General features: G+C 72.0%; 54 protein-coding genes and 1 pseudogene (1 of these 55 cut by a window edge). 30 read left to right on the forward strand and 25 right to left on the reverse strand.

What is annotated here, in order from left to right; all coding sequences use genetic code 11:
- Positions 1-501 (reverse strand): NUDIX hydrolase, encoded by a 501-nt coding sequence (locus AB8A24_RS16460; RefSeq protein WP_369476321.1) that lies wholly within the window; start codon positions 499-501, stop codon positions 1-3.
- Positions 502-733: 232 nt separating this feature from the next.
- Here AB8A24_RS16460 and AB8A24_RS16465 point away from each other — a divergent pair, with 232 nt between their 5' ends.
- Together AB8A24_RS16465 and AB8A24_RS16470 are read left to right on the forward strand one after the other, a co-directional pair.
- A complete protein-coding gene (locus AB8A24_RS16465; RefSeq protein WP_328965276.1) occupies positions 734-1,654 on the forward strand; it encodes an NUDIX domain-containing protein in 921 nt (306 codons plus the stop codon).
- 45 nt (positions 1,655-1,699) lie between these two features.
- Positions 1,700-3,091, forward strand: coding sequence for a phosphotransferase (locus AB8A24_RS16470; protein ID WP_328965275.1), 1,392 nt, complete (start codon positions 1,700-1,702; stop codon positions 3,089-3,091).
- Positions 3,092-3,101: 10 nt separating this feature from the next.
- Here AB8A24_RS16470 and AB8A24_RS16475 read toward each other — a convergent pair whose 3' ends face one another.
- From AB8A24_RS16475 to AB8A24_RS16485, 3 genes are read right to left on the reverse strand one after another with little or no spacing between them, the layout of a single operon-like run.
- Positions 3,102-5,444 (reverse strand): FtsX-like permease family protein, encoded by a 2,343-nt coding sequence (locus AB8A24_RS16475; protein ID WP_369476323.1) that lies wholly within the window; start codon positions 5,442-5,444, stop codon positions 3,102-3,104.
- 2 nt (positions 5,445-5,446) lie between these two features.
- The gene (locus AB8A24_RS16480; RefSeq protein ID WP_328965273.1) at positions 5,447-6,256 is read right to left on the reverse strand and encodes an ABC transporter ATP-binding protein; all 810 of its coding nucleotides are present in this window, start codon (positions 6,254-6,256) and stop codon (positions 5,447-5,449) included.
- On the reverse strand, positions 6,253-6,759 hold the full coding sequence (locus tag AB8A24_RS16485) for a PadR family transcriptional regulator (RefSeq protein ID WP_266385967.1): 507 nt from the start codon (positions 6,757-6,759) through the stop codon (positions 6,253-6,255). The genes AB8A24_RS16480 and AB8A24_RS16485 overlap by 4 nt, the downstream gene beginning before the upstream one ends.
- Positions 6,760-6,927: 168 nt before the next feature.
- Between AB8A24_RS16485 and AB8A24_RS16490 the strand changes: the two genes are divergently transcribed.
- The 6 genes from AB8A24_RS16490 (at position 6,928) to AB8A24_RS16515 (ending at position 14,497) form a co-directional block, all read left to right on the forward strand.
- Positions 6,928-8,202, forward strand: a complete 1,275-nt coding sequence (locus tag AB8A24_RS16490) for an ABC transporter substrate-binding protein (protein ID WP_328965272.1) — start codon at positions 6,928-6,930, stop codon at positions 8,200-8,202.
- Between the two features lie 216 nt (positions 8,203-8,418).
- Positions 8,419-10,101, forward strand: coding sequence for a glycoside hydrolase family 13 protein (locus tag AB8A24_RS16495; protein WP_369476325.1), 1,683 nt, complete (start codon positions 8,419-8,421; stop codon positions 10,099-10,101).
- Between the two features lie 121 nt (positions 10,102-10,222).
- Positions 10,223-11,557: an ABC transporter substrate-binding protein gene (locus tag AB8A24_RS16500; RefSeq protein WP_328965270.1), complete on the forward strand. Its 1,335-nt coding sequence runs from the start codon at positions 10,223-10,225 to the stop codon at positions 11,555-11,557.
- 10 nt (positions 11,558-11,567) lie between these two features.
- Positions 11,568-12,902, forward strand: coding sequence for an ABC transporter permease subunit (locus AB8A24_RS16505; RefSeq protein ID WP_328965269.1), 1,335 nt, complete (start codon positions 11,568-11,570; stop codon positions 12,900-12,902).
- Complete coding sequence (locus AB8A24_RS16510) at positions 12,899-13,846, forward strand: carbohydrate ABC transporter permease (RefSeq protein WP_328965268.1); 948 nt, start codon at positions 12,899-12,901, stop codon at positions 13,844-13,846. Before AB8A24_RS16505 ends, AB8A24_RS16510 begins: the two co-directional genes overlap by 4 nt.
- 258 nt (positions 13,847-14,104) lie before the next feature.
- A complete protein-coding gene (locus AB8A24_RS16515; protein WP_328965267.1) occupies positions 14,105-14,497 on the forward strand; it encodes an Imm7 family immunity protein in 393 nt (130 codons plus the stop codon).
- A 70-nt stretch (positions 14,498-14,567) separates the two neighbouring features.
- On the opposite strand, the gene AB8A24_RS16520 is transcribed toward AB8A24_RS16515, so the two are convergent.
- Entirely contained in the window at positions 14,568-15,809 is a 1,242-nt protein-coding gene (locus AB8A24_RS16520) for a saccharopine dehydrogenase C-terminal domain-containing protein (protein ID WP_328965266.1), read from the reverse strand.
- A 104-nt stretch (positions 15,810-15,913) separates the two neighbouring features.
- Between AB8A24_RS16520 and AB8A24_RS16525 the strand changes: the two genes are divergently transcribed.
- Positions 15,914-16,645 carry a TetR/AcrR family transcriptional regulator gene (locus tag AB8A24_RS16525; RefSeq protein WP_369476329.1) on the forward strand — a complete coding sequence of 244 codons (732 nt, stop codon included), beginning with the start codon at positions 15,914-15,916 and terminating at the stop codon, positions 16,643-16,645.
- Positions 16,646-16,750: 105 nt separating this feature from the next.
- Entirely contained in the window at positions 16,751-18,283 is a 1,533-nt protein-coding gene (locus tag AB8A24_RS16530) for an APC family permease (RefSeq protein ID WP_369476330.1), read from the forward strand.
- A 218-nt stretch (positions 18,284-18,501) separates the two neighbouring features.
- Here AB8A24_RS16530 and AB8A24_RS16535 read toward each other — a convergent pair whose 3' ends face one another.
- On the reverse strand, positions 18,502-20,673 hold the full coding sequence (locus tag AB8A24_RS16535) for a hypothetical protein (RefSeq protein ID WP_369476332.1): 2,172 nt from the start codon (positions 20,671-20,673) through the stop codon (positions 18,502-18,504).
- Between the two features lie 121 nt (positions 20,674-20,794).
- Between AB8A24_RS16535 and cpt the strand changes: the two genes are divergently transcribed.
- Complete coding sequence (gene cpt, locus AB8A24_RS16540) at positions 20,795-21,382, forward strand: chloramphenicol phosphotransferase CPT (RefSeq protein WP_369476380.1); 588 nt, start codon at positions 20,795-20,797, stop codon at positions 21,380-21,382.
- Here cpt and AB8A24_RS16545 read toward each other — a convergent pair.
- Positions 21,333-21,905 carry a DUF1772 domain-containing protein gene (locus AB8A24_RS16545; RefSeq protein WP_369476334.1) on the reverse strand — a complete coding sequence of 191 codons (573 nt, stop codon included), beginning with the start codon at positions 21,903-21,905 and terminating at the stop codon, positions 21,333-21,335. The genes cpt and AB8A24_RS16545 overlap by 50 nt on opposite strands.
- Positions 21,906-22,127: 222 nt before the next feature.
- Here AB8A24_RS16545 and AB8A24_RS16550 point away from each other — a divergent pair, with 222 nt between their 5' ends.
- Entirely contained in the window at positions 22,128-22,631 is a 504-nt protein-coding gene (locus AB8A24_RS16550; protein ID WP_369476336.1) for a GNAT family N-acetyltransferase, read from the forward strand.
- Positions 22,632-22,668: 37 nt separating this feature from the next.
- On the opposite strand, the gene AB8A24_RS16555 is transcribed toward AB8A24_RS16550, so the two are convergent.
- Complete coding sequence (locus tag AB8A24_RS16555; RefSeq protein ID WP_369476338.1) at positions 22,669-23,679, reverse strand: AraC family transcriptional regulator; 1,011 nt, start codon at positions 23,677-23,679, stop codon at positions 22,669-22,671.
- Between the two features lie 62 nt (positions 23,680-23,741).
- The gene (locus AB8A24_RS16560) at positions 23,742-24,584 is read right to left on the reverse strand and encodes an NAD(P)H-binding protein (RefSeq protein ID WP_369476382.1); all 843 of its coding nucleotides are present in this window, start codon (positions 24,582-24,584) and stop codon (positions 23,742-23,744) included.
- 207 nt (positions 24,585-24,791) lie between these two features.
- Here AB8A24_RS16560 and AB8A24_RS16565 point away from each other — a divergent pair, with 207 nt between their 5' ends.
- Positions 24,792-25,415: a GNAT family N-acetyltransferase gene (locus AB8A24_RS16565; protein WP_369476339.1), complete on the forward strand. Its 624-nt coding sequence runs from the start codon at positions 24,792-24,794 to the stop codon at positions 25,413-25,415.
- On the opposite strand, the gene AB8A24_RS16570 is transcribed toward AB8A24_RS16565, so the two are convergent.
- On the reverse strand, positions 25,393-25,887 hold the full coding sequence (locus tag AB8A24_RS16570) for a hypothetical protein (protein ID WP_328965258.1): 495 nt from the start codon (positions 25,885-25,887) through the stop codon (positions 25,393-25,395). The genes AB8A24_RS16565 and AB8A24_RS16570 overlap by 23 nt on opposite strands.
- A 226-nt stretch (positions 25,888-26,113) precedes the next feature.
- On the opposite strand from AB8A24_RS16570, the gene AB8A24_RS16575 reads away from it, so the two are divergent.
- Both AB8A24_RS16575 and AB8A24_RS16580 read left to right on the forward strand, forming a co-directional pair.
- The gene (locus tag AB8A24_RS16575; protein ID WP_369476341.1) at positions 26,114-26,707 is read left to right on the forward strand and encodes an NAD(P)H-dependent oxidoreductase; all 594 of its coding nucleotides are present in this window, start codon (positions 26,114-26,116) and stop codon (positions 26,705-26,707) included.
- Between the two features lie 120 nt (positions 26,708-26,827).
- Positions 26,828-27,382, forward strand: coding sequence for a flavoprotein (locus AB8A24_RS16580; RefSeq protein ID WP_328965256.1), 555 nt, complete (start codon positions 26,828-26,830; stop codon positions 27,380-27,382).
- Positions 27,383-27,385: 3 nt separating this feature from the next.
- Here AB8A24_RS16580 and AB8A24_RS16585 read toward each other — a convergent pair whose 3' ends face one another.
- Positions 27,386-28,417 carry a PQQ-binding-like beta-propeller repeat protein gene (locus tag AB8A24_RS16585; protein WP_369476343.1) on the reverse strand — a complete coding sequence of 344 codons (1,032 nt, stop codon included), beginning with the start codon at positions 28,415-28,417 and terminating at the stop codon, positions 27,386-27,388.
- 296 nt (positions 28,418-28,713) lie between these two features.
- On the opposite strand from AB8A24_RS16585, the gene AB8A24_RS16590 reads away from it, so the two are divergent.
- Positions 28,714-30,597, forward strand: coding sequence for an ATP-binding cassette domain-containing protein (locus AB8A24_RS16590; protein ID WP_328965254.1), 1,884 nt, complete (start codon positions 28,714-28,716; stop codon positions 30,595-30,597).
- A gap of 96 nt (positions 30,598-30,693) precedes the next feature.
- Here the strand turns inward: AB8A24_RS16590 and AB8A24_RS16595 are convergent, their stop codons facing one another.
- Positions 30,694-31,011 carry an ASCH domain-containing protein gene (locus AB8A24_RS16595; protein ID WP_328965253.1) on the reverse strand — a complete coding sequence of 106 codons (318 nt, stop codon included), beginning with the start codon at positions 31,009-31,011 and terminating at the stop codon, positions 30,694-30,696.
- Between the two features lie 198 nt (positions 31,012-31,209).
- Between AB8A24_RS16595 and AB8A24_RS16600 the strand changes: the two genes are divergently transcribed.
- From AB8A24_RS16600 to AB8A24_RS16610, 3 genes are all read left to right on the forward strand, one after another.
- Positions 31,210-32,613: a tyrosinase family protein gene (locus AB8A24_RS16600; RefSeq protein ID WP_369476345.1), complete on the forward strand. Its 1,404-nt coding sequence runs from the start codon at positions 31,210-31,212 to the stop codon at positions 32,611-32,613.
- The gene (locus AB8A24_RS16605; RefSeq protein ID WP_369476347.1) at positions 32,613-33,410 is read left to right on the forward strand and encodes a DUF2182 domain-containing protein; all 798 of its coding nucleotides are present in this window, start codon (positions 32,613-32,615) and stop codon (positions 33,408-33,410) included. The genes AB8A24_RS16600 and AB8A24_RS16605 overlap by 1 nt, the downstream gene beginning before the upstream one ends.
- Positions 33,411-33,501: 91 nt before the next feature.
- A complete protein-coding gene (locus AB8A24_RS16610; RefSeq protein WP_369476348.1) occupies positions 33,502-35,109 on the forward strand; it encodes a phospholipase D-like domain-containing protein in 1,608 nt (535 codons plus the stop codon).
- Positions 35,110-35,154: 45 nt separating this feature from the next.
- Here the strand turns inward: AB8A24_RS16610 and AB8A24_RS16615 are convergent, their stop codons facing one another.
- Entirely contained in the window at positions 35,155-35,703 is a 549-nt protein-coding gene (locus AB8A24_RS16615) for a GNAT family N-acetyltransferase (protein WP_369476350.1), read from the reverse strand.
- A 133-nt stretch (positions 35,704-35,836) separates the two neighbouring features.
- A complete protein-coding gene (locus tag AB8A24_RS16620; protein ID WP_369476352.1) occupies positions 35,837-36,535 on the reverse strand; it encodes a phosphotransferase in 699 nt (232 codons plus the stop codon).
- On the opposite strand from AB8A24_RS16620, the gene AB8A24_RS16625 reads away from it, so the two are divergent.
- Genes AB8A24_RS16625 through AB8A24_RS16635 form a run of 3 tightly spaced genes read left to right on the forward strand, consistent with a single transcriptional unit; the run spans position 36,431 to position 39,224 of the window.
- A complete protein-coding gene (locus AB8A24_RS16625; protein ID WP_328966165.1) occupies positions 36,431-36,829 on the forward strand; it encodes a TetR family transcriptional regulator C-terminal domain-containing protein in 399 nt (132 codons plus the stop codon). The two genes, AB8A24_RS16620 and AB8A24_RS16625, sit on opposite strands and share 105 nt — an antisense overlap.
- A 27-nt stretch (positions 36,830-36,856) precedes the next feature.
- Positions 36,857-37,768 carry an SDR family oxidoreductase gene (locus tag AB8A24_RS16630; RefSeq protein WP_328965248.1) on the forward strand — a complete coding sequence of 304 codons (912 nt, stop codon included), beginning with the start codon at positions 36,857-36,859 and terminating at the stop codon, positions 37,766-37,768.
- 52 nt (positions 37,769-37,820) lie between these two features.
- On the forward strand, positions 37,821-39,224 hold the full coding sequence (locus AB8A24_RS16635; RefSeq protein ID WP_328965247.1) for a hypothetical protein: 1,404 nt from the start codon (positions 37,821-37,823) through the stop codon (positions 39,222-39,224).
- 46 nt (positions 39,225-39,270) lie between these two features.
- On the opposite strand, the gene AB8A24_RS16640 is transcribed toward AB8A24_RS16635, so the two are convergent.
- The gene (locus AB8A24_RS16640) at positions 39,271-40,230 is read right to left on the reverse strand and encodes an MBL fold metallo-hydrolase (RefSeq protein WP_369476355.1); all 960 of its coding nucleotides are present in this window, start codon (positions 40,228-40,230) and stop codon (positions 39,271-39,273) included.
- Positions 40,231-40,497: 267 nt separating this feature from the next.
- Here AB8A24_RS16640 and AB8A24_RS16645 point away from each other — a divergent pair, with 267 nt between their 5' ends.
- The 3 genes from AB8A24_RS16645 to gap all read left to right on the forward strand — a co-directional run bounded on the left by AB8A24_RS16645 (position 40,498) and on the right by gap (position 44,231).
- The gene (locus AB8A24_RS16645; protein ID WP_328965245.1) at positions 40,498-41,760 is read left to right on the forward strand and encodes a hypothetical protein; all 1,263 of its coding nucleotides are present in this window, start codon (positions 40,498-40,500) and stop codon (positions 41,758-41,760) included.
- A gap of 376 nt (positions 41,761-42,136) precedes the next feature.
- Positions 42,137-43,093 (forward strand): helix-turn-helix domain-containing protein, encoded by a 957-nt coding sequence (locus AB8A24_RS16650; RefSeq protein WP_328965244.1) that lies wholly within the window; start codon positions 42,137-42,139, stop codon positions 43,091-43,093.
- A gap of 139 nt (positions 43,094-43,232) precedes the next feature.
- On the forward strand, positions 43,233-44,231 hold the full coding sequence (gene gap, locus AB8A24_RS16655) for a type I glyceraldehyde-3-phosphate dehydrogenase (protein ID WP_033224285.1): 999 nt from the start codon (positions 43,233-43,235) through the stop codon (positions 44,229-44,231).
- Between the two features lie 153 nt (positions 44,232-44,384).
- Here the strand turns inward: gap and AB8A24_RS16660 are convergent, their stop codons facing one another.
- Positions 44,385-45,755 (reverse strand): MFS transporter, encoded by a 1,371-nt coding sequence (locus AB8A24_RS16660; RefSeq protein ID WP_328966126.1) that lies wholly within the window; start codon positions 45,753-45,755, stop codon positions 44,385-44,387.
- 214 nt (positions 45,756-45,969) lie between these two features.
- Here AB8A24_RS16660 and AB8A24_RS16665 point away from each other — a divergent pair, with 214 nt between their 5' ends.
- Complete coding sequence (locus AB8A24_RS16665; protein ID WP_328965243.1) at positions 45,970-46,893, forward strand: helix-turn-helix transcriptional regulator; 924 nt, start codon at positions 45,970-45,972, stop codon at positions 46,891-46,893.
- On the opposite strand, the gene AB8A24_RS16670 is transcribed toward AB8A24_RS16665, so the two are convergent.
- The 3 genes from AB8A24_RS16670 to AB8A24_RS16680 form a co-directional block, all read right to left on the reverse strand.
- Positions 46,871-47,233 (reverse strand): hypothetical protein, encoded by a 363-nt coding sequence (locus tag AB8A24_RS16670; RefSeq protein ID WP_328965242.1) that lies wholly within the window; start codon positions 47,231-47,233, stop codon positions 46,871-46,873. The genes AB8A24_RS16665 and AB8A24_RS16670 overlap by 23 nt on opposite strands.
- A gap of 45 nt (positions 47,234-47,278) precedes the next feature.
- A complete protein-coding gene (locus AB8A24_RS16675) occupies positions 47,279-47,962 on the reverse strand; it encodes a class I SAM-dependent methyltransferase (RefSeq protein ID WP_328965241.1) in 684 nt (227 codons plus the stop codon).
- Positions 47,963-48,066: 104 nt separating this feature from the next.
- Positions 48,067-48,510 carry a MarR family transcriptional regulator gene (locus AB8A24_RS16680; RefSeq protein WP_328863924.1) on the reverse strand — a complete coding sequence of 148 codons (444 nt, stop codon included), beginning with the start codon at positions 48,508-48,510 and terminating at the stop codon, positions 48,067-48,069.
- A 121-nt stretch (positions 48,511-48,631) separates the two neighbouring features.
- On the opposite strand from AB8A24_RS16680, the gene AB8A24_RS16685 reads away from it, so the two are divergent.
- On the forward strand, positions 48,632-49,024 hold the full coding sequence (locus AB8A24_RS16685) for a nuclear transport factor 2 family protein (RefSeq protein ID WP_266386088.1): 393 nt from the start codon (positions 48,632-48,634) through the stop codon (positions 49,022-49,024).
- A 189-nt stretch (positions 49,025-49,213) separates the two neighbouring features.
- On the opposite strand, the gene AB8A24_RS16690 is transcribed toward AB8A24_RS16685, so the two are convergent.
- Together AB8A24_RS16690 and AB8A24_RS16695 are read right to left on the reverse strand one after the other, a co-directional pair.
- Positions 49,214-49,600: a VOC family protein gene (locus AB8A24_RS16690; RefSeq protein ID WP_328965240.1), complete on the reverse strand. Its 387-nt coding sequence runs from the start codon at positions 49,598-49,600 to the stop codon at positions 49,214-49,216.
- Between the two features lie 14 nt (positions 49,601-49,614).
- Entirely contained in the window at positions 49,615-50,811 is a 1,197-nt protein-coding gene (locus AB8A24_RS16695) for an aromatic acid exporter family protein (protein WP_328965239.1), read from the reverse strand.
- Between the two features lie 170 nt (positions 50,812-50,981).
- Between AB8A24_RS16695 and AB8A24_RS16700 the strand changes: the two genes are divergently transcribed.
- Positions 50,982-51,167 (forward strand): hypothetical protein, encoded by a 186-nt coding sequence (locus AB8A24_RS16700; protein WP_033224277.1) that lies wholly within the window; start codon positions 50,982-50,984, stop codon positions 51,165-51,167.
- Positions 51,168-51,278: 111 nt separating this feature from the next.
- Here the strand turns inward: AB8A24_RS16700 and AB8A24_RS16705 are convergent, their stop codons facing one another.
- Positions 51,279-51,671 carry a hypothetical protein gene (locus AB8A24_RS16705; protein WP_328965238.1) on the reverse strand — a complete coding sequence of 131 codons (393 nt, stop codon included), beginning with the start codon at positions 51,669-51,671 and terminating at the stop codon, positions 51,279-51,281.
- Positions 51,672-51,867: 196 nt separating this feature from the next.
- Between AB8A24_RS16705 and AB8A24_RS16710 the strand changes: the two genes are divergently transcribed.
- Positions 51,868-52,227, forward strand: a complete 360-nt coding sequence (locus AB8A24_RS16710) for a PRC-barrel domain-containing protein (RefSeq protein WP_328965237.1) — start codon at positions 51,868-51,870, stop codon at positions 52,225-52,227.
- Positions 52,228-52,258: 31 nt separating this feature from the next.
- A complete protein-coding gene (locus tag AB8A24_RS16715; protein ID WP_369476361.1) occupies positions 52,259-53,167 on the forward strand; it encodes an oxygenase MpaB family protein in 909 nt (302 codons plus the stop codon).
- A gap of 11 nt (positions 53,168-53,178) precedes the next feature.
- Here the strand turns inward: AB8A24_RS16715 and AB8A24_RS16720 are convergent, their stop codons facing one another.
- The 3 genes and pseudogenes from AB8A24_RS16720 to AB8A24_RS16730 form a co-directional block, all read right to left on the reverse strand.
- Entirely contained in the window at positions 53,179-53,487 is a 309-nt protein-coding gene (locus AB8A24_RS16720) for a hypothetical protein (RefSeq protein WP_328965235.1), read from the reverse strand.
- A 109-nt stretch (positions 53,488-53,596) separates the two neighbouring features.
- Positions 53,597-53,720: pseudogene (locus AB8A24_RS16725) on the reverse strand (helix-turn-helix domain-containing protein); the annotation flags it as partial.
- Between the two features lie 18 nt (positions 53,721-53,738).
- Positions 53,739-54,307 carry the 3' portion of a class I SAM-dependent methyltransferase gene (locus AB8A24_RS16730; RefSeq protein WP_369476363.1) on the reverse strand. The gene runs 271 nt beyond the window's last position, so 569 of the gene's 840 nt are visible here — the last part of the coding sequence; its start codon lies beyond the right edge, outside the window; its stop codon occupies positions 53,739-53,741.

Raw genomic sequence — 54,307 nt, forward strand, 5'->3', positions numbered from 1 at the left:
TCAGGGGCGCGGGCCGGCCCGCACGACACGTGCGATCAGGTCGTGGATCAAGAACTCTCCCGGAAGCCGGTTCTCCTTGAGGCGGTCGAGGTCGTCGGGACCGAACCATCCGTAGGCGCAGTGTTTCGTCCACTCCAGCGAGGGTCGGTCCAAGTCGCCCTCGACCTCGACGAGGAAGTCGGCCTCATGACGGAGTCCGGCGCTGTCGTCCCCGGTCCAGGTGGTGGTGCCGAGGAAGCGCCGTACGCGGCGCAGGCGCCAGCCGGTCTCCTCCTCGACCTCGCGCGCGAGGGTCTCCAGCAGGGTTTCCCCGGCCTCGACATGGCCGCCCACGATGTCCCAGCTGTCGGGGAAGAGGCGGCGGTGCGGGCTCCTCTTCTGGGCGAAGGCCTCGCCGTCGTCGTTGAGGATGACGGCGCCGACGGTCCACAGTTCGCCGGGGGCGGGTACGGGCAGCTCGACGTCGGGGTCCACGCCGAACCGCTGGTGAGGTGTCGTCATGGTCGACAGCCTAGAAGTGACGTGTCGAGGCAATCCCCCGCAGGGGTGACGCCGACCTGTTCGAGCGAGTTTCGGCGTCGGTCGGCGCGGGCCCGCAAGGGCCCCGCCTCATGCGAGAACATTCGTTCGCACCATGCTCCCGGTCCGGCCGTGACGATCCCGATTTCCGGTGCGTTCTTCAGGGCACTTGTACGGACATCCCGTCACAACCGTCCCTCCGGAGGAGCCTTCGATGACCGAATCCGTCGAACCGCACGGCACCGCCGCGCTGCTGGTCGACTCGAGGGGCCGGTACCTCTTGCACCTGCGCGACGCCAACAAACGCATCTGCGATCCGGGCACGTGGTCGATCCCGGGTGGAGGCCGGGAGGGCCAGGAGACGACGGCGCAGACGGTTCAGCGGGAACTCCTCGAAGAGACCGGCCTGACCGTGCCGTTGGCACCCTTCACCGTCGTCGACTGCCACGGGCCCGCGCAGGAGCCGGGCGGGCCGGACGGGCCGGACGAGCAGGGCCGCATCCAGGTGTACCTGGGGGCCTGGGACGGGGACGCCGACGAACTCCCTTGTCCCGAGGGCATCATGTTCCGCCACTTCGACGCGGCCACGATCCCCTTCCTGACGATGTGCGCGTGGACGAAGGAGGTCATCGACCTCCACCAGGCCCGAGGCCTCGCTCCGGCGGGCGTACCGGCCCAGGCCCGGCCCGGCGGCGGCCGGGCACGCCGGAACATCGTCGGCGTGCACCTCTACCTCGAACGGAACGGGCAGGTCCTGCTCGGGCTGCGTCACCCGGACTCCGCCTTCGCCGCCTCCACCCACCACTTCCTCGCCGGACACTGCGAGCAGGAGTCCGCCGTCACCTGCCTGGTACGGGAAGCTGCGGAGGAGGCCGGTCTGATCATCGACCCGGACGACGTGGACCTGGTCCACGTCGTGCACCAGGTGAACGAACCGGGCGGCCGGCCCCGTATGCAGCTCGTCTTCCGCGCACGGCGGTGGCAGGGCACACCCGAGGTCCGCGAGCCCGACCGCTGCCTGTCCTGGGGCTGGTGGGCGGCCGACGACCTTCCCGAACCCGTCGTCCCCTACACCCGGGCCGCGATCGAGGGCATCCGGGCCGGCCGCCTCTACACCGAGCTCGGCTGGGCATGAGTCACCCATGACCACGATCCCGATCCCGATCCCCGCGTTCGCGCCGTGAGCGGCGGCCCCCGGCACACGGTGCCGGTCGACGTCCACCTCGTCCTGCGCCGCGACGGCGACCGCAGCCCGGAGGTGCTGCTGTCGCGACGGGCCGGGCCCGTGTACGCGACCGGGCTCTGGCACCTGCCCTCCGGGCACCTCGACCCGGGCGAGGACATGGTCGAAGGGGTGATCCGGGAGGCCCGCGAGGAGACCGGTGTCCTCATCGCGGCGGCGGACGTGACCGCGGCGGTCACCGTCCACCACCGCCCGCCCCGGGGCGGCAGTTCGCGGATCGGCGTCTTCTTCGAGGTCCGACGGTGGGCGGGCCGGCCCGGGGTGATGGAGCCGGACCGGTGCGACGGCATGGGCTGGTACCCGCTCGACGCGCTGCCGGAGCCGATGGTGGCGTACTGCCGGGCCGGGCTGGACGCCTACCGGGCCGGCATGCCGGCCGCCGTGCACTTCCAGCGGCTCGGAGACCTCGTCGAGTACGCGGCGGGCGGCGTCGACCGTACCCGCCTGCTGCCCGGCCCGCCCCCGCCACCGGCCGACGGGGCGGACCTTCCCGACCCGCTGCGGGTGTTCGCCGAGTGTGCCGTCGGCCGGATCGCCCAGGTGGTCGATGTCTCCTGGGCGCGCACCGGCAGCCGGGTCTGGCGGCTGACCGGATCCGGTGGCGGCACCTGGTACCTCAAGCGGCACGCCGGGCAGCGGTTCCACGACCGCGAGGTGGCCGCGTACCGGACCTGGGCGCCGGGGCTCGGGCGCCCGGTTCCGCGCCTCGTCGCGTGCGACCCTCTCACGCGAGCCGTCGTCATCACGGCACTGGCGGGGCGGTCACCGCACGGCATGGACCTCGACCCGGCGACCGAGGTGCGCGTGCAGCAGGGGCTGGGGCGACTCGCCGCCGCCCTGCACCGCGCCTCTCCGGAACGGCCCGCCGGGCCGTCCTCGGCCGCGGACTCCGTGAAACGGCAGCTGGAGGAGGCCCGACCGCATCTGACCGCCGGGGACGAGGAGCTGGTCCGTACCCTGGCCCGCGCCTACGAGGACCTGCCGCGGCCCGTGCTGGTGCCCACGCACGGGGACCTGCAGTACCGCAACGTGCTCCTGACCGACGACGGCGAGGTGCGGCTCTTCGACTTCGAGCGGTCGGAGTACGCCACCGCCACCCGGGACCTGGTGCGCCTCGGCGACACCTGGACGGGCCGGCCCGATCTGCGCGCCGCCTTCCTCGACGGCTACGGCAGGCCGCTCACCCCTGTCGAGGAGCGCCGGCTGGACTGCGAGTCCGCCTTCGACGCGGTCTCCGGGATCGCCTACGGAGCCGCCCACGACGACCCCGAGGTCGCCGAGCGGGGCCACCGGACCCTGTACCGGCTCCATGCCATCCACCGGCCGTGACCTCGGAGCGTCAGAGTGTCTCGCTGAGCGAGTCGGCCGGCCGCCGCCGTGCCGCCCGCGTCGCCGGCAGCGCCGCCGCCCCCACCGCGCCCAGTACCGCTGCGACGATCACGGTCAACAGCACAGGGATTGGGGGTAGTTGGGCGATGCCCGCGCCGATCCCGCTGGACGCTCCCTGGGTGTCCACCAGCCATCTGCCGGACAGCACCCCCAGCGTCGTGCCCACCACGGCGGAGGCCAGCGCCGTCAGTCCGGCGGCCGTCACGATCATCGAGCCGATCTGCCGGGGCGTCAGCCCGATGGCCTTCAGCGCGAGCAGGTCCCGGCCCCGGTCCCGTACTCCCGTACCGATCAGCGTCAGCAGCTCGATCAGCCCGATCAACGCGAGGACCGCGATCAGGGCGGCGATCACCGCGCGTGCCGGTTCCAGCCGGTCGACCGGGTTCGGCGTCTGCCGGACCTCCAGAGTGCCGCCCGCCGTCCCGGCCAGCGCGGCGCTCACGGCCACGGGGTCCGCGCCCTCGCGCAGTACCAGGGCGTGGAAGTCGGGGCGCAGCGCCGGATCGCGCTCCCGCAACGCGTCGATGGACGTGGTGATCACCCGGCCCCCGGATTCGGGTTCGATGGTGCGGCCGACGACGTGCAGGATCTGTGGCCGTCCCTCGACGGTCATCCGCACCCAGGCGCCGACGCGGACCCCGAGGAGGTCGAGCAGCCCTTGTCCGGCCACCGCCTCGTCCGGACCGCTGACGGCGCGGCCCTCGACGACCTTGGAGGGGTACGGGTCCTGGGCCGTGCCGAGACCTCGGAGCGTGATCGTTCCGGTCTGTCCCGGTACGAGCGCCGCCATCTCGGCGCCGGGGTGGACCGCGGCGACGTCCGGGACGGCCGCGAGGGCCTGCTCCAGTTCCGCGTCGTTCGTCCCAGGCGACTGTCCGGCTCGTACGGTCAGTGCCGCGGCCAGTCCCATCTGCGCGGGCCTGCTGCGGAACTGGTCGAGCGTCGACCAGGCGACGAGTGCGACCGTGATGAGGACCAGCGGCAGGGCGAGCCGGGCGACGGCGGCGAGCGTCCGGCCGCGCCGTGGGAAGGCCGCACGCCATCCCAGGACCAGGGCGGGTGGCACGCGTGCGCCGAGGGCCCGCCTGCCGAGCGCGGTCATCGGCGTGGCGGACGGCAGCGCCGCGCGGGCCACCGGCACCGGGGGGACCCGGCCGGCCCGCCAGGCCGAGAGCCCGGTCGCGGCCGCGATCAGCAGCACCGCGCCGCACGGGATGCCGATCATGAGCGCGGTGTGGCCGGGCAGGTCCTGCCATACCGCGGTCGCCTCGCCGATCCGCCCGGGTATCCGGGCGCCGAGCAGTGCGATCGCCGCCGTGCCGAGGGCCACGCCGAGCAGGGCGAAGGCCAGGTGCTGTACGAGGAAGCCGCGGGTCACCTGACCGGGGGTGAAGCCGACGGCCTTGAGGATCGCGATGTCGCGCAGCTGGCCGCGCACGCGGGCGCCGATCGCGCCGGCGGCGGCGAGCGCCGCGGCGAGCAGCGCGCCGAGCCCGAAGACGGCGAACATCTGGCCGAGCAGCCGGTCGTCGCCGCCCGCCTCGGCCCGTGCCTGCTGCCACTTGGTGACCTGGGCGACCCGGTCGGAGCCGAGGAGGGTCACGGCCCGCTGGACGGTGAAGTCGGTGTCGTCCGGATCGTGCAGCCGCAGGCCCACGCTCTGCCCGGTGTCGCCGTGGGCGACCTCGTCGAGGGTGCGGTCGAGCACCCAGCCGATGCCGGGGCCGCCGCCCGGGTGGTAGCGGGGCTCGGCCACCTCGGCGATCCCGCTGACCTCCAGTGCGTGCGGGGCGCCGTCCGGGCCGGTGACCCGTACGGTGTCGCCCGGTTCCGCCCAGAGGGCTCGCGCGACCGAGGCCTCCAGTACGACGGTGTCGTTGCCGGCACCCGGGCCCCCGCCGGCGGCGGTGTCCGGTCCGGTGAGCCAGCTACCGTCGGTGACGAGCGGCCGTCCGGTCTGCGGGGGCTCCGCTCCGGCCGCGCGCAGTGTCACGCCGACCCTGGCCCCGCGTGACTCGACGGTCGTCGCCGTCGTGCGGTAGGGCCCGGAGAGGGCGGCGACCCCGTCCACGCGGGACAGGGCGGCGGTGTCGGCGCCGGCGCGGGTGTGCAGCCAGATGTGTGCGCCGTGGGACTGGTTGAAGACGCGCTGCCAGGGGTTGGCGGCGTAGCCGAAGAGTGCGCCGGCCAGCAGGAGCGAGGCGATGATCCCGGCGCTGGCCAGGACGACGAAGAGGGCTTCGCCGCGGTGTGCGCGGAAGTCGGCGTGCGCCCAGCGCAGGGTGGCCCGCACGGTCACTCCTTGAGTTCCAGGTCCAGGTCCAGCACGCCGGAGACGCCGCGGGCCGGCCGGCGTCCGCCGCCGAGCTGTGCGTCGTCGGCTATGCGCCCGTCGAAGAAGCTGACGACGCGATCGGCGGCGCTGGCCATCCGGGCGTCGTGGGTGACCATCATGATCGTCTGGCCGCGCTGGTGGAACCGGGAGAGCAGCCGCAGCACCTCGCGGGTGCCCTTGCTGTCGAGGCTGCCGGCCGGTTCGTCGGCGAGCAGCAGCGCGGGGTGGTTGACCAGGGCGCGGGCGAGTGCGACCCGCTGCTGTTCGCCGCCGGACAGCTCACCGGGCATCGAGCGTTCGCGGCCTTCGAGGCCGAGCTCGGCGAGCAGTTCGGCGCGGGACGCGCGGGCGGCCTTCGGGGAGGCTCCGGCGAGCAGGGCGGGGAGTTCGACGTTGTCGGCGACGGTGAGGTTGGAGACCAGGTTGAAGAACTGGAAGACGACGCCGATGCTGCGGCGCCGCAGGACCGCCCAGCGGGCCTCGCGGTACTCGTCGACCCGCTCTCCGCCGATCCACAGTTTTCCGCTGTCGGGGCGCTGGAGGCCGCCTATGAGGTGGAGCAGGGTGGATTTTCCGGCTCCGGAGGGCCCGGTGACGGCGACGAACTCGCCGGGCCGGACGGACAGGTCCACCCCGCGTACGGCGTGCACCGGTAGGCCTTCGCCGTAGTGGGTCTTGGTCAGGCCCTCGGCGCGCACGATGGGCTCGGCGGGGGTGGCGGACCCGCCGGGCACGCCAGGAGCGGCGCCGGTGGTGGCGTCGTCGCTCATTCCAGCTCCTCCTGGCAGCGTTCCAGCCAGTCGAGGTCGGCCTGCAGGTGCAGCATGGCGCCCTCGATCAGCAGTTGGGAGATCTTGTTGTCGCGGTCCTCCGCCGCGGCCAGCTTCGACAGGTCCCGCATGGTGTTGAGGTACTGCCGCCGCTGCTTGTTGATCAGTGCGACCGGATCGGCCAGACCCGACCGGGGTGCGAGGGCGAGCTTCATGAAGAACTCGTCCCGTACCCGGGGTTCCTCGGCGGTGTCCTCGAACCAGGCCTGCACGGCCTCGCGTCCGGCGTCCGTCAACCGGTAGGTGCGCTTGTTGGGGCGCCCCGACTGCTCGACGTCCTCGCCCTCGATGAGGCCGCTCTTCTCGAGCCGTCCGAGGGTGACGTAGATCTGGCCGACGTTGGGCTGAGGGTACGCGGCGCCCAGGAGCTTCTCAAGGTCCTGCTTCAGCTCGTAACCGTGCGCAGGGCTACGGGTGAGGAGCGCAAGGAGCGCCAGCCGCACTCGCTCCCCCTCCTTCCCGCTCCGTAGTCAACGGTTCACTCGGCAGCGGGCCGAGTTGCGCCGCCGTCCGTCTCGTCTGCCTGGGCGTCTAGTATCGCCCATGCCTAACGGGTATATATAGGCCACGATGGTCGGCGACGCAGCCGGATCGTGCACTGGGAGGAATCTATGCGGTGGATGCGTGCCGCGGGTAGAGCTCTCCTGGTCGGGGCGGTCGTCCTGGCGGGATACACCGGTCTCGGCGCCCGCGCCGACGCGGGTCCCGCGTCCGAGGATCGCGGCCCGCTGACGCTCGTGACGGCGGGCGATCTGACGAACTACCTCCCTCCGCTCGTGGAGGACTGGAACGAGGCCCATCCCGACGAGCGCGTCACGCTCGTCGAACTGCCGGACTCGGCGGACGAGACCCGGGCCCAGATGATCAGTGAGCTGCGATCGGGCCGCGACCGGTTCGACGTGCTGAACATCGACGTCGCTTGGACGTCCGAGTTCGCGGCGGCCGGTTGGATCTCCCCGCTCCGGCGTGAGCGCTTCCCGCTGGACGCCTTCCTGCGGCCCGTCGTCGACACCGCGACCTTCGACGGCCGGCTGTACGCGGTCCCGTACGTCACCAACGCGGGGCTGCTCTACTACCGCAAGGACATCCTGGACCGGGAGGGCGAGGAAGCGCCGCGCACCTGGGACGAGCTGGTCCGCCAGGCCCGCACGATCGCCCCGAAGTACGGACTGGACGGTTACGCCGGCCAGTTCCTGCCGTACGAGGGGCTCACGGTCAATGTCACCGAGGCGGTGCATTCGGCGGGCGGATCGATCCTGCGCGACGACGGGGCCCGGGTGAGCGTGGACTCGGACGCCGCGCGCGCCGGCCTGCGGTTCCTCGCGGACGGGGTGCGGGAGGGGTGGATCTCCCGCGAGGCGCTCGGCTACAAGGAGGAGGAGTCGCGGCGGGCCTTCCAGGACGGTCGGCTGCTCTTCCTGCGGAACTGGCCCTACGTGTACGCGGACGCGAGCGCGGAGGGGTCGAAGGTCGCGGGCAGGTTCGGTGCCGTGCCGCTGCCCGGACCGGACGGGCCCGGTACCAGCGTGCTGGGCGGCTCCAACCTCGCCGTGAGCAGCCATGCGCGGCATCCGGCGTCGGCGGCCGACCTGATCTCCTACCTCACCAGTGAACGGGTCCAGCGGCAGGTGCTCACCAAGGGCTCGCTGCCTCCGGTGCGGGCCGCGCTGTACGAGGACCCCGAGCTGGTCCGGGCGTATCCGTACCTGCCCACGCTGCGCCGGAGCGTGCTGTCGGCGGTACCGCGCCCCAAGAGTCCGCGCTACGACCAGGTGAGCCTCGCCGTGCAGGCCGTGGCGCAGGACCTGCTGGCGTTGCGCCAGACGCCGGAGCAGGCGTCGGCTCGGCTCGCGCGCGAGCTCGGGACCATCTCCCGCACCGGCTGATCGCACTCCGCCTCTCCTCCTTCCTCAAGGGTCTCTACTTACATGTTAAGTAGAGACCCTTCGTCGTGCATGCGGTCACTCTCGTACAAATCACCCCAACTTTTCGCTGTTTCTGGACACATCGTTGACACCTTCCGGTCGCTGCTACTTAACATGCATGCATAACAGCGCACCGATCCGGGGCGCTCTCGCATTCAGCAGACAGGTCGACGCGAGATGCTCAGCACCCTTCCGGCCGCCATCGGCCACCCCTCCCCCGCCGCCACCACCTCGGCCCCTTGGTGGCGCGACGCGGTGATCTACCAGGTCTACGTCCGCAGCTTCCTCGACAGCACCGGGGACGGCATCGGCGACCTGGCCGGCGTCCGGGCCGGGCTCCCCTACCTGCGCAAGCTCGGTGTCGACGGCATCTGGCTCAGCCCCTTCTACCCGTCGCCGCAGCACGACCACGGCTACGACGTCGCCGACTACCGCGGCGTCGACCCGGTCTACGGCGACCTCGCGGAGTTCGACCGGCTGGCGGCAGACGCCCGCCGGCTCGGGCTGAAGCTGCTGCTCGACATCGTTCCCAACCACTGCTCCAGCGAGCACCCGTGGTTCCAGGAGGCACTCGCCGCGGAGCCGGGCAGCCCGGAGCGCGCCCGTTTCCACTTCGCCCCCGGCCGTGGCCCGGACGGGGCGGAGCCCCCCAACAACTGGCACGCGATGTTCGGCGGTCCCGCGTGGAGCCGGACCACCGGTCCCGACGGCGCCCCCGGCGAGTGGTACCTGCACCTCTTCACGCCCGAACAGCCCGACCTGAACTGGCGCGATCCGGCTGTGGGTGACGAGTTCGAGGAGGTGCTGCGCTTCTGGCTGGACCGCGGGGTCGACGGCTTCCGCATCGATGTCGCCGCCGGACTGTTCAAGCACCCCGCGCTGCCCGACTCGGACGACCCCACGGCCGACGAGCGGGCCCGCGACGCCGTGAACCAGCTGGCCTGGAACCAGCCCGAGGTGCACGGCGTGTGGCGGCGCTGGCGCTCGGTCTGCGAGGAGTACACCGCCCGGGACGGCCGCGAGCGACTGCTGGTCGGCGAGGTGTCCGTGCCCACCGCGCGGGAGCACGCCGAGTACGTCCGCCCCGACGAACTGCACCAGGCGTTCTTCTTCGACCTGCTCAGCGCCCCGTGGGACGCCGACGCCTTCCGCGCGACGATCACCGACGCGATGCGCGACATCGCCGGCACCGGCTCCACCGTCACCTGGGTCCTCAACAACCACGACCAGGTCCGCACGGTCACCCGCTACGCGGGCGAGCCCGGGGTGGAGGGCAGCGGTCTGGGGGCCGCCCGTGCCCGCGCCGCGGCCCTCCTGATGCTCGCACTGCCCGGCGCCGCCTACGTCTACCAGGGCGAGGAGCTCGGCCTCCCCGAGGTCCTCGACCTGCCCGACGAGGTCCTCACCGATCCGATCTTCCGCCGTACGGGCAGCCGCAAGCACGTCCGGGACGGCTGCCGCGTGCCGCTGCCCTGGTCCGGGCACGCCTCCCCGTTCGGCTTCTCCGGGGAGGCGGCCGGCGCCAAGCCGTGGCTGCCGCAGCCCGAGTGGTTCGCCGAGCACGCCACCGACCGCGCCCTGGCCGACACCCGTTCCTTCTGGCACCTCTACCGCGACGGGCTCCAGCTGCGGCGCACCCTGCCACAGCTCGGCGAAGGCCCCCTGCGCTGGCTGGACGCGCCGCCGCAGGTGCTCGCGATCACCCGCGGCGACGGCCTCGTCTGCGCGGTGAACTTCGGCACCGAGCCGGTGCCCGCCCCGGTCCCCGGCACTCCGTTGCTCGCCAGCGGTCCCTGCCCCGACGGGGTGCTCCCCGCGGCGACCGCCGCCTGGTGGACGGCCGACTGCCCGACCCCGTGACCCCCGGCCCCTGACCTCCTCCTCTCCTCCTTTTCCCTTCCGCCCCTTCCTCCTCCCCCGCGCCCCCCATGTACGTCCGGACCCCGCCCCGTGTCCCGGACCTCCAGACAAGGACTCCCTCATGCGACGACCCAGCAAGACGACCCGGCGGACCGCGGCCACCGCATCGGCGGCCCTCGCCCTCGCCCTCGGTGCCACCGCCTGCGGCGGCGGCACCACCGGACCCGCGAGCGGCGGCGAACTGAGCGGGCAGACCGTGACCGTGGCAGGTGTCTGGACCGGCAGCGAGCAGCAGAACTTCAAGAAGGTGCTGGACGCCTTCACCGAGAAGACCGGCGCGAAGACGGTCTTCATACCCTCCGGCGACAACGTCTCCACCTTCGTCGGAAGCAAGATCGAAGGCGGCAACGCGCCCGACGTGGTGATGGTCCCCCAGGTGGGTGTGCTCCAGCAGTTCGCCGCCAAGGGCTGGCTCCAGCCCCTGTCCGACCAGGCCGCCCGGAAGGCCGGCACCACCCTCGCCCCTGTGTGGAAGAACTACGGCACCGTCGACGGCACGTACTACGGCCTCTACTTCAAGGCCGCCCACAAGTCGACCGTCTGGTACGCCCCCGAGGCCTTCGCCCAGGCCGGTGTCGCCGAGCCCACCAGCTACACCGACATGCTGAAGGCCGGCCGCACCCTCGCCGACTCCGGCCGCCCCGCCTTCGCCGTGGCCGGCGAGGACGGTTGGACCCTCACCGACTGGTTCGAGAACATCTACCTCTCCCAGGCCGGACCGGAGAAGTACGACCAGCTCGCCCAGCACAAGCTCAAGTGGACCGACGAAAGCGTCGTCAAGGCGCTGACCACCCTCGGCGAGCTGTTCAAGGACAAGCAGCTCGTCGCCGGCGGTGCCCAGACGGCGCTGAGCACCGACTTCCCCACGTCGGTCGCGCAGGTCTTCGGCCCCGAGCCCAAGGCGGGCATGGTCTACGAGGGCGACTTCGTCGGCGGCGTGGCCAAGGACCAGTTCGGCAAGAAGCTCGGCAAGGACGCCAAGTTCTTCCCCTTCCCCGCGGTCGACGGCGGCAAGGCGCCGGTCGTCAGCGGCGGTGACGCGGCCGTGGTCCTCAAGGACGCGAAGAACGGCAAGGCCGGCATGCAACTGCTCGAATACCTGGCCGGCCCCGAGGCCGCCGAGGTATGGGCCCGCGCCGGCGGCTTCCTGTCCCCGAACAAGGAGGTCGACATCGCCTCGTACGGCGACGAGATCACCCGCAGCACCGCCAACTCCCTCATCGCGGCGGGCGACTCGATCCGCTTCGACATGTCGGACCAGGCCCCGGCCGCGTTCGGCGGCACCAAGGGCGCGGGTGAGTGGAAGCTCCTCCAGGACTTCCTGCGCGACCCGTCGGACCCGCGCGGCACGGCCGCGAAGCTCGAGGCCGAGGCCGCCAAGGCCTACGGGAACTGAGGCGACGTCCATGGCTGACACCGTGACCGCCGCCCGCGGCCCGGCCGACGGGCGGCGCCGGGCCCAGCGCAGGAAGCGCCGCCTCGCGATCGTCTTCGTCCTGCCCGCCCTGCTGCTGCTCGGCGCGCTGGTCGTCTACCCGGTCCTCTTCTCCTTCGGCCGCAGCCTCTTCGACGCCGACGGCGACCGGTTCGTAGGGGCCGCCAACTACGCGGCGATCGTGCAGGACCAGGCCACCCTCAAAGCGATCCGCAACAGCGCCCTGTGGGTCGTCGTCGCCCCGACCCTGCTGACCGGACTCGGGCTGATGCTCGCCGTGCTCACCGAGAAGGTGCGCTGGGCGACCGCGTTCAAGCTCGTGCTCTTCCTGCCGATGGCGGTGTCGTTCCTCGCCGCCGGCATCATCTTCCGCCTCGCCTACGACCAGGACCCGTCCCGGGGCGTCCTCAACGCCGCCGTCGTCGGCGTCCACGACAGCTTCCGCGACACCGCCGCCTATCCGACCGCCCGGGCCCGGGAGGGCCACGGCCTGACCGGCGGGGCGGGCGGCCCGTACGGCACCGAGGAGACCGTACGCCCCGGCCAGGCGGTCGACCTCGGCTTCATCGGGGTGGCACCCGACGCGATGCCGGACGGAGCGAAGGCGGCGGCGCCCGCCGCGCCCGAGCCGGACACCATCGGAGGTGTCGTCTACCTCGACTTCGCCCCCGGCGGCGCCGGCACCCCCGGCCGTATCGACCCGGGTGAGAACGGGTTGCCCGGCATGAGGGTCGAGGCCGTCCAGGACGGCCGGGTGGCCGCCACCGCCGTCACGGCCGAGGACGGGTCGTTCCGCTTCACCGGGCTGGCCAACGGCGCGTACGCGGTCAGGCTGCCCGCGGCCAACTTCGCGGCCCCGTACCAGGGGGTGAACTGGCTCGGTCCGGCGCTGGTCACCCCGGCCATCATCGGCGCCTACCTGTGGGTGTGGACCGGTTTCTCGATGGTTCTGATCGGCGCCGGCCTCGCGGCCATCCCGCGGGACGCCCTGGAGGCCGCGCGGATGGACGGTGCCTCGGAGGGCCAGATCTTCCGCAAGATCACCGTGCCGCTGCTCGCTCCGGTGCTCACCGTCGTCTTCGTGACCCTGGTGATCAACGTGATGAAGGTCTTCGACCTCGTCTACATCATCGCGCCCGGACCGGTCCAGGAGGAGGCCAACGTACTGGCCACCCGCATGTGGCTGGTCTCCTTCGGCGGCGGCAACGACCAGGGACTCGGCAGCGCGCTCAGCGTGGTGCTCCTCCTGCTCGTCGTCCCGGCGATGGTCGTCAACATCCGACGCTTCCGAAGGAGTGGAGCATGAGCAGCGGCCACGGCACCATCGAGCGCCGACGGTCCCGGCGGAGCGCGGATGTCCGCCCGGTCCCCGGCCCGTCGGCGAAGGGGCCCGGCCCCGGGCGCCGGCGCGGAAAACGGCTGTCACGCCTGCTGAGCAGCTCCCTCGTGCAGGGTGCGCTGATCCTGGTGGCCCTGGTGTGGATCACCCCGTTGGCGGGCCTGCTCATCTCCTCGCTGCGTTCCGAGGGCGACAACGCCTCCGACGGCTGGTGGACCGCGCTCGGCGACCCGTCCCAGCTGTCCCTGGACAACTACGGCGCCCTGCTGAAGGACTCCGGCATCGCGGAGGCGTTCGGGAACACGGTCCTGATCTCCGTGCCCACCACCGCCCTGGTGGTCGCCATCGCGGCACTCGCCGGATACGCCTTCGCTTGGCTGGAGTTCCCCGGCCGGGACGCCATCTTCCTGGTGGTCGTGGGACTGCTGGTGGTGCCCGTACAGATCGGGCTGCTGCCGGTGGCCAAACTCTTCGGTGCGGTGGGGCTGTTCGGCACGGTCGCGGGCGTCGTCCTCTTCCACGTCGCCTACGGGCTGCCGTTCGCGATCTTCCTGCTGCGCAACTACTTCGCCGAGATACCGCGCGAAATGCTGGAAGCAGCCCGGATGGACGGCGGCAGCGAGTGGCGGATCTTCTCACGGCTGGTGCTGCCGCTCGGCCGGCCGGCCATCGCGAGCCTGGCCATCTTCCAGTTCCTCTGGGTCTGGAACGACATGCTCGTGGCGCTGCTCTTCGCGGACAGCGGGTCCCAGCCGCTCACGGTCGCGCTGCAGTCCCAGATGCGGCAGTTCGGAAGCAACATCGGCGTCCTCGCTCCCGGGGCGTTCCTGTCCCTGGTGGTCCCGCTGATCGTCTTCTTCGCCTTCCAACGGCACTTCGTCCAGGGGGTGATGGCCGGCTCGGTGAAGTAGCCGCCGCCCCGTGCCACGGGAGCGGGCCCTGCCGGCGGTCGAGAGACCGTCCGCAGGGCCCGCTGCCGTGGCTGCGTCGACCGAGTTCGCGCAACCGCCTGTCGCCGCGGGCGCTCCGACGTCGTTTCGGCCCGCACGATCGCGGCCCTTCGGCTGCGGGGCGCCGCGCTCGCGGAGATCGCGAAGGGCTTCAACCGCTCCGGAACACTGAGCGTCGAGCCGCCGTCGCCGACGCCGACGGCTCGATAGGCTCCCGCCATGTTCGAATACCACGGCTGGATCACGGTCCACGAGAGCGCCACGGCCGACGACGACCCGAGCCGGGAGGCCGAGATCGTCGAGGGTCTTCGGCGCCGCATCGACGGGATCGCCAGCCCCTACCTGCTCGACCTGCGCTGGATGAACGGCGAGCTCTTCCTCCACATCGGGGGCTTCTCCAACCATCGCGCACCCGAGATCCTCGACCTGTTCCGGCACGTCGGCGCGGTCGCGCCCGGCTCGTACGGCCTGCTGCACGTGCGTGACGACGAGGATCCCCGGCACGAGAACGACGTCCGTGTCCTGAGGTTGGTCCGGGGGAACGTCACCGAGCACACCGAGTCGTCGCTGTCGCCGTGCGTCCCCGTGCTCGAGGATCACTTCAGCGGGTAGCGCGTCCGGGAGTGCGGCGGCCGAGGGGTGGCGGGCCGGGTTCGCCGTGTCCCTCCGGTGCGCCGGGCGGTCAGTTGCCCGGGGTGTCGCCCTGTTCGCGCATGCCCCACGGGGAGCCGTACGCGGTGAGCAGCTCCAGGAACGGCAGCGGCGGCAGGGCCTCGGGGCCCAGGACGCCGGGCTGTGACCAGACGCCGGTGGCCAGGAGTTCCAGGGCCACCACCGGGTTGACGGCGGTCTGCCAGACCACGGCCTGGGAACCGTACTCGCGCATGGACCACTGGTTGTCGACCACGTGGTAGAGGTAGACCTCGCGCCGCAGGCCGTCCTTGGTGCCCTTGACCCAGGTCCCGGCGCAGGTCTTTCCGGTCATCCGGTCCCCGAGCGTCGCCGGGTCGGGCAGGCAGGCGGCGACCACGTCGCGGGGCGAGACCCGGACCTCGGTGCCGTCCTCGCCACGGACCGCGACCCGTTCGGTGGAGTCCAGGCCGAGGGCGTGGAGGGTCTTGAGCTTGCCGATGAAGTCGTCGCCGAGGCCGTACTTGAAGGTGACCCGGCGGGCTCCGACCCAGCGCGGTACGAGAAGGACCTCCTCGTGTTCGACGTTGACGCACTCGACGGGTCCGATGCCCTCGGGAAAGTCGAAGACCTCCGGCTCGCTGAACGGTTCGGTGGTGAACCAGCCGCGCTCACGCTCGTAGACGACGGGCGGGTTCAGGCACTCCTCGATCGTCGTCCAGATGTTGAAGGACGGGGCGAAGTCGTAGCCCTCGACCGCCAGGTTCGCTCCGTCGCGGATGCCGATCTCCTCGATGTCGTCGAAGAGGTGGTCGGCGGCGTAGCGGGCGAAGACGTCCGAGAGTCCGGGCTCGACGCCCATGCCGACGAGGGCGAGGCGGCCCGACTTCTCCCATTCCTCGGCCCGTTCGAACTGCTCGTCGCCGAGCTTGACCCCGCATGCGCTGTGCGGGTGCTCGGGGTGGGGGCGGGAGAGGGACATGGCCATGTCGAGGTAGTGGCTGCCGGCCGCGAGCGCGGCGTTGAACAGGGGCATCACGAAGCGCGGGTCGGTGGCGTTCATCAGGACGTCGCATCCGCGCTCGGTGAGCAGGCTCGTGACCGCCGCCTCGTCGGAGGCGTCGACGCGACAGGCGCTGAAGCGCCGCTCCTCACCGCCCAGGGCCGCGACCGCGGCCTCGGCGCGGGCCAGGTCGTAGTCGGCGACGACGAAGTGGTCGAAGAAGTCGCGGCGGGCGGCGATCTTGGTGATCGCGCTCCCGACACCGCCGGCACCCACAAGCAGAACACGCATGGCGAGGTCCTTTCTCTGTGAGGCGTGCGCCTCAGGGGCTGATGGAACCGTTCCGTCCGAGTTAAGGTCAATGGTGTTGGCATAAGGATGGACGGAGGCGGGCGATGGCGAAGGACGTGGTCCCGGAGGAGGCCCGCAGGCGGCGGCGCCCGACCCGGCAAGGGACGGTGCTCTCCGAGCGGCTGATCGTCGAGACGGCCCTACGGATGGTGCGCGAGCACGGCAGCGCGGGCCTGTCCGCCCGACGGCTGGGTGCCGCGCTGGGGGCGGACCCCAGCACTCTGTACCGGTACTTCGACGGCATGGACGGGTTGACCTTGGCGATCGGCGAGGAGCTGATCGGCCGCGCGCTCGACGGCTGGGCCCCGACCGGGCGGTGGCGCGACGACCTGCGCTCGCTCGGGCTACGCATCCACGGCGCCTACCTCGCCCACCCGCAGGCCGCGCTGCTGACCGCGAGCCGGGTCAGCGGTCGGCCGCGCGAGATCGCGGCGGACGAGGCGATCCTCGGCAGCCTGCGCGGCGCGGGCTTCGCCGACGTGGACGCCGTACGGATCTACCACGCCTACATCGACCAGGCCCTGGCCTTCGCTGCGCTCGACGCCGGGCCTCTCGCGCTGACGGAGAAGGCCCGCGAGTCGGACGAGGAGCGGTGGGAGTCGACGTACGCCCGGTTGCCGGCCGACGCGTACCCGAACATCGCGGCCACGGCGGGACTGCTGGCCGCCCGGATGCCGCACAGCGCCTACCCGGTGGCGCTGGAGATGCTGCTCGACACTGCCGAGCGGCAGCTCGCGGACGCCACGGGTCCCGGGGGCGCGGACACGACCTGGTGACCCGGCCTGCGGGGCGCGCTTATGCCAACACCATTGACCCTCTGTGCGGAGCACGGGTTTCCTCATCGCATTCACGCCCCGTTCACCGTGCACCAGTGAGGGACCATGGTCGAAGACACCCCGCGGACGCCTGTCGCCGCCACGCTCAGACCGAACGCGATCGGGTTCGTCGACGCCCTCGCCATCGGGCTGAACGCCACCTCGCCGGCGTACTCGCTGGCCGCCGTGATCGGGCCGATCGTCGCCCTCGTCGGCGTCCACGCCCCCGGGGTGATGCTCGCGTCGTTCGTCCCGATGGTGCTCATCGCATCCGCTTTCTACTACCTGAACCGGGCCGATCCCGACTGCGGCACGACCTTTTCGTGGGTGACGCGTGCGCTGGGGCCCACGACGGGCTGGCTGGGCGGCTGGGCGATCACCATGACCGGGGTCCTGGTGGTCGGCTCGCTCGCCGATGTGGCCGTCAACTTCGGTCTGCTGGCCGTCGGCCTGGACGGCTGGGCCGGCAACACGCTGATCCGGCAGGCACTCACCGTGCTGGTGATCGTGACGATGGCGGCACTGTGTGTCCGGGACACACAGGCGGCGGCCCGCCTGCAGAACGTCCTCGTGCTGCTGCAGACCGTCTGCCTGTTCGTCTTCGCGGCCGTGGCCCTGTACCGGGTCTACGCCGGGACCGGCTCCCCGGGCGCGCTGCGGCCGTCCCTCGACTGGCTCGACCCGTTCGGGTCCGGGAGCACGGCGCTGACCGGCGGGCTGCTCCTCGGTGTCTTCGTCTACTGGGGCTGGGAGTCGGCCGTCAACCTCACCGAGGAGACAAAGGACCCCTCCTCCGCCCCGGGTCGGGCCGGCATCTGGTCGACCGTCGTCCTCCTGGCCACCTATGTGTCCGTGGCCTTCGCGGTGGTCGCGTTCGCCGGCACCGGCTACCTCACGGCGCACGCCGACGACGAGGAGGCCGTCTTCGCCTCTCTGGCCCGGGAGGCCCTCGGCGGCTGGGACTGGATCGTCCTGCTCGCCGTCGCCACCTCGGCGCTCGCCTCGACCCAGACGACGATCATCCCGGCCTCCCGTACCGCGCTGTCCATGGCGCGCAGGCACGCCCTCCCCCGCCGGTTCGGTCTGATCCACGACCGGTACCGCACCCCGGCTGTCGGCACCTGGTGGGTCGCGGGCACGGCCACCGTCTGGTACCTGTTCATCCATCAGGTCAGCGAGAACGCGCTCGCCGACTCGCTGACGGCCCTCTCCCTCCTGATCGCCTTCTACTACGCCCTCACCGGAATCGCCTGCGCGGTGTACCACCGGCGCCTGCTGACCTCGGGGGTGCGCGCGTTCCTGTTCATCGGCGCCGGCCCCCTCGTCGGGGCGGGGATGCTGATCTGGCTGCTCGTCGAGGCGGTCGTCGACATGGCGGATCCCGCCAACTCCTCCGGTGGTAGCTCCTGGTTCGGCCTCGGGCCGCCGCTGGTCATCGCCCTCGGCCTCAGCCTCGTGGGGCTGCTGGTGATGCTCGCCCGGCGCGCGGCGTCCGGGACGTTCTGGGCGGAGCGCCCCAGCATCCACGCGGCGCAGGGGACGGAACACGTGGTGTCGAGCGCCTCCGAGCGGACGGCGGAGCCCGCCGCCCGAGGGTGAACACACGGGGGACGTGTGGGCCGTGACGGTCCGCCGTCCCACCGAGGGGGCCGTCGGCCGACCGGCGGGCCGGACTGTCCGGGCCAAAAACCTCCGGCCGTCCCGCGTGACGCGGAACGGCCGGAGGCTCAAGTCGGTGGGCGAGGAAAGCGAAGAGGCTACTTTAGGAGTGTTGAGAAGGAAGCCCCTTCATGGCCTCGCCACGGCTACGTTAACAGTCACTCGGGGATCAGGTCACGCAGATTTTCGGGGGTGACGATCCGCGACCCCGGGTGCAGCTTCTCGGGCCGCTCCAGGCCGATGTAGGTGACGGGGCCCGCCGGAACCGTCTTCCCGTCCCACACGGTCACGGTCGTGGCGCTGCCGGTCATCAGCTCGACGAGATATCGGACGGTGAGCTGCTCGTGGTCGACGATGGCGCGCATCAGCATCGCGACCGTCACCCGGTTGCCCTCGACCGTGTTGTACGACGGAGATCCCGTCAGGTACAGGTGCAGCCACTTGGCGCGCCACCGGCCGTCGGCCCCGCGCAGGAACACCAGCGGCAGTGCGATCCGGCCCGGACCGCGCAGATCCGACTTCATCCGCACCGTGCGCGGCTCGAACGGTCGCCCCTGCTGCTCGGTTCCGCGCAGCATGAAGCCGAAGAACGACTCCTCGACCTCCTCGAAGCCTTCCCCGGAGTAGATGTCGACCTGCGGGACGATGCAGGTGCCGCGTACCGCGTCCAGGCGTAGGTCGATGAACTCCGAGGCCCCGTCGGGCGCGTTCGTGATGTCACCGGAGTGCGCTCCGCCGACGTCGACGAGGTTGGTGTACGAGAGCCAGGAGATGGTCGAGTAGTCGGGGGCCAGCAGCGCCGCCGACAGGTCGTAGTCGGTGCTGCGCGCGGTCTGCTTCCAGTACACGAAGAACCGCAGCAGGTCGCCGTCGACCGGGGAGATCGAGCCGCGGGGCAGCACGCCGAGCCCGGACGTGGTCGCCTTGCCGCTGAGCGGCAGTGCCACGTCCAGGACGTCCGGGTCGATCAGCAGGTGGTCCGCGGCGGGCAGTCGGCGGCGTAGTTCCGCGTCGATCGCGGTGATCATCCGCTTGCACTCGGGGGCGAACACCGGCCGGCGGGTGTCTTCGGTGACCCAGGCCCGGCCGGAGCGGTTGACGAACACCCGCTGTTCGCCGGTCGCCTCCGCACGGTTGTGCAGGTGCTGGCGTACCGACAGCAGGACGCGGCCGGAGACGTCGGGGACGACCTGCTCGGCGGCGGCCACGACCGCGTCGCGCTCGTCCTGCGTGACGGCGGAGCGCAGCAGCCGGTCCAGGGAGCGCAGCAGCTTGCCGGGTGCGGCCTTCAGCAGTGCGGCGGCGCCGGTGGGGTCGAGCCGGGCGTGCAGCTCCTCGACCCGGCTGTCGAAGGTACGCGCCTCCTTCTCGCCGCGGGCGACGGCGAACACGTCGGCCGCGTGCGGCCACTGCGGGTACTCGTGCGGGTGCAGCCGCTCGCCGAGCCGCTTCCACATCTCGCGGTGGGCGTGCACGTCGGCGAGCTTGGCGGGCGCCGCGCCGACGACCTCGTCGAGGCCCGCGAGCAGCGCCCGGCGCGCGGCGCGGGAGATGCCCCGCAGCCGGGTCGGCTCCTGCAGGCCGACGTCGCCGCCCGCGAGCGCGCAGGCGAGCCGGAGCACATCGGTGACCGTGTCCAGCAGCAGGCCCGAACCGGCCTTCAGGCGGGCCTCGTTGACCACGGCCCGGTTCTCCCGTACGGAGATCTGGTCGGGCTGCGGTCCGTCGGCGCAGTGGCCGGCGAGGTCCTTGAGGTCCCGTAGCACGTCCTCGCCGAGGGGGGTGGTGCTGCCCGCCAACGCCAGGTAGAGGGAGGTGAGTTCGTCGTCCGGTGCGCCGCCGAGGTGCAGGACCGTCATACGGTCGCCCGCCACGGCGATCAGCTCGTCGTGATGGGTCAGCATCTCGGCGTAGGTGTGCCGGTAGTTGCCGTACGAGGGGAGGGTGAGCAGGTTCACCACGCCGGTGCTCAGCTGCTCCAGCGTGCTCTCGCGCGTGCTGTCGTCGGCGAGCGCCTCGGCTATGCATCGCATCCAGAAGTCGAAGGTGTCCGGCACGTTGGCCGGGAAGTCGATGAAGTAGGCGTTGTGCCGCACGTGGTCGCCGACCATCTCGCGGACGGTGCCCAGCGTTCGTACCGCGGTGTCGACGACCGCCTCCTCGGCCAGTCCTGACAGGTGTTCGAGCAGCTGTGCCGAGAGCTTGAAGCCCACGGACATCAGGGTGGCGTCGAACTGCTGCGCCGCGACGGCGCCCTCCCCGACGGGTCCCGTGGGGCGGGGGATGCGGTGGGTGTGTCGGAGAACCAGGGGGTCGAGTCGGTGGACCATTCCCGCATGATCCCAAGGCCGTGCGGAGCGCCGCACCCGGTTTTCCCGGGGCCGGTGCGGTGTCCGCCGAAACGGTTTCCCTGGCGGACGGGACGGGTCCTACTGTGGCCCGGTGACTCAGATGATCATTCTCAACGGTGGTTCCAGCTCGGGTAAGTCCGGGATCGTTCGGTGTCTGCAGTCCGTGCTGCCGGATCCGTGGCTGGCGTTCGGGTGCGATGCCTTCGTGGACGCCCTGCCCGCCGCGATGCAGGAGGCGGAGCAGGGGATCGAGATCGCGGCGGACGGCACGGTGAGCGTCGGGGCGACCTTCCGGGCGCTGGAGGCGGCCTGGACGGAGGGGATCGTGACGATGGCCCGTGCGGGAGCACGGATCATCGTCGACGACGTGTTCCTCGGTGGGGCGGCGTCCCAGCAGCGGTGGCGGAAGGCCCTGGGCGACGTACCGGTCCTGTGGGTCGGCGTGCGGTGCGACAGTGCGGTGGCCGCGGGCCGTGAGATCGCGCGCGGGGACCGCGCCAGGGGTATGGCGGCGGCGCAGGCGGACTCGGTGCACCGGGGAGTCACCTACGACATCGAGGTGGACACCACGCGCACCGAATCGCTGGAGTGTGCGCGGATCATCGCCTCCCACGCGGCTGACCTGCGCGGGGGTGCGCTCAGCGCGTGGCGCGGCCGTGGAGCAGCATCGCGCGGGCGAGCGCGGTGAGGGCCACGGTGCAGAGCAGGGTGCGCAGGATGTTCGTGGTGACCCAGGTGGACTTGAACCGCTCGACGATCGAGAAGTCCTTCATCTGCTCGACGGCGCCCGCGTCCGCGAGCTCGTTGTTGAGCGGGATGTTCACGGCGAAGGTGATCACGAGGACGACGAGGTACGCGACCGCGGCCGCCCCCACCCACAGGGCGGTGGCGCGTCTGCCGCCGCGGTATTCCACGACCGCCGAGGCGGCGGCCGCCACCAGGGCCAGCAGGAACACCGAGCCGAAGAGCGGATTGCCGTCGATGGCCTTGTTGAAGGCACGCATCGCGGTGACATAGGTCTGCTCGTCACCGGCCGCCAGCCCCGGCATCACCGAAACGTCGAAGGCGAAGAACAGCCCGGCCATCAGACCCACCAGCACGGTGGACAGGGTGATCAAGGTGGTGGCGAGCCGGGTGCTCCGCGGCCCACCCGCCGCTGCCGACGAGGTCGGCGGCCGGCTCGGAACGTGCGGCGTCGGGTTGATGGTCATTCGACTCTCGTCCTCTTCCCACAGTCAATACAGCACGATGCGATGCAGTGCGGTGCGGTGCGGTGCGACGCGTTGTGAACGCGAACGACCGATCGTGACATCACCTGTTCGATCTTCCGCCGGGTTTTCCTGGCCCCTTGGGTGAATCTTTAGCCACGGCCACCCCGAGGCCGGCCTCGAACCCGCAGAGGGGGGAGTCGGGGCCGGCGATACGCTGGACCCATGCCAGCTTCGAACACCCCCGTGCCGGGCCCGCTGCGCCTGGAACCCGTCACCGCCGACAACTTCGACGCGGTGTGCGCGATACAGGTGCGCCCCGACCAGGCCCACCTGGTCTCCCCCGTGGTGAAGTCGCTCGCCGAGGCGTACCTGCACACCGCGACGGCCTGGCCGCGGGCCATCGTCGACGGCGACGAGATCGTCGGCTTCGTCATGGCCTTCCACGACATCCTCTGGAACCCGGCCGTCGACCCCGACGACCGCCGCAGCGGCATCTGGCGCCTCAACATCGACGCCCGCCACCAGGGCAAGGGCTACGGCCGCTTCGCCGTCCGAGCGGCCACCGAAGAGATCCGGGCCCGCGGCATCCCCGACGCGTACGTCAGTTGGAACACCGGCACGAACAGCCCGGAGCCCTTCTACCTCGGCCTCGGCTTCCGTCCCACCGGCGAACTCAGCGGGGACCAACGCGTGGCGCGGCTCTCCCTCACCCCGGACGGCGCATAGACCCCGAGCCCCAGGGGGTGTCCTCGCGGATCCTGTCTCAGGACACGGCCCGGCCGAGGACGACCGTGCCCCGCGGTCCCTGGGCCATCGCCGCGTCCGGCGCCGTCGTCCCCGAGCGGAACTCCCGTGGGCTGACACCCCGGACCCGCTTGAAGGCGGCGGACAGGGCGAAGGCGCTGCTGTAGCCGACCTTGCGGGCCACCCGCTCGACCGTGGCGTCCGGTTCACGCAGGAGATCGGCCGCCAGCGCCAGGCGCCAGCCCGTCAGATAGCCGACCGGCGGCTCGCCGACGAGCTCCGTGAAACGGCGCGCCAGCGACGCCCGGGAGACGCCCACCTTCAGGGCCAGTTCCTCCACGGTCCATCCGTGCGCCGGGCTCTCGTGCAGCAGCCGCAGCGCCGGCCCGACCACCGGATTGCCCTGGGCCCGGAACCAGCCCGGGGCGCCGGAGCCGGGGGCCGCGAGCCACGCCCGCAACACCCCGATCAGCAGCAGGTCCAACAGCCGGTCCAGGACCACCTCCTGGCCCGGCTCCTCACCGGAGATCTCCGAGGCGAGGAGCGCGATCAGCGTGGAGTCGGCGGTCCCTGCCGGCCTCACCAGGATCGTGGGCAGCGCGCCCAGCAGCCGGCCGCCGACCTCGCCCGGCGCCTGGTACGTACCGCTCAGCATCACCGCCGCCCCGGCGTCGGGGCGGGCGACGCCCCAGGTCCGTACACCGAGCGCCATCGAGTCCGTGACGTCCCCGGCCTCCGGCGTGCTGCATCGCTGGTCCGGCCCCACCGTGATCTGGACGGGGGTGTCCGGCAGGTCGGCGACCGTGTACGGCGCGGGCCCCCGTACGAGGGCCACGTCCCCGGGGTCGATCCGTACCGGCTCGGCGTCCGGATCGTCGGGCAGCAGCCAGGCCGAGCCCTGCGTCATGGTCACCACCGACAGCGGGGCACGGTCCTCGATCCGCATCGACCACGGAGGGTTGAGTACCGACTTCTGCAGAAACGCGCCCCGGGCCTGTGGGCCCGCGAGGAGACCGGCCAGCATGTCCATACGCTTATCCTCCCCCGGACGGAACAACGTCCCGGCACGGTCCCAGGCGCGGCGGGTCCGCATCAGACGGCCCCGAGGTCCCAGACGCCGGTGGCCGCCGCCTCCCGGGCGAAGTCCGAGAAGTCCCGGGGCGGCCGCCCCAGCACCTCCTCGACCCCGTTGACGAGGTGCGCGTTGCGCCCGTCCAGGATCAGGGTGAACAGCTCGGCGAAGTCCTCCGGCAGCCCGTTCTCGCGCAGCACCGCACGATAGTCCTCCATCGGGATGGGCGCATAGGCGATCTCACGACCGGTCACCTTCGAGAGCTCGGCGGCCACGTCATCGAACCCCAACAGGCGCGGCCCCGACAGCTCGTACGTCTTGCCGATGTGTCGGTCGTCGGTCAGCGCGGCCACCACCACGTCGGCGATGTCTCCGGTGTCGACGAACGCCTCGACCGCGTCCGCCGTCGGCAGCACGATCTCGCCCGACCGGACGGAGTCGAGGAAGAAGCTCTGGTCGAAGTTCTGGTTGAACCAGCTCGACCGGACGATCGTCCAGTGCGCGCCGGACGCCTTCAGCCCCTCCTCACTCGTGCGCGCCGCCTCCTCGCCGCGCCCCGACAGCAGCACCAGGCGCCGGGCCCCGGCCGCCACCGCCAGCTCCGCGAAGGCCGTCACCTGAGCGGACGCCCCAGGAAAGGCGAGATCGGGGTAGTAGGTCACGTACACCCGGTCGACGTCTTCGAGCGCCGGGAGCCAGGTCGCGGGATCGTTCCAGTCGAAAGGCGGCTCGCCACGGCGGGATCCGACCCTGACGAGGCGGCCCTGGGCCGTGAGCCGCTCGGCGACCTTGCGGCCGGTCTTGCCGGTTCCCCCGATCACCAGGGTGATACCGCCGGCGTCGGCGTGGTCCGAGTGGATCATGTCCTTCTCGTTCTCGTTCTGGTTCTCGTTCTTCGTCGTCTTCGTCGTCTTCGTCATGACCACAGTCAAATCCAACGCCGCGAGACGCGACATAGCCGAAGAGCTCACCTGCATACGCGAGCGTCCATCGGGCCCGGCCGTACTCGTGCGGCACGAGGCCCGGGAAACGGGATGACAGGGCGCCGGGCCGGGAGGAAGACTCGCGGGATGCGCGAACGTGTCGAAGTTTCCTCGGGTTTGGTGCTGCGTAGATGGGCCCCGCGCGACGCGGCCGCGGTGACGACCGCGTTCGCGGATCCCCTCATGCGTGGGCAGACCAGCCTTCCCATCGGTTCGCCGGAAGACGCACGGCGGTGGATCGCGGAGCGTGCCGACGAGTGGGAGGCCGGCTCCGCGTTCTCCTTCTCCGTCGTCGACGCCGCCGCCGACACGGTGCTCGGACAGGTGACGGTCGGCGCGGTGAACCGGCGCCACTCCGTCGGCTGGGTCTCCTACTGGACGACGGCTGCGGCCCGGGGGCGGGGCGTGGCCTCCCATGCCTGCCGGGCTCTCGCGCGCTGGGCGTTCGACGAGGCCGAACTGTTCCGGCTGGAGCTGGGGCACCGGGTGAACAACCCCGGCTCGTGCCGGGTCGCCCACAGCGCGGGCTTCGCCGTGGAAGGACTGCAGCGCCAGAAGCTCGCCTACGACGGCATCCGCTACGACGTCGAGTGCCACGCCCGGCTGGCGACGGACCCCGATCCGGTTCCGGATCCGGATCCGGCATATTCCGGAAGGGACGGCCTGGCGCTCAGGTCCTCGGACGAGCTCAGTACACGAGCTTGTACGTGACGTCCTTCGGGACCGGGGCCGGTGCGGTGTCCGTGTAGAGGAGCCGGATCGTGGTGAAGCGGTCCACGTCCGGGTGGCCCGGCCAGGGCTCCGGACTGCTCAGGGTCACCGTCACCGGGTAGGACCGGAAGCGGCCGGCGGCGCAGTAGGGGACACAGTCGTTGACCATGTCGGTGCCCTTGGCCGTGGCGGTCTTCGGCCCCCAGGTGTCCCACTTCAGTCCGACGAGGCGATTGTTGCCGTCCCCGCAGGCCAGCAGGTACTCCTCGGGGCGTACCTGGGACTGCGAGAAGCAGTCGACGACCACGAGGGGCTCCGCCGGAGCCGATACGGCCCGGGGGCTCTGCGCGGAGGCCGGGATGGCGGCCGCGGCGAGAGCCGCCGACGCACACAGAATGGTGGCGGTCCGCACCCTGGCCTGGAACCAGGACCGGGGTGCACGAATGAGCCGGCCGTCTTCTGAGGTATCCACGAGGCCTCCTCGCCCTGATGTCCCGCTGTCGGCGGTGCGGCTAAACCCAGCTTCCCCCATCCGGGCGGGCCGCGCACGCGCAGCGGCGGGGACCGCCGCCACACCCGCGAAACCGGCCCCGGTGGTCGGTGGACGCCGACCGGGAACGAGAATGAGGACGAGAGTGAGCCGTCCGGCACCTCGGATCAGGTGGCGACGACGGCTCGTGTCGACCGGGGGGACGCACATGCAGATCGGGGTGTATCTCGCACACCCGCGGCCGGGGAGCTTCAACCACGCCGTGTTCGGTGCCGTGGTGCAGGAGCTGCGCGGCCGGGGGTGCCGGGTGGTCGCGCACGACCTGTGCGCCGAGGGTTTCCCGCCGTCGCTGTCCGCCGAGGAGACGGGCACGGTCGAGGCCGCGCCGGGCGCCAGCGACCCGCAGGTGGCGCTGCACCAGAGGGAGCTGGCCACCCATGACGCGCTGGTGTTCGTCCACCCGAACTGGTGGGGCATGCCGCCCGCCGTCCTTGCAGGCTGGGTGCAGCGTGTCCTCGCGCCGGGCGTCGCCTACAAGCTGGGTACGGCGGAAGGCGAGCCCGCGCCGCTCCTGAAAGCCGACCGGGCGCTCGTCCTGAACACGTCCGACACCCCGATCGAGCGGGAGGAGACGGAGTTCGGCGACCCGCTGCAACGGATCTGGGCGGCATGCGTCCTTCCCTATGCGGGAATCACCGACGTGCGACGCACCGTCTTCCGGACGGTCACCGACTCCTCCGACGAGGAACGCGCCGACTGGCTGCACCGGGCGCGCCGACTGGCGGCCGAGCTCACGCTATGAAACGCCTCCGGTGCTGTCGGAGACGGCCCGCACGCTCCGGCGCCGTGGGTTCGGAGCCCGCGAAAACTGACCGGATCCGGAAAACGTGATCAAGCTCGAAGCATGTGATCATATTGCGGCATGACCACGAAGACTCTCCACCTGCTCTGCTCCGCCGCCCCGCCCGTCTTCGACGTCGCCCGGGTCATCGAGGACGCCCAGGTCCGCGGCTGGGACGTATGCCTCGGCCTCACCCCCACCGCGGCGCATTGGCTCTCCCAAAGCCTCGACGGACTCGCCGCTCTGACCGGCCATCCCGTGCGATGGCAGTACAAACTTCCAGGCCAGCCCGACGTATGGCCGGCGGCCGACGCCGTCCTCTTCGCACCGGCCACCTTCAAGACCATCAACGCGTGGGCCCTCGGCCTGACCGACAACCTCGTCGTCGGCCTCGCCGCCGAGGCGACCGGCAAGCGTACGCCCGTCATAGCGATGCCCTGCGCCAACACCGCCCTTGCCGCCCACCCCCAGTTCGACGTCTCCCTGAACACCCTGCGCAACGCCGGAGTCGAACTCCTCCACGGCGAGACCGGATACACCCCGGACCCCGCCGACCCCGATGCCCCGATCCACTTCCCCTGGGACACCGCCATCAACGCTCTGGGCGCCCTCGGCCCCGCCGTGTCCCAGGCTTAGCGGTCACCCGTACTCCAGGACACGGCCGTCGACGGTCCCGACCAGCAACCGCCCCTGCGGAGCCACCGCCAGGAAGAGCGCGCAGGTCGGGACCCCGCCGACGGTGAGGGCGGTCCGCCAGAGCACCGCGCCCGTAGCGGCGTCCAGGGCCGTCAGGGCTCCGGAATTGTCTGTCGAGTAGACCGCCTCGCCGTCCGAGTCCAACGCCGTCGCGCGGTGGTCGGCGCGGTGCTCCCACAGCACCTCCCCGCCCAGGGACCGCCGTACGACGTACGAGCCGCCATGCCCCTGCGGGTGGTAGACGGAGCCCGCGTACACCAGGGACTCCCCGATCTCGACCGCCGGGCCCCCGAAGTAATGCTCCTGCGGCACCCAGCTGTGCGGGAAGAGCGGCCGCAGCGTCCCGTCCGGGCCCACGGCCGCGACCCAAAGGCCTAGGTGAGCCCACTGCGGATCGGTGCCCACCAGCACGTACGGGCGGCTCGAACGGCGCATCGGGAACGGGTGGTTGAACAGGTCGAAGCCCCGGACCTCCGGTCCTTCGGCGGTCGTTCCGTCCAGCACGAACAGCAACAGCCGCCGGTCGGCCTTCCGGGGGTCCTCCACCGGCCGCAGGACCAGCCGCTTCCCGCCGCCCGCGACGAGGATCGCGTACTCACCCGCACTCACGGTCTCCAGCACCCGCCCCGTGTCCAGGGCGATCCGGGCCACCCGGGGCGCCGACGTCTCCCACCCGGCGCGTGTGCGGCGTCCGCGCCGCTCGGCATTGGCCCACACGGACGCCCCGTCGGACGCCGGCATCAGCTGGCGGCCGCCCCACTCGTCCCCGACCACCCACTGCCGTTGCCCCGACGGCAGCCACGCCTCCGCGAGCACCCCGTCCAGCGCGGCCAGCACCCTGCCGTCCGCCAGACCCTCGACGGCCCACACCCGCCGCCGCACCGACCGGTCCAGGCCGACCGCGCCCGCGAGCTCCGCCAGCAGCCGGCGGGCCCGCGGTGCGCGGTCCGGCCGGGCGTACGGCGCCACGGGCACGCAAGTGGTTTCCGGTGGGCCGACCCCCGTACCGGCGGGTTCCGGCCAACCTCCTGTGCGTCCGCTCCCGGAAGCCCGGGGGTTCCCGGATTCGATCAGCGGCCACAGCCAGGGAGCCGTCGCCGCGAGGTCGGCCAGATCCCGCTGCTCCGGGCTTCGGTCTGCGCTGTACTCACTGCCTCCAGTTCCCGCGACCACGCAGCCGCCCCTCCGCACACCGCGGAGCAGGGCTTCTCCGGCATGCGCTGCGAGCGACGAACCGGCCTCCAGGACAACCCGGTTGAAGGAGACGCAGCATGTCCCAGCAGCAGGCCGAACAGCCGAAAGCCGCCGCACCACCCGCCCCTGCGGAGTTCACGTACACCTGGGGCCGGCACAACGAGACCATGGAGGCGCTGTCGCTCGGGCAGATGGCCCACCGCGTTCCGTCCGCCCTCCGGCAGACCGCGCGGCTCGCCCTCGCCGTCAACCGCACCGCGTTCCACGTACTGGTCACCGCCCAGGTCCTCGGCGGGATCTGCACGGCGGCGGCGCTCGCGGCGATCTCCCGGGCGATGGTCCCGCTCCTGACCGGCGACGGCATCCAGGAGCGGATCGCGGCGGCAGCCTGGCCGCTGGTCGTCGCGGCCGCCATGACGGCGCTCGGCGCGCTGGCCTCCATCACCTCGGGCAGCGCGGCCCGCCGCCTGAATCCCGGTATGGCCACCCTCGCCGACCTCGCCATGGTCGACGCCCACATGGACGTCGAACTCGCCGCCTACGACGCGCCCGACTTCACCGAGCGTTCCGAGGCCGCCGAGACCGGATCCGCCCGCTCCGCCATGCTGCTGCAGGACGCGCTCGGCTTCACCGGCGGTCTGATCGACATGGTCGCCGTGGCATCCGTCCTCGCGGTGGTCCACCCCGTGCTGCTGCCGTTGCTGCTGCTGTCGGTGATCCCGCGCGGCCTCGGCTCGGTCTACGCCGCCCGCCTCGACTACCGGCTCCACAACCAGACGATCGCCTCCCGCAACATCAAGCACATGATGCGCTGGCACCTGACCACCCCGAAGCTCGCCGACGAGCTGCGCGGCAACAGCATGCGTCCGTACGCCCATCACTGGTACGCGGCGGTCTGCGAGCGCATCGACTCCAGGATGGTCAGCTCCGCGCCCCGCTACCTCATCGTCCACCTGACCGCCGCCACCGCCTCGGGGGTCTTCGTCCTGGCGACCTACGGGGCCCTCGCCGGGCTCGTCGTGGGCGGGTACATGGCGATCGCCGCGGCCGGCACGGCGGTCGTGGCCACGCGGACCTCCACCGCCGCCCTCTCGCAGCTCGTCGTCTACGGGGCGGCGATGTTCCAGCACGCCCTCTACCTCGGCGACTACACCGCCTTCGTCGCCGAGGCCGCCGAGAAGTCCGGTCCCCGCGGCCCGCAGGTGATGGAGGTAGCGCCGGAGAAGATCCGTCTGGAGGAGGCCACGTACACCTACCCCGGCAAGGACACCCCCTCGCTCGGGCCGGTGTCCCTGACCCTGTCCCGGGGCGAGGTCATCGCCGTCGTCGGGGAGAACGGTGCGGGGAAGTCGACGCTGATCCGGTTGCTGACCTCGCTGACCGTCCCCACGTCCGGCATCGTCGCCTGGGACGGTGTCCCCACCTCCGACGCCGACCAGCGCACCGCCTGGCAGCACGTCGGCCTCGTCACCCAGTCCTACGGGTACTGGCCCTTCTCCGCTCGGGAGAACATCACCCTCGGCCGGCCCGACCCGCGCGGTGAGGAGGCCGTCTGGGACGCCCTGGACGCGGTCGGCATGCGGACGACCGTCCAGGAGTTCCCGAACGGCCTGGACACGCTGCTGGCCCGCTCGGTCTGGGGCGGGCACGAGCCCTCCGGCGGCCAGTGGCAGCGTCTGGCGTGCGGGCGGGCGTTCCACCGGAGGCCGGGGCTGCTGGTCATGGACGAGCCGACGTCGGCCATGGACCCGCGCGGTGAGCACATGGTGTTCTCCGGACTGCGCGACATGAAGGACGACCGGATCACGGTGATCGTCACGCACCGGATGGAGAACTGCCGCCTCGCGGACCGGATCATCGTCCTCGACGCGGGACGGATCATCGAGCAGGGCGGTTTCGAGGAGCTGGTCCGCCTGGACGGCTCCTTCGCCGAGCTGGTCCGGCTCTCCCAGGACAGGTAGCCCGGTGAGGTCCGGGGGACGGGTCGCACTCCGCGTCCCCCGGTCCCGTGGCCTCGGTGAGGGCGCCGCGCGCGCGTCTTCACCGAGGCCACCCGCTCATGCCACCGGCCGGAAGTGCACGATGGTGACGTGGTCGGCAGGCTCGATGTCGGGGTAGTGGTACCGCAGTCGGTCGTGGAGCTCGGCCAGATCACGGAAGCCGTCCGCCCGGGCGTCCGCCTCGGACAGCCGGCCGACCGTCGTGACGGTGAGCTGCGTGACGACACCCGGCAGAGCCACTTCCTCGTCCGACTCGAACACGAGGCTGACCGGGCCCACCTCCACCGGGTCGCGGAAGCGGACGGTGGTCGTCTTCCGGCCGGCCCGCACGGCGTCGAGATAGTCGGGATGGAAGTACAGGGACGGCGAGTTCATCGGCGCACCCTAACCCGTGTCGGGCCGGTCGGACCGGGCCGGCGCCTCTTGCCCGCGCGCCGAGTCGATCACGGCATGTCGTTTGGGTAGGGTTCATCCCGAAATCGTTCGCGACCTGACGCGATGGGGAACCGGCGGCGCGGCAGTGCGGGGCACGAGCCTCGTCACGACCGACCGACGTGACGGAAGGCGGACGCGTTGAGCCCTCAGCCGGTCGTGCACGTGCGCAGGAACGTGTGGACCCTGCCGGAAGACGACCTGACGCTCGCGCACTACGCGGCAGCCGTCGCCGAGATGAAGCGGCGGGACGCGGACGACCCCACGAGCTGGTCCTACCAGGCGGCCATCCACGGGACGGCCGAGACACCGCCGAAGCCGCTGTGGAACAGCTGCAAGCACGGCTCCTGGTTCTTCCTCTCCTGGCACCGCATGTATCTCTGGTACTTCGAACGGATCGTCCGCGCCGCGGTCGTGGATCTGGGCGGCCCGGCCGACTGGGCGCTGCCGTTCTGGGACTACGACGCCGATCCGTCGCAGGCCCGGATCCCGCCGGCCTTCCGCGACGAGGAAGGCGGCTCCAACCCGCTGTTCGCCGACCGGGCGCACCGGCTCAACCGGGGTGAACCCCTGCCCTTCCAGATCACCTCCCCGGACTATGCGATGGGGCGCACCCGGTTCGTCGGCGAGGCCGAGTTCGGTGGCGGCATCACCCCGGACGGCGATGCCTTCTGGAACCGGGACGGAGCGGTCGAGAACACCCCGCACAACGCCGTGCACAGTCACATCGGCCGCTGGATGGGGAGGACCGCCACGGCGGCGCTGGACCCGATCTTCTGGCTCCATCACGCCAATATCGACCGCCTCTGGTTCGCATGGGCGAGCCGCCCGGGACACGGCAACCCGACGGACCCGCGCTGGATCACCCAGGAGTACCGGTTCTTCGACGCCGACGGGAGCGAGCGGAGACTGGCGGCGTCCGCCGTCGTCGACATCGCCGACCAGCTGGGGTACACGTACGAGTCGCCCCTACCGGTCGCGCCGCCACCTCCGCCCCTGTCCCCCGTGCCCGAGGTGTCGATGAGCCGCCCGACCGCGTCCGAGCCGACACCGCCCAAGCGCCGCGAGATGGCGGGCGCGTCACTGGAGACCGTGCGGCTCGTCGGTCGTGCGGCGAGCGTCACCGTACCGATCGACCGACGCACGACGCGGTCGCTCGGCCTGGCGCTGGGCGTCCCCGTCCCCGAGGCCGATCGCCGCGTGTACCTCAACGTCGAGGACATCGAGGGCGAGGAGAACCCCGAGACCGTCTACGGCATCTACGTCAACCTGCCCGACCGAGCCTCCCCTGAGGTGGCGGAGAGCCATCGGGTGGGCAACCTGTCCTTCTTCGGTATCGAGCGCGCCCAGGATCCCCGCGGCGACGAGCACCCGCACGGTCTGCGGGTGACCGTCGAGATCACCCCGCTCGTGCGCCGGCTCGTGGCGGAGAACGCGTGGGACGACCGTGCGCTGCGCGTGACGTTCCTCCCGCTCGGCCCGGTCGACGCTGAGAGCGAGGACCCACCGGTCGAGATCGGACGGGTCAGCCTCGGCTACACCTGATGACGGTGCCGGGCGCGGCGCGGGTACGGCCCCCGCGGACGGCGCCCGTACGGCGGTTCCTGCGGCCGCGTGTCACGCTCGCCTTCGAGCTGGTGGCCGTCGCCGCCTGGATCGCCCTGATCGCATCGGCCGTGACCGGCGGCTCGCACGATGCCGCCCGTGCCGGGGCCGCGCACCACCACATGTCCGCGCCGCACGAGGCCCACGGTGCTTCCGCTTCCGCGGATCTGGTGATGTGGGCGTTGATGAGCGTCGCGATGATGCTGCCGGCGGCGGTCCCCGCGCTCGCTCACGTGGGGACGAACAGCCTGCGGCGGCGTCGGCAGCGCGCGATGGCCACGTTCGCCGCCGTCTACCTGGCGGTCTGGATCGGCTACGGCGCCCTGCTCCGGGCGCCGGCACCGCTCTGGGCGCGACTGCCGGACGATGTCGCCCTCGCCTGCGCGCTCGCGCTCGCGGCCGCCTGGCAGCTGACGGTCCACAAACGCCGGGCCCTGCGCGACTGTCACCGCTCCTCCCCGCTGCCACCGAGCGGCCCGCGCGCGGTGGCGGGGGCCTGCCGCTTCGGGCTCCGTCAGGGCTGGGCGTGCTTGCGCTCGTGCTGGGCACTGATGCTGGTGATGGCCGTGGCGAGCGGCAGGAGCGGGATGCTCGTGTGGATGGCCGTACTCACCGGGATCGTCCTCACCGAGAGACTGGCCCGCAAGCCGCGGCGCCCTACGCGGCTCGCCGCCGCGGCACTCGCCGCGACCGCCCTGGCGGTCGTCCTACCGGACGCGGCCTGGCGGTGGTACTGAGCGGGGCAGGGCGCGCGTCCGCGCCGGAGTGCGCTCGACCGGGCGCGGGGTGAAGCTGGTCTTGACGTCCCGGGGACCGGGAGGCATGGGCATGAGAGTGCAGAGCAGTTCCGGGCCATTGCGCGTACAGGCCATCGCGGGGACCCATGTGGTGGTCCTGGGGTTCGACCACGATCGAGCCGCCATGGACGACGTACTCGGTTTTGGAGTCGAGCGGTTCGACCACGCCTCGGGCCGGCACCGTTGGCTCGACAACCGGCTCCGCTTCCCGCAGGCGCGGCGCCGGTGGGGGTCCAACTGGAACCCGTTCCAGACGTTCACCTGGGCCGACTACCGCGCCGAGCCGGGGCGGACGTACACCTACCGCGTGCACTCCATGACCGGAACCCCGGGAGAGGAACTCACCCCGGTCTCGACCGTCGAGCTGCGGGTGCGGACCGAGGAGCCGGGCGTGCACGGTGTCTGGTTCAACCGTGGCGTGTACGCCTCGCAGGCCTATGCCGAACGCTTCAAGAACCTCCACCCGCGTGACGTACCCAACCGTGAGGCCTGGCGCTGGCTGTCGCGCGGCCTGGAGGAGGCGCTGCTCGCCTTCATCGGCACCGCCGACGGCGACCGCGGGCAGCTGCGGGCGGCGTTGTACGAGTTCGAGTACCTGCCCGTGCTCACCGCCTTCCGCGTGGCCGCGGACACGGGCGTGGACGTCCGACTCGTCGTGTTCGACCACCCGCACAACCGTGAGGCGGTGGCCGCCGCCGGCATCGACGACCTGGTCGTGTCCTGGCGGACCCGAGCCACGATCCCGCACAACAAGTTCGTGGTCGTGAGCCACGAGGGTGAGCCCCGGGCCGTCTGGACCGGGTCGACCAACATCACCGAGAACGGGATCTTCGGACAGTCCAACGTCGGACACACCGTCACCGATTTGTCCGTAGCCCGGCAGTACCGCGACTACTGGGCCCAGCTCGTCGCGGACCCGACCCCCGGCACCCTCAACAACTGGGTGGACGCCCACAGCCCGATGCCCGACCCCTGGCCCGCCGGCATATCGGTCGTGTTCAGCCCGCACACGCACACCACGGCCCAGGACCGCTGGGCCGCGCTCTTCGGATCGGCCCAGGAGCTGGTGTGCATCACGTTCCCGTTCAACTTCGATCCCCGGTTCGCCGACCAGCTCCCCGGCGACCACCCCGCGCTGCGTTGGCTGCTGTTCGAGGACGCCGGCACCGCCGACGCGCACCGGAGCCTGGTCACCGATCCGGAGACCGAGCTGGTGGCCTGCGGACTCGTCGAAGAGGGCGGCCTGGCGGGCTGGGCGACCGAGCACGACAACCCGTTCTCCAACAACATCGAGTACCTGCACACGAAGTACCTGCTGATCGACCCGCTCGGTGACGATCCGATCGTGGTCACCGGCTCCGCCAACTTCAGCAACCCCTCCGCGAACCGGAACGACGAGAACATGCTGGTGATCCGGGGCGACCACGGCCTCGCGGAGATCTATTTCACCGAGTTCTCCCGCCTGTTCAACCACCACCGCTTCCGGGACTCGCTCCGCCTGGCCGCGCACCAGCCGACGCCCGGCCCCGAGACGGGAGTCGAAGCCCCGGTGCCGCTCGTCGCCGGGCGCTGGTCGGACAAGTACTACGACGAACCGGCGCGGGACCACCAACGCCGGCTGCTGGCCGGCTCGCCGTAGCGCGTGTCCACCGGCGGCGCCCCGGCAGGATCCGAAAGAGACGGCCTAGACCTCGGGCAGGGTCGGATCGGGCGTCCAGGGGCTCGGTGCGGTGATGGCCCAGCGTTCGTGGTCGCGCCAGCCGCCGTCGATGTAGAGGTAGGCGGGCGAGAGGCCTTCGTAGCGGAAGCCCAGCCGCTGGACCAAGGCCAGGGAGGCTTTGTTCCCCGGCTGGACGTTGGCCTCCAGCCGGTGGAGCCGTAGGTCGGTGAAGGCGTGCCGCAGGGTGGCGGCGACCCCTTCGGTCATGTACCCGTGGCCCGCGGACGGGGCGAAGGCCGCGTAGCCGAGGGACGCGCCCTGATAGCGGCCCCGGATGATCGAGTTGATGTTGACCATGCCGACGGTCGCGCCGGTCTCCCGGACCCGGACGAGGAAGCCCCGGTTGGTGCCGTCGTCGAAACGGCACATCCAGGCCTGGAACTCCTCCGCGGTCGCGGGTAGCTGCATCCACGGCCGGTGGAGTGCGGAACTGGCCCGCACGAGCGCGCAGAATTCGTCCTGGTCGGAGAGGGTGAGCGGGTGCAGTTCGACCCGTGCCGGCATATCGATCATGGGCCAACGTTACCTAGGGGGCGTAGGCCGCCTGGACCTCGTCGGCTCGGTCGCTCCACCAGTGCAGCAGCGCCTCGCCTTCCAGGAACATCTTCCCGAAGGCGGGATCCTTCCGGGTGAGGAGGAACTCCAGCTACCAGTAGTCGGTCAGGCGCTTCCACCACAGCCGGGTCACCGCATCGGCCAGGTCCGCCTCGGGCAGGTCGATCACCGATCGGTACCCGGCCGTGAACGCGGCCACGCGGTCGAGGTCGAAGACGCCGTCACCGCCGAACTGGACCTGCGCGGTCCGCGCGACCTCCTCCCCGTACGGGCGGACACCGAGCCGGTCCCAGTCCAGGATCGCCGCGACCTCGCCGTCCCGGCGCAGCAGGTTGCGGTACTGGAAATCGCCGTGCGTCCAGCCGTAGGGCCCGGCCGGGATCTCGCCGTCCGGTCGCCGGTCCGCGTACCGGGTCAGCAGTGCGCGCCGCTCGCGCAGGGCCGTGTCCAGGCCGGGCATCGGGTCGGCGGGAAGCCGGGCCCGCAGGGCTCCGGCGGCGCTGTCGGCCGTGGCCACGCCGGTGACCTCGGCCGGTGGGGGCCGATCGGGGAGCGGGCCGGGGGCATGGCGGCTCAGGGCGTGGTGGAGGCGGGCGAGGAGCACGCCGAGTTCGCGGGCCTGGTCGAGGGTGAGTTCGGTCCCCGGTACGTGCCGGCCGTCGACCCAGGAGAGGACGTAGTAGCCGTGTCCGTCGAACTCCGCCACGAGGTCTCCGCCCTCGGTGGCCACGGGCGCGGGCACGGGCAGGCCGTCACCGGCCAGACCCGCGAGGAGACCTTCGCCCATCATCTGGCGTTCCTGTGCATGGATCTCACGGACCCCGAACTGCACGAGCGGGCCCTCGCCGTGCACGAGGCCCAGCGCCGGGCGGTCGGCACGCTGCTGGCGGAAGCCGTTTCCACGGGCGAGCTCCGTGCCACGACGGATGTCGAGGCGCTCACCGCGACCGTGCAGGCCGTCACCTCCGGCGCGGGTCTCATCTGGGCGCTCGACCGGCAGGGCGCCCTCGTCCGGCGTGTCCGGCACGAACTGGATGCCGTGCTGGCCCCCCATATCGCCACCACCGTCACCCCCACCGCCTGAATCCGCTGGAAGACCTGGAGCGCAGAGATGATGACGAAGACACGACAGCTCGCCGGAAAGGTCGCGCTGGTCGCCGGTGGCACCCGGGGCGGCGGGCGGGGCATAGCCGTCGAGCTCGGAGCCGCCGGCGCGACGGTCTACGTGACCGGCCGCAGCAGCGGTACGCAGCGCTCCGATCTCGACCGCCCCGAGACCATCGAGGAGACGGCCGAGGCGATCACCGCCGCCGGAGGCCTGGGCATCCCGGTCCGCACCGACCACAGCGACCCGGAGGAGGTCCAGGCCCTGGTGGCGCGGATCGCGACCGAACAGGACGGCCGGCTCGACATCCTGGTCAACTCCGTATGGGGCGGAGATGCGCTCACCGACTGGGAAAACCCGCTGTGGGAGCAGGATCTGGACCAGGGCCTGCGCCTCCTGCGTCGGGCGGTGGAGACCCATGTGATCACCAGCCGGTACGCGCTGCCGCTCATGGTCGCCCGCAAGAGCGGCCTGGTCGTGGAGGTCACCGACGGCAACACCGCCCGCTACCGCGGCTCCTTCTTCTACGACGTGGCGAAGTCGGCGGTGATCCGACTGGCCGTCGCGCAAGCCGCCGAGCTGCGGCCGCACGGCGTCGCGGCCGTCTCCCTGACACCGGGGTTCCTGCGCTCGGAGGCGATGCTGGAGCATTTCGGCGTCACCGAGGCCGACTGGCGTGACGGCGCGGCCGAGGACCCGAACTTCGCGCACTCGGAGACTCCCACCTATCTGGGGCGGGCGGTCGTGGCCCTGGCGGCCGACCCGGACGTCATCGCCAGGACCGGCCGGGCACTGGCCACCTGGGACCTGTACAAGGAGTACGGGTTCACGGACGCCGACGGCACCCGACCCGACTTCGCCGCGCACTGGGCCAGGAACCTGGAGGCGGAGTACGGACCCCTCGGCGATCCGCTCTGACACCACCCACCCTGCGGCGGCGCTGTCAGTGGCAGGAACTAGCCTGCGTCACATGATCGAGGGGGAATTCGCCGTACCGTCACTCGGTGCGCTCGCCGACGAGGTCGCGACCGTGCTGGCGGGCCGCCACGACCCGGGCGTGGTGGTGTTCGAACGTCTGCTCAACGCCGTGGTGAGCCACAGCTTCCGGGACAGAGAGGCGCTGACCGCCGCGCTGGGCACCGTCCCGCGGCAGTTCAAGGTGAAGCCGCACGCACAGGTGCGGTGCCTGGCGGTGATCGTCGGCGAAGCGGCCGGTCCCGTGCGGGCGGAGGAGTCCTGGGAGAAGTCCGGAGCCGGCTGGCTCGAACTGTGCCCGCACGTGGCGCTGGGCTACATAGCGGGCGCGCGCACCGGCGAGGTCGCGGCTCGGTTGCGGGCCGGTGATCACGTGCCGTTCCTGCTCTCCGTACCGAGCGGCCCGACCGGTGCGGTGGAACCGTACGAGCTGGTCGAGCGCCTCGCGGAGTACGAGCGGCTCGGCATCCGGCCCGGGCCGGCGGACCTGGGGCAGGCGCTGCTGCGCTGCGGCGGCCGGATGGACCCCGAAGTGGTGCGCGCCGCTGAGGACTTGAAGTCGGCGGAGGGGATCCGGCTGGCCGCCTGGCTGCGGCAGGGTGGCCTGCCCCACCCGGCCTGGCAGCGGGAGCGCGAAGCGGGAGAGGCCGAGCGTCCCAGCAGACGTCTGGGAGCACGCATCGGCCGCCGGATCCTGGTGGGGCACCAGGCCATCGAGGGCCGCGGCGCGTTCCCCCGGCAGTTCTGGTCACTGTTCCGCGTGTTCGAGCCGCACATCTCCTGTCCTCACTGGTCCCTGCCGGACTACCGGGACGCCCACACGGTCGCGACCCTGCCCTGGCACCCGGAGATAGCCGCGGCCCGGCTGCTGACGGGTGTCGCGTCGGCTGCCGACCAGGACGGCAACGGCTCCCCCGCGTTCCTGGAGGCGCTCGCCTCGACCGACGGCCCGGCCGGGCCCGCCGTGCATCTGGCCGTCGCCTACGGGCTCGCCTCCGTCCCCAAGCCTGACCGGGAGGCCGCCGTGCGCGCGCTGGTGGTACTGGCCTCGCGGGGGCGGCTGGACGGCGAGCTGCTGGGGCGGGAGCTGACCGAGCTCGTGGAGCTGGGCACGCTGAGGGTGCCCCTGCTGACGGAGTCGCTCCGGGCGGCCGTCGCCGTACCGGTACCGGAAGGCGCCGCGGCGGTCTGGGCGGTCCTGGCCACGGCTCTGCCCGGCCTGCTGGCTCGTACCCGGCCCCAGCTGCACGGGGCGCTGCTGGCCGTCGCCGCGGACTCCGCCCGGCTGTCGGGAGCGCGTGGTGAGCTGCCCGAGGTGACGGCGCTCGCCCAGCGACCCGGGTCGTCCCAACTGCTGAAGCAGGCACGCCGGTTGCGGGACGCGCTGGCGGGGGCCTGACCCGGGGCCCGGGGCCCTGGGCCCCTGGCACGACGGCCCCGGGCCGTCAGCCGTGCTGGTGCTGCTCGGGCAGTCGGCTGTCCGGGTGCGCCCACAGCAGTACGTTGTCGGGCCGCTCGTCGCGGAAGAAGTCCAGGACGTCCTGGTCCGAGTGGCGCAGGCTGAAGTGGGTGAGGACGAAGAGCGTGTCCGGGTGCGCCTCGACGACGGGCTTCAACCGGCTCCATACGGTGTGTCCGACCCGGTCGGCCCGCTCCAGTTCGGCGTCGTCGAGGTAGGTGCACTCGGTGATGATCACCGAGTACGCGAAGAGCCACGGGTTGTCCTCGAAGACGCTCACGTGGGTGTCGCCGAGGAAGACGAACAGCGGCTTGCGCACCTCCCGTTCGACCTCCATGCCCTCCTTGCGGCGCTGCGCCAGGAGGCGGCCGAACTCCGCGCCCCGACCCTGTTCGGCGAGGGTGCGCCGCAGTTCCTCGTACTCGGGCAGCAGCGCCTTGCGCCGTTCGGAGAACGCGTATCCCACGCACGGCACCTTGTGCGCGCACTCCACCACCCGTACGTGGTGGCCGCGGCGTCCGAAGGTGAACTCGTCGCCGCCGCGTACCCCGTGGAGCCGGCAGCCCGCGGCGAGGGCCGGATCGTAGGCGGTGCCGTGGTTCAGTTCGGCGGAGGCCCGCAGAAAGGTCTCCACGTACGGCACTGCCGCGGCGGGCAGGTGGATGTCGACTCCGTCGGGCCTGGCCGCCACGTGGTCGAGGTCCTTGGAATGGTCGTGGTGGGTGTGGGTGAGGAAGACGGTCTCCGGCTGACGGCCTTCCGCCAGCCCTGCGTCGAGCGCGCAGCGCAGTTCGGGGATGTGGAAGAACGTCTTGTCGTTGGCGCGTGAGTACCCGGTGAGGGTCAGCTCGGTGCCGGGTATGCGCCAGGTCTTCCACTGTCGGAACGGGTGCCCTCGCTCCAGCCGTTCGGGGTGGTCGGGTGTCCGCGAAGGGGCGAGTGTCATCGGTGCCTCCGTGGTACCGCCATGATCGGGTGAAGGCCCGATCGTAACGGGCGGCGGCCGGTCGGGACCCACGGTTTTCCGGGGCTGCGCGTCGGCACCGGGCGGGCCCGGCGGGATGGGGCGGATGGGGTTCGCGGGGTGGGTGCGGCGGCTCTTGCGGTGCCACTCGTCCCACCGTTCCCAATGCGCCGGAACCGGTGGACGCCCACTCCTCGAGGACTCGAAGATGGGCGCGGCCCGCGCTCGGTGGGCCGCGAAGGGAGTGCCATGACGACGTCTCCGGTGGCCGGCAGGCCGGCGCCACCACCGAGCAGTGGCCGCGAGGTCCCGGACAAGACCAAGTGGGCCGTCAAGCCGCTGAACGACGGCAAAGCGGCCTACGCGTTACCCACCGAGTGGAAATCCGGGGCACTGCACCACAAGATCTCCAAGGAGCGCCTCAGCTCGATCGCCGAGCAGCTCACCCCGGCCTGGAACGCGCAGAACCCGAAGCTCCAGGGGGCGGCGCGGGCGTTCTGGTCTCTGTGCTGGTCGGTGGCGGGTGAGCGGGTCGCCGAGGCCGTGGCGATGGCCGGTCCCGGTGGCAGCCCCAACCCGCACCGCCTGCTGTGGAACCTGCCGCTGATGGTGTCCCTGGGCCCGCAGAGTCCGGCCAACGACCCGGGTATGAACTTCGACCCCGACACCGAGCCGATACCGGGCGGGCCGGGCACGCGCCGGATGGACGCCGTGTCGCTCGCGCTCAAGGAGCTGGAGACGGCCTGGCTGCACGCCGCGGAGGCGGACAACGGACGTGGCGTGTACGACGCCGCGCTCTGGACCACCCTGCACCGGCACCTGCAGACCGCGCACCTCGCCGCCGAACGGGTCGACCGCGACAAGGCGGTGCTGTACCCGCCCCTGCGCGAGCAGTGGGTGTACGACGCCAAGACCAAGCAGAACCTGCGCAAGGGGATGACCCCGTTCCCGTCGTGCGAGCAGGGCTTACGCCTCTTCACGCAGGCCCGCGTGAACGCGCCGTCGATCGCGGCGTACGCCGACTCCGCGACCCTGGCCGCGACCGCTACGGTCCGCGCCGACGTGAGCGGGCGGCAGGTGACCCTGACGCTGACGGCGGCCGAGGAGAACGTGCACCACGTGTGCGTGCGCCACACCCTGACCTTCTTCGACTTCACGGACGCGTCCCGGCCCCGGCCCATCAACACCTTCTGGCCGGACGTGCGCACCTTCGCCGACGCCACGGCGCTCACGGTGACGATGCTGCCCGGCATCGGCCGTAGCTGTCTGCGGGAACTGGAGCGAGAGCTGGGCAACGTGGCCAAGGCGACCGACTGGCTCGACGAGGTCCTGGAGATCTCCAACGAGGACATCGACGGTCGACTCGTCTTCTACAACGTGCAGTTCACCGACGTGGCCGGTACGGACGCGGCGCCCGTCGTCCAAGCGGTCATCGAGTCCTTCGCCCCGGACGGCGCCGACGGTCCGGGGTTCACCCGGGGGGACCTGGACCTCATCGCCGAACAACTGTGACGCCGGCCTCGTCCGGGCCCGTCGGCGCACCGGCCGCGTCGAGAGGGTCCGGGCGGGGCCCGGTGACGGCGACCGCGCGGCCCGCGACCGTCGCCGTCGTGACCGACCGCACGATGTCCGCATGGCCGGCCACCGCCCCCAGGGCTGCGTCGATCAGGTTTGTGGTGGCCCATTCCACCCGCCATCCCGCGTACCGGCCCTCACCGCTCCTGTCGCGGCCGCCTCGACGCGGGCACCGTCCTCATGAACCGGGTCCGTCATGATCGGAAGGCCAATCGCTCCCCGAGAAGGTGGAGCGACCGTCCCGGTTCGCCGTCCGTAGCTGCCGGGGCGGCCGGATAGGGGGCGTCCTCTCCCCCGCCGTACCCTGAACCCCGTGCCGCCCTCCCGTCTCCACCGTGTAGCCGTCCTCGTCCTCGAAGGCGCCAAGCCCCTCGACGTCGGTATCCCCGCGCAGGTGTTCACGACCCGCGCGAGCATGCCGTACGAGGTGCGCGTGTGCGGGGCGGCTCCCGGGCTCGTGACCGGCGGCGACGGGCTCTCGTACCACGTCACCCACGGGCTCGACGCGCTCGCGTGGGCCGACATCGTCTTCGTGCCCGGCTACCGCTACCCCGACCGCGAGGATCCGCCGCGGGCCGTCATCGACGCGCTGATCGCCGCCCACGACCGGGGCGCGCGGCTCGCCGCCATCTCGACGGGCGCGTTCGCGCTCGCCGCCACCGGTCTGCTCGACGGCAAGCGCGCGACGACCCACTGGCACTACGCGCGGGCCCTCGCCGCGAAACATCCGCTCATCCGCCTCGACGAGAACGTCCTGTTCGTCGACGAGGGCAGCGTGCTCACCTCCGCCGGCGCCGCCTCGGGCATCGACCTGTGTCTGCACATCCTGCGCCGCGACCTCGGCGTGTCCGCCTCGAACCACGCGGCCCGCCGTCTGGTCGCGGCCCCCTACCGCAGCGGCGGCCAGGCGCAGTACGTGCCGCGCAGCGTGCCCGAGCCGCTCGGCGAGCGGTTCGCCGCCACCCGCGAGTGGGCGCTGCACCACCTGGGCGAACCACTGACCCTGGAGGCGCTGGCCCAGCAGGCGGGGGTCTCGCCCCGGACCTTCTCGCGACGCTTCGCCGAGGACACCGGGTACACGCCGATGCAGTGGGTCATGCGGGCCCGGATCGACGTGGCCCGTGAGCTGCTGGAGCGCTCGGAGCGCAGTGTCGAGCAGATCGCCGACGATGTCGGCCTCGGCACCGGCGCCAATCTGCGGCTGCACTTCCACCGCATCCTCGGCACCACCCCGACCGAGTACCGGCGCACCTTCACCCAGGGCGAATAGGCCGCCGTCCGCCGGGCACCCGCCCCACGACCGGCCCTCCCCTCCCGGTGGCGAGATCCTTACGAACCATGGCGATCTCGCCGCTGTTGCGGAGGGTGACCACGAGCGAACCTGATGGCGAACGAAAGGGACATCGCTCATGACTCGCATTGCCATCAACGGATTCGGCCGCATCGGTCGCAACGTGCTGCGCGCGCTCCTCGAGCGCGACACCGACCTCGAGGTCGTCGCCGTCAACGACCTGACGGAGCCCGCGACCCTCGCCCGGCTGCTCGCCTACGACACCACGTCGGGCCGGCTCGGCCGCCCGGTGACCGTCGAGGGGAATGTGCTCGTCGTCGACGGCCACCGCATCACGGTGCTCGCCGAGCGCGAGCCGGAGCAGCTGCCGTGGGCCGAGCTCGAGGTGGACCTGGTCCTGGAGGCGACCGGCCGCTTCACCTCGGCCGAGGCCGCCCGTGGCCACATCAAGGCGGGTGCGCGCAAGGTGCTGGTCAGCGCGCCGTCCGACGGCGCCGACGTCACGCTCGCGTTCGGTGTCAACACCGACGCCTACGACCCGGCCGAGCACGTGATCGTCTCGAACGCGTCCTGCACGACCAACGCGCTGGCCCCGCTGGCCGCCGTCCTGGACGAGCTCGCCGGCATCGAGCACGGCTTCATGACCACGGTGCACGCCTACACGCAGGAGCAGAACCTGCAGGACGGCCCGCACCGCGACCCGCGCCGCGCCCGCGCCGCCGGCGTCAACATCGTGCCGACCTCGACCGGCGCCGCGAAGGCGATCGGCCTCGTGCTGCCCCAGCTCGACGGCAAGCTGTCGGGCGACTCGATCCGTGTGCCGGTCCCGGTGGGCTCGATCGTCGAGCTCAACACCACCGTCGCCCGCGACGTGACGCGCGAGGAGATCCTCGAGGCGTACCGCGCCGCGGCGCAGGGACCGCTGGCCGGCGTGCTGGAGTACTCCGAGGACCCGCTCGTGTCCTCCGACATCACGGGCAACCCGGCTTCGTCGATCTTCGACTCGGAGCTCACCCGTGTCGACGGCCGCCACGTCAAGGTGGTCGCCTGGTACGACAACGAGTGGGGCTTCTCGAACCGCGTGATCGACACGCTCACGCTCCTCGCCGCGGGCTGAACCGACAGCGGTCCCCGGTGGGGGCGGGCCAGGCGCCCGCGCGCGGTAGGTCACGGTCCTGGATCCCGGTGACCGACCTGCCGCGCGCGGGCGCCTCGGCGTGTCCAAGGCGACCGCGCGACCGCGCCCGTGCTTCGCACCTCCGCGATCCGTTCAGCGCATGCGCGGGAGGCGGAGGCTGAGCAGGACGGTCAGCGCGATGAGGCCGAGCTGGACGAGCAGGGTGGTGGACACGGCCGCGCGCATGCCGACGGTCGGGACCAGCGCGAGGAAGAGGCTGCCGAGCGTGGCGACGCCGAGCGCCACGGCGGACTGCTGGGCGGTGATCATGACGCCGCTGCCCGCCCCGGCCCGGTCGGCGGGGACGTCCGAGAGCGTCAGGCGCATCAGCACCGGCATCTGGAAGCCCTGGCCCAGTCCCGCCAGGGCGATGCCCGGAGCGAGTACGGCCACGCCGAGGTCCGGCCAGCCGTGGCGCAGGGTGGCCAGCAGGAGAGCGATGCCGGCCGCCTGGATGACGCCTCCGGCGGTGACGATCCGGCTGCCGAAGCGGGTGATCAGGCGCGGACCGGCCAGCGAGGCTCCGAAGAAGGCGACGGCCATCGGCGCCAGCGCCAGGCCCGCCGTCACCGGGCCCATGTCCAGGCCTTGTTGGAGGGTCACGGCGAGGACGAACATGAAGCCGCCGAAGCCGACGGAGAACGGCATCAGGAGCGCCAGGCTGCGCCTGAGCGACTCCAGCCTCAGCAGGCTCGGCGGCACCAGCGGGGTGTGGCCCTTACGGTCGGCCCGGCGCTCGGTGAAGTAGAACGCCGCTGCGGCGACGGGGAACACGCCCAACGAGATCCAGGTCCACAGCGGCCAGCCGGCGGCCCGCCCCTCGGTCAGCGGCAGCAGCAGCGAGACCAGCGACAGCGCGAGGAGCAGGGTGCCGGGCACGTCCACGGCCGCGGGCCGGCCGGCCCGGGTGTCCGGGACGGTGCGCACGGCCAGGACCAGCCCGAGGAGCACCACGGGGACGTTGACCAGGAACACCGCGCGCCAGCCCGTTCCGCCGAGGTCCGCGGCGACCAGGACGCCGCCGAGGATCTGCCCGGCGACCATGGACAGGCCCCCGGTGGCCCCGTACAGGCTCATGGCGTGGGCCCGGCGCGGGCCCTCGGTGGTGGCCTGGATGGTGGCGAGCACCTGCGGCAGCATGAGGGCGGCGGCCGCGCCTTGGGCGACGCGGGCGGCGACGAGGGCCCAGGCGTTCGGGGCGAGACCGCAGGCGAGCGAGGTGACGCCGAAGGCGGCCATGCCGACGAGGAAGAGCCGGCGGCGGCCGAGGCTGTCGCCGACGCGCCCGCCGAGGACCAACAGGACGGCGTACGCGACGCCGTAGCCACCGACGACCAGCTCCAGGAGGGCGGGGCCGGCGGCGAGGTCGTGCTCGATGGACGGGAGCGCGACGTTGACGATGAAGAAGTCGATCAGGGGCAGGGCCGCGCCGAGGAGCACGGTGAACAGGCCGAGGCCGCTCAGGTGGGGCGCGGGGGCACTGCGGACGGGGGCACTGCGGACGGAAACGCTGGGCACGGGGTCGCCGTGCGCGGGGTTGCTGCGTACAGGGTTGCTGCGTACAGGGATCTGAGTCACCGTCCGACGATCTCCCGGCTGTCAGACGGGTACCAGAGTGTCGTTATCCGGGTACCAGGACTACCTGGCAACAGGATGGGCGGTGCGGCAGGCTGGGATCATGACCACTGTGGCTCCCGTAAGCGACGTTCGGCGGCACGAGCTGGCCGAGTTCCTACGCACCCGCCGTGAGCGGATCACTCCCGAGCAGGTCGGGCTGGTGCGCGGGCCGCGCCGACGGACCCCGGGGCTGCGCCGTGAGGAGGTCGCGCACCTGTCGTCGGTGGGCGTGACCTGGTACACGTGGTTGGAGCAGGCGCGCGACATCCAGGTGTCGGGGCAGGTGCTGGACGCGGTCGCGCGGGCACTGCTGCTCGATGTGAGCGAGAGGGAGCACCTGTTCTCGCTGGCCGGGAGCCTCGACCCGGTGCAGCCGGCGGTCTGCCCCAGCGTGACGCCGTCCGTGCGAGCCATCATCGACCAGCTGGGCCACATCCCGGCGTGCGTCCAGAACAGCCGGTACGACATCGTCGCCTACAACGCCACCTACGGGCGCCTGCTCGGCGACCTGGACAGCAAGCGGCCGGAGGAGCGCAACTGCATGTGGCTCGCCTTCACCGACCCGGAGTGGCAGGAATCGGTGGTCGACCTGCCGAGCACGCACCGGATCATGGCGGCGCGGTTCCGGGCGGCGATGGCCGAGCACCTGGCGGAGCCCGCGTGGAAGACGCTGCTGGCCCGGCTGGAGGGGGCGTCGGCGGAGTTCCGGGAGGTGTGGGCCCGCCACGAGGTGGTCGGCGGGCAGGTCGCGAAGTCGAAGTACATCCGCAACGCGCACGTGGGCATGCTGTACCTGGAACACAACAACCTGTGGCTCGGACCGCGCACCGGCCCGAGGCTCGTGACGTACGTACCGCTGGACCAGGAGTCGCGCGAGCGCCTGCAGGAGCTGGAACGACTGACGGCACCGGCCGGTGCGGGGCTCCTCGGCCGACGCGTCGCCATGTCCGCCCGGGTGACCTTCACTCCAGGAGCTGAACCATGAGGAGGCATGCGGCCATCGGCACCAGGGTGGCCACCGTGCCGAGTGCGACCCCGATCCGCGCGCGGCCACGGGCGGCCGCCTCGTCGCCCCGCATGGCCCACAGGTCGGGGAGGCCGCAGACGAGCGCCATGATCGCGACGGGCAGGACGAGGTAGAGGGGGAAGAAGCGGATCCACGGCGGGAGTTCCTCCGGGAGGAACGGGCAGCCGAGCATCGCCACGGCGGTGGCTCCCAGGGCGAGTGACGCCGTGCCCCTGCGCTCCGGCTCCGCCACCGGCTCTTGCTCCGGCTCTACTTCTGTCTGCTGCTCCGGCTCGACCGGTTCCTTCACCAAGCTCATGGAACGGAGGTTAGGCGGGCGGCGGGCGGCCCCGCCTGGGCGCGGCTACTCAGAAGTGGGTGAGTAGCCGGACCCGGATGTCCTCGGCCCGCTCGCGGCCGGCGCGAGGCGGGCCAGCAGGTGGGCGTCGAGGAAGCCCCGCTCGGAAGCCGGGTCGTGGATCAGCCGGGCGAACGGCGTGAGCCCGGCACCTGCCAGCAGCTCGGCGAACCGCTCCACCGGCCAGCTGTAGGCGGGCGTCACCTTGTGGTCGAAGCGGATCGGCTCCGGTCCGTCGGTCGCGAAGAACGAGACCATGAGCAGGCCCCCTTGGGCCAGGACGCGCGCCTGCTCGGCGAGCAGCGCGGGCAGTTCCCCGGGCGGCGTATGGATCATCGAGTAGTGGGCCAGGACGCCGCCGAGCGCGCCGTCCTCGACCGGCAGGACCTCCATCCGCGCCTCGTCGAACCGGAGCGCGGGACGGGCCCGCCGGGCGTGGTCGATCATGCCCGGGGAGATGTCGATCCCGAAGGGGTCCAGTCCCAGGTCATGGAGCATGGCCGTCAGATGCCCGGGCCCGCACCCGACGTCGGCCGCCCGCGGGTTGCCCGTCCCGCGCACCAGCTCCGCGAAGGTGGTGAGCATGGCCCGCGCGAACGGCTGCGTCTCCAGCCGATCGGCGAACAGCGACGCGTAGAGCTCGACGACCCCGTCATAGGCCGCCCTGGTCTGGTCCTGGTGTTCCGCCACGGGCAGGACGTTACTCCTGCCGCGGCGGGCCCGGACCGCCCCCGGGCCGTCTCTTCCGGATCTTGCCGGGCCCGGCCCGCCCGGCAGGATCCGAAGGAGACGACCTAGACGAAGGGCCCTTCGGCCGTGAAGCGGCGCAGGTGGCGGGCGAAGGTCTCGGCCTCGCCGGGGGGCCAGGAGGAGAGGCTCGTCGTGATGTGGTCCGCCAGGCGTGCGCGCAGCTCCGCGACGACGAGCCGCCCCTCCTCGGTCAGGACGAGGAGGTGTGCGCGCCGGTCGGTGGGGTCCGGCTCGCGGCGGATGAGGCCCGCGGTCTCCAACCGGGAGGCGCGGCGGGTCACGCCGGAGCGGTCGACCCCCACGTCATGGGCCAGGTCCGCCGCACTGCGGGGGCCGGTCCGGGCCAGGGCGCTGAGCACGGGGTAGGTCACGTCGTCGACGGCCTCGCCCATGCCTTCCGTGAGCCGCTGGTGCAGGTGCGCGCGGGTCGTGCGCTTGAGCAGGATGCCCAGCGCGTCCGCGATCTCTTGCCCGATCTCGTTGTCCACGCCAAAAGAATAGCGTGCGCCGCGCACGCATCACTGTTATGGTTTTCGAAGTGCGTGCGCCACGCACGCATTGCGATCCGTTCGACACCGGCATTCCGCATCCGCATCGAAAGGCACTCCCATGACCCGCACCGGTATCACCGCCGCCCTCACCGACCTGCTCCTCAACCGCGACCTCACCGTCCAGGAGGCCGCCGACCGCCACTTCGCACCGGAGTACCGCCAGCGCACGGACGGCGAGTGGGCGGACCGGGCCGGCTTCATCGAGCACATCAGCCACCTGCGCACCGTCGTCGACCACGGCCGTGTCGAGGTCCACGAGGAGCTGTACGACGGCCTCAAGTACGCCGACCGGCACACCGTCCACGTCACGAAGACGGACGGTTCGACGGTGCGCACCGAGGTCTACCTGTTCGGCGAGTTCGCGCCCGACGGCCGGTTCAGCCGCATCGAGGAGACCACCCTGATGCTCGAAGGATCCGAGTCCGACCGCGACCTGGGCAGCGCCCGCTAGTGCTGTGGCCGGAAAGGTTTGCCGGGTCGCGGTGTCCGGTGCGGTGCATCGCGAGGCGGAGGGGCGGGCCGTACCGGACGTACTTCCGTGGTCCGACAACGCGGCGAGGTACCGTACCGGGCGCCGTGACCCGGTGGACCTTTCCGGTCACAGCACCAGGATCCTCGGTTCCCGGAGCCCGGCCTCGGATCAGGGGCGGAAACGCAGGGGGTGATCGGAGGGGACCTCCACCACGGCGATCCGCACGCCGTCGGGGTCGGCGATCCACATCTCGATCAGGCCCCAGGGCTCGAGCCGGGGAGGCCGCAGCACCTCGGCGTTCCGGCCGCGCAGTTCCTCGTACGCCGCTTGGGCGTCCTCGACCTGGAGCCACAGCCGCAGGCCCGGCGCGGGCGGCGCCTCGGCGCGGCCCGACAGTTCGAGGAAGCCGCCGCCGAGGAAGTAGACCGTGCCGCGCTCGGGGCCGGTGCCGAACTCGCGGTGGATCGCCAGTCCCAGGGTGTCGCCGTAGAAGGCGCGCGAGCGTTCGGGGTCGGTGGGGCGCAACAGAACCCTGCTGCCCAGTACGTGCACCATGGCCCCGCCTTCCCTCACGCGGCGTCCTGCCGCGGCCGCTTCAGCGTCTTCCAGCGCCTGCGCCGGGTGCGGGTGTGCTGGTCGAGTTCCTCCAGCAGGCGCTGGGAGCGCTTGTCCACGCCCAGCTCGTCCAGGACCCGGTCGATCTCGGTGAGCAGCGCGCCGCTCAGCTGCCAGTGTGCCGGGTCCTCGCGGGCGGAGGCCAGCAGCAGGGCCGCGAGCCGGTCGCGGTGGGCCCGGGCGACGGCCAGTTCGCCGGTCAGTCGGGCCTCCGCCTCTTCCGCGTTGGCGCTGACCTGCGCGGTGATCAGCTGGGCGAAGCTCTCCACCGCGACGGCCGTGTGGCGGAGCACCTCCCGCAGCGCGACCGCGGTCGGGGGGTCGAAGAGCGGCCCGTCCGGGCGGGCCCGGGCCAGGTCGGTCAGCGTCCGGCAGGCCACGCGGAGCACGACCGCGCAGATCTCCAGGGTGTCCAGGCCGGTCCGCAGCACGAGCCTGAAGAGCAGCCCTTCCTTGACCCGCGGATTGAGCCGGAGACTGTCCTCGGCCTGCCGGAGGGCGGCGTCGACCTGGGCGATGTCGTTGTCGAGGCGGCGTGCCTCGTGCAGCCGGGCCGCGGCCTGCTCGACCCTGGCCGGTCCGGAGGGTTCCTCACCGAGGTGGTCGAGCAGCCGGCTCATGCGCCGGGCGAGGTCGGTGATCGCGGCTCCGGCCGGGCCGACCCACACGGGCGGTGCCAGGAGCAGGTTGACCAAAAGTCCGACCACCGCGCCGATGATCGTCTCCAGGACCCGGTCCCAGGCGGTGTCCGTGACCTGGGTGACGCCGAGGACGAGCATGGCGCTGATCGCGACCTCGGGCACGAACTCGTCGACGCGCACCAGGTGGCCCACGACCAGCGAGGCGAGGATCAGCAGCCCGAGGCTCCACCAGGTCAGACCCACCAGCGCGCTGAAGCCGATCGCGATCAGCACGCCGACGACCACCGAGTTCACCCGGCGGATGCTGGTGGTGAGGGTGGAGTACAGGGTGACCTGGACGACGAGCAGAGCGGTCAGTGGCGCGGTCAGTGGGAGTGGCTCGCTGCTCAGGCGGAGCGCGACGACATAGCTGATCACGGCCGCGGCGGTGGAGCGCAGGGCTTGGACGGCGACCGGCTCACGGCGGCGGCGTGCGACACGGGTGGCGAGACTGGTGATCGTTTCCGGCATGCGGGGCGCCTTCCCGCTGCTGGGCCGGATGACGCATGGCGTGGCCGCCGGGCCCCGATCGGCCGAGGATGGGCCGTAGGAGGAGGTCACCCCGGCCGTTCGCGGGTAGGCGGTGGATGTCCGGGGCAGTTCCTGTCGACGAGAGACGCGACCGCGAAGGAGAAACAGCCATGGAGGGTACGCAGGACAGGCGTGAGAAGTCGGGAGAGGGCCGCGCGGAGCAGGCGCAGGATCATCCCGGTCCGGACCCGGTGCACCCCGAGGCCAGCAAGCGGGTCGAGGGCAAGAGCCCCGAGGAACTGAGGCGGCGACAGGAGCGGAAGACGACCCGTACGAGCGACGACGACGCGGAGTAACGGACTCCGGCAGGCAGGCCGGCCCGGGCGGCGGCGGACGGCCTGTCCGCCCGCCCACCCAAGGGCGACCGGTGCGGGGCCGGAGCCGGGGCCGGGACCGGCGGCGAGGTGCTACGCGCCCTCGTCGTAGGTCCCCGCCTCGATCTCCAGGGCGAGCTCCTGGAGGACCTCGATCGAGGAGATGTCCGTCCGTCCGCCGTCGTGCACCATCGCGAGGCTGGTGAACGCCAGGCTGAAGCCCGAGACCATGGTGTGCAGGGCCGGCCCGAGCGCCTCCGCCACGAGGGCGGCCACCTGCTGGGGAGAGGCGTCCGCCGGCACCCTGATCGACGGCAGCATCTCGTTCAGGAGCAGGGTGGCCACACCGGCCGTCGGTGTCGAGCCGGCGCCGTCCTCGCCGCCGTCGCCGTCCTCGTCGAGTTCCCCCGCCTCGGCGGCCCGGCGGATGTCCTGGGCGTCGGTGAGGATGCCGATCACTCGCTTGAGTACCTCTGCGCGTTCCATCTGCGGAGCGTAGCCCCGAGCCCCGGACCGGCGCGGGAGTTCGCCCTCACCAGGCCCTCACCAGGCCCTCACCAGGCCCTGCCCCGGCCGCTCCTCACGGGCAGTCAGCCCGGATCGGGGTACGGACGTGTAGCCGCGATCGCACGGGGCATGCGCGCCGCGACGGACACGGATCGATGGAGGAGCTGTTTCACTCATGTCTGAGAACGTCTGGGCCTACCACGTCACCGTCGACCGCATCACGGACGTAGACCTGGCCGGTTACAAGGTGGAGGCCGCCGACGGCACCATCGGAAAGGTCGACAAGCACTCCGACGAGGCGGGATCGGCCTATCTGGTCGTGGACACCGGCCCGTGGATCTTCGGCAAGGAGGTCCTCCTCCCGGCGGGTACCGTCACCGGTATCGACGTGGAGGAGAAGCGGATCCGGGTCGGACTGACCAGGGAACAGGTCAAGGACGCCCCGGAGTTCATCCGGGACCAGCACCTGGAGAGCACCGACTACCGTCAGCTGTTGGGCGGTTACTACGGCATCATCCCGCCCCGCTGGCTGTGATCCACGGCCGGAACCGGCACATACTGGACCTATGGCCAGGGCGAGGGCCACGACGGTCCAGCGGATCAGGCGGCAAGCCGGTGAGGCGGTCTTCCTGCGCGTCGCCGGGCCGGACGGGCCCCGGAACCGGGCGCGGATCCACACGACGCCCGGACCTCGTTGGTTCGCCCCGGATCGGCCGGTGCGGCGGGTGCACGGGGACGCCTCGATGTTCGTCGGCGGGCTGGCCGCCCTGTTGCTGCAGTCCTTGCACCCGCTCGCGATGGCCGCCGTGGCCGCGCACTCGGGATACCGGGGTGACCCGTGGGGGCGACTGAACCGCACCAGTACCTTCCTCGCCGTCACCACGTTCGGTACGAGTGCCGACGCCGAGGCGGCGGTGACCCTCGTACGGGAGGTGCACGCGCGCGTCCGGGGGCGTACGGCCGACGGCGTCCCGTACCGGGCCGATGATCCGGAGCTGCTGACCTGGGTGCACATCGCCGAGGCGGACTGCTTCCTACGGGCCCACCAGCGGTACGGCAAACGCCCGTTGGACGCCGCGGGCTGCGACGCGTACCTGGCCGACACGGCGCGCGTGGCCCGCGCCCTGGGGGCGGACCGGCCGCCGGAGAGCGTGCGCGAGCTGGCTCTGCGGATGGCACGGTACCGGCCCGACCTCCGGCCGACGGCGGCCTCCCGGGACACCGCCCGGTTCCTGCTGAGCGATCCCCCGCTGCCGGGGGCCGCCCGGTTGCCGTACGCGCTGCTGGCGGCGGCGGCCGTGGATCTGCTTCCGCCCTGGGCGAGGTCGGCCGTGGCCGAGGACGCGCCCGCGGCCGCCCGGATGCCGCCTCCGGCCGCCCGCGCCGGCGGTCACGCCGTGACCCGGGCGATCCGCTGGGCGCTGCCCCCCGCTCCCCCGGCCGCCCCGCCTCCCCCGCCGCCCCTGCCGGACTGACAGCGGCTCTCTCAGTACTCCTCGTCCGGGTACCCCCAGCGGATCTCCGGCGCGGCTCCGGCCGCCACGGCGGCCACCGTCGCCGCGAAGACCCCCTCGAAGTGCGGTTGCCACAGGTAGAAGCGCGAGATGCCGAGCGGGAAGTCGGAGTCCCCGGAGACGAAGTACGAGCCGTCGTCGTCCACCGCCACGCCGATGGTGACCTGAGCGGCTATGTCCTCCTCGTGCATCAGCTCCTGCAGGGCGCGGACGATCGCCCAGGCCTGCGGCTCGTCGGCGACCCCGGTGACGGTGAAGGCAAGATCGATGTTCACTGACATGCCGGAAGAATAGGCGGAGCCACTGACAAGGGCGGCCCGCGCCCGCAGCCTTCGTGGACGAGGAAGAGGCGGGTGGCCGGGTGCGGGGCCGGGTTCATGGGTCATGTCTCACCGTCCGGCGGCGCATGTCGAAGTGGTCCGCCAAGGCTTGGACGGGCTGCGGGCTGCGGGCCGCGTTCGCGCAGCAGGCGCAGCACCTCGCGGCGGGTGCTGTCGGCGAGCGCGGCGAACACGCGGCTACGGCATACGGACTACGGGCGGGCGGCCGTCACCAGGTAGTAGTCCAGGATCTGTTGCTCCCAGGCGGCCAGGAAGTTCCGGGGCCAGGTGCCCGGCGCCCAGAGGCGGGCGAGCCAGCGGTCCCAGCCCGGCCAGACCTGCGGACCGATCGAGGCGACCCGCACGTCGGCGAAGCCGGCTTCGGTGAGCGCATCGGTGAGCCGGGACACCGGCCGCGCGATGTCCAGGCCACTGGCGAAGGAGTCGAGCAGCCCCGCGAGCCGCTTCGCGGGCTCGGGCGCGCCCTCCACGGTGAAGAAGCTGGTGACCGCCACCCGGCCACCCGGGCCCAACACTCTCGCCGCCTCCCGGGCGAAGGCGGTCAGGTCCGGGAAGTGCTGCGCCGCCTCGACGCTGTAGAGGCAGTCGAACTCCGCGTCGCCGAGCGGCAGGTCTTCCGCGGCCCCGAGCGCGAAGGTCAGCCGGTGCGGCTGCGTCGCGAGGAGCGGGGAGTTGGCTTCGCGGGCCCGCTGGAGCTGCTGGGGATGGATGTCCACCCCGGTGACGGCCGCGGGCCCGTACTCCTCCAGCGCGAGCGCGC

It is taken from the genome of Streptomyces sp. BF23-19, from assembly GCF_041106355.1.
In the GTDB taxonomy this organism is placed as follows: Bacteria; Actinomycetota; Actinomycetes; order Streptomycetales; family Streptomycetaceae; genus Streptomyces; species Streptomyces virginiae_A.

What these genes read in the sequence shown, in the direction of transcription:
- AB8A24_RS16515 (WP_328965267.1), top strand. Translation starts at nt 14,105, where the DNA reads ATGTTCGAATACCACGGCTGGATCACGGTCCACGAGAGCGCCACGGCC.
- AB8A24_RS16645 (WP_328965245.1), top strand. Translation starts at nt 40,498, where the DNA reads ATGACGACGTCTCCGGTGGCCGGCAGGCCGGCGCCACCACCGAGCAGT.
- AB8A24_RS16665 (WP_328965243.1), top strand. Translation starts at nt 45,970, where the DNA reads ATGACCACTGTGGCTCCCGTAAGCGACGTTCGGCGGCACGAGCTGGCC.
- AB8A24_RS16580 (WP_328965256.1), top strand. Translation starts at nt 26,828, where the DNA reads ATGACCACGAAGACTCTCCACCTGCTCTGCTCCGCCGCCCCGCCCGTC.
- AB8A24_RS16505 (WP_328965269.1), top strand. Translation starts at nt 11,568, where the DNA reads ATGGCTGACACCGTGACCGCCGCCCGCGGCCCGGCCGACGGGCGGCGC.
- AB8A24_RS16705 (WP_328965238.1), bottom strand. Translation starts at nt 51,671, where the DNA reads ATGGAACGCGCAGAGGTACTCAAGCGAGTGATCGGCATCCTCACCGAC.
- AB8A24_RS16490 (WP_328965272.1), top strand. Translation starts at nt 6,928, where the DNA reads ATGCGGTGGATGCGTGCCGCGGGTAGAGCTCTCCTGGTCGGGGCGGTC.
- gap (WP_033224285.1), top strand. Translation starts at nt 43,233, where the DNA reads ATGACTCGCATTGCCATCAACGGATTCGGCCGCATCGGTCGCAACGTG.
- AB8A24_RS16610 (WP_369476348.1), top strand. Translation starts at nt 33,502, where the DNA reads ATGAGAGTGCAGAGCAGTTCCGGGCCATTGCGCGTACAGGCCATCGCG.
- AB8A24_RS16510 (WP_328965268.1), top strand. Translation starts at nt 12,899, where the DNA reads ATGAGCAGCGGCCACGGCACCATCGAGCGCCGACGGTCCCGGCGGAGC.
- AB8A24_RS16720 (WP_328965235.1), bottom strand. Translation starts at nt 53,487, where the DNA reads ATGTCAGTGAACATCGATCTTGCCTTCACCGTCACCGGGGTCGCCGAC.
- AB8A24_RS16545 (WP_369476334.1), bottom strand. Translation starts at nt 21,905, where the DNA reads ATGACCATCAACCCGACGCCGCACGTTCCGAGCCGGCCGCCGACCTCG.
- AB8A24_RS16480 (WP_328965273.1), bottom strand. Translation starts at nt 6,256, where the DNA reads ATGAGCGACGACGCCACCACCGGCGCCGCTCCTGGCGTGCCCGGCGGG.
- cpt (WP_369476380.1), top strand. Translation starts at nt 20,795, where the DNA reads ATGATCATTCTCAACGGTGGTTCCAGCTCGGGTAAGTCCGGGATCGTT.
- AB8A24_RS16530 (WP_369476330.1), top strand. Translation starts at nt 16,751, where the DNA reads ATGGTCGAAGACACCCCGCGGACGCCTGTCGCCGCCACGCTCAGACCG.
- AB8A24_RS16640 (WP_369476355.1), bottom strand. Translation starts at nt 40,230, where the DNA reads ATGACACTCGCCCCTTCGCGGACACCCGACCACCCCGAACGGCTGGAG.
- AB8A24_RS16565 (WP_369476339.1), top strand. Translation starts at nt 24,792, where the DNA reads ATGCGCGAACGTGTCGAAGTTTCCTCGGGTTTGGTGCTGCGTAGATGG.
- AB8A24_RS16500 (WP_328965270.1), top strand. Translation starts at nt 10,223, where the DNA reads ATGCGACGACCCAGCAAGACGACCCGGCGGACCGCGGCCACCGCATCG.
- AB8A24_RS16495 (WP_369476325.1), top strand. Translation starts at nt 8,419, where the DNA reads ATGCTCAGCACCCTTCCGGCCGCCATCGGCCACCCCTCCCCCGCCGCC.
- AB8A24_RS16550 (WP_369476336.1), top strand. Translation starts at nt 22,128, where the DNA reads ATGCCAGCTTCGAACACCCCCGTGCCGGGCCCGCTGCGCCTGGAACCC.
- AB8A24_RS16535 (WP_369476332.1), bottom strand. Translation starts at nt 20,673, where the DNA reads ATGGTCCACCGACTCGACCCCCTGGTTCTCCGACACACCCACCGCATC.
- AB8A24_RS16715 (WP_369476361.1), top strand. Translation starts at nt 52,259, where the DNA reads ATGGCCAGGGCGAGGGCCACGACGGTCCAGCGGATCAGGCGGCAAGCC.
- AB8A24_RS16525 (WP_369476329.1), top strand. Translation starts at nt 15,914, where the DNA reads ATGGCGAAGGACGTGGTCCCGGAGGAGGCCCGCAGGCGGCGGCGCCCG.
- AB8A24_RS16555 (WP_369476338.1), bottom strand. Translation starts at nt 23,679, where the DNA reads ATGGACATGCTGGCCGGTCTCCTCGCGGGCCCACAGGCCCGGGGCGCG.
- AB8A24_RS16605 (WP_369476347.1), top strand. Translation starts at nt 32,613, where the DNA reads ATGACGGTGCCGGGCGCGGCGCGGGTACGGCCCCCGCGGACGGCGCCC.
- AB8A24_RS16520 (WP_328965266.1), bottom strand. Translation starts at nt 15,809, where the DNA reads ATGCGTGTTCTGCTTGTGGGTGCCGGCGGTGTCGGGAGCGCGATCACC.
- AB8A24_RS16575 (WP_369476341.1), top strand. Translation starts at nt 26,114, where the DNA reads ATGCAGATCGGGGTGTATCTCGCACACCCGCGGCCGGGGAGCTTCAAC.
- AB8A24_RS16590 (WP_328965254.1), top strand. Translation starts at nt 28,714, where the DNA reads ATGTCCCAGCAGCAGGCCGAACAGCCGAAAGCCGCCGCACCACCCGCC.
- AB8A24_RS16620 (WP_369476352.1), bottom strand. Translation starts at nt 36,535, where the DNA reads ATGATGGGCGAAGGTCTCCTCGCGGGTCTGGCCGGTGACGGCCTGCCC.
- AB8A24_RS16460 (WP_369476321.1), bottom strand. Translation starts at nt 501, where the DNA reads ATGACGACACCTCACCAGCGGTTCGGCGTGGACCCCGACGTCGAGCTG.
- AB8A24_RS16670 (WP_328965242.1), bottom strand. Translation starts at nt 47,233, where the DNA reads ATGAGCTTGGTGAAGGAACCGGTCGAGCCGGAGCAGCAGACAGAAGTA.
- AB8A24_RS16465 (WP_328965276.1), top strand. Translation starts at nt 734, where the DNA reads ATGACCGAATCCGTCGAACCGCACGGCACCGCCGCGCTGCTGGTCGAC.
- AB8A24_RS16695 (WP_328965239.1), bottom strand. Translation starts at nt 50,811, where the DNA reads ATGCCGGAAACGATCACCAGTCTCGCCACCCGTGTCGCACGCCGCCGC.
- AB8A24_RS16635 (WP_328965247.1), top strand. Translation starts at nt 37,821, where the DNA reads ATGATCGAGGGGGAATTCGCCGTACCGTCACTCGGTGCGCTCGCCGAC.
- AB8A24_RS16595 (WP_328965253.1), bottom strand. Translation starts at nt 31,011, where the DNA reads ATGAACTCGCCGTCCCTGTACTTCCATCCCGACTATCTCGACGCCGTG.
- AB8A24_RS16615 (WP_369476350.1), bottom strand. Translation starts at nt 35,703, where the DNA reads ATGATCGATATGCCGGCACGGGTCGAACTGCACCCGCTCACCCTCTCC.
- AB8A24_RS16700 (WP_033224277.1), top strand. Translation starts at nt 50,982, where the DNA reads ATGGAGGGTACGCAGGACAGGCGTGAGAAGTCGGGAGAGGGCCGCGCG.
- AB8A24_RS16630 (WP_328965248.1), top strand. Translation starts at nt 36,857, where the DNA reads ATGATGACGAAGACACGACAGCTCGCCGGAAAGGTCGCGCTGGTCGCC.
- AB8A24_RS16690 (WP_328965240.1), bottom strand. Translation starts at nt 49,600, where the DNA reads ATGGTGCACGTACTGGGCAGCAGGGTTCTGTTGCGCCCCACCGACCCC.
- AB8A24_RS16710 (WP_328965237.1), top strand. Translation starts at nt 51,868, where the DNA reads ATGTCTGAGAACGTCTGGGCCTACCACGTCACCGTCGACCGCATCACG.
- AB8A24_RS16560 (WP_369476382.1), bottom strand. Translation starts at nt 24,584, where the DNA reads ATGATCCACTCGGACCACGCCGACGCCGGCGGTATCACCCTGGTGATC.
- AB8A24_RS16685 (WP_266386088.1), top strand. Translation starts at nt 48,632, where the DNA reads ATGACCCGCACCGGTATCACCGCCGCCCTCACCGACCTGCTCCTCAAC.